This is a genomic window from Pseudomonas sp. RC4D1 (assembly GCF_018390395.1).
GTDB lineage: Bacteria > Pseudomonadota > Gammaproteobacteria > Pseudomonadales > Pseudomonadaceae > Aquipseudomonas > Aquipseudomonas danubii.
In genome coordinates this window covers 2,807,001-2,861,002 of the sequence record NZ_JAHBAW010000001.1, presented here as the reverse complement: position 1 = coordinate 2,861,002, position 54,002 = coordinate 2,807,001, and the positions used below count along the sequence as shown (strand labels likewise).

Sequence of the window (54,002 nt, the reverse complement as noted above, 5' to 3'; positions counted from 1 at the left end):
CGCCGAAGCTCCGTCGAACATCGTCGAAGCTCTCGTTAAAAAACAAGGCTGATTCAGTCTCCCCTTTAGGCTAGGAGTTAATTGTCGTGGCTAAAGAAAAATTTGAACGTAACAAACCGCACGTCAACGTTGGCACTATCGGTCACGTTGACCACGGTAAAACCACTCTGACTGCTGCTCTGACTCGCGTTTGCTCCGAAGTTTTCGGTTCGGCTCGTGTTGACTTCGACAAGATCGACAGCGCTCCAGAAGAAAAAGCTCGTGGTATCACCATCAACACTGCACACGTAGAGTACGATTCGCACATTCGTCACTACGCGCACGTTGACTGCCCAGGTCACGCCGACTACGTCAAAAACATGATCACCGGTGCTGCCCAGATGGACGGCGCGATCCTGGTTTGCTCGGCTGCCGATGGTCCGATGCCACAAACTCGTGAGCACATCCTGCTGTCCCGTCAGGTAGGCGTTCCGTACATCGTTGTCTTCCTGAACAAGGCTGACATGGTTGACGACGCTGAGCTGCTGGAACTGGTTGAGATGGAAGTGCGCGACCTGCTGAGCACTTACGACTTCCCAGGTGACGACACTCCGATCATCATCGGTTCGGCTCTGATGGCTCTGAACGGCCAAGACGACAACGAAATGGGTACCACCGCTGTTAAGCGTCTGGTAGAAACTCTGGACACTTACATCCCAGAGCCAGAGCGTGCAATCGACAAGCCGTTCCTGATGCCAATCGAAGACGTATTCTCGATCTCCGGTCGTGGCACCGTGGTAACTGGCCGTGTTGAGCGTGGCATCGTTCGCATCCAGGAAGAAGTTGAGATCGTTGGTCTGCGCGATACTCAGAAGACTACCTGCACTGGCGTTGAAATGTTCCGCAAGCTGCTCGACGAAGGTCGTGCTGGCGAGAACTGCGGCGTTCTGCTGCGTGGTACCAAGCGTGACGACGTTGAGCGTGGCCAGGTTCTGGTTAAGCCAGGCACCGTTAAGCCGCACACCAAGTTCACCGCTGAAGTTTATGTTCTGAGCAAAGAAGAAGGCGGCCGTCATACTCCGTTCTTCAAAGGCTACCGTCCACAGTTCTACTTCCGTACTACTGACGTGACTGGTAACTGCGAGCTGCCAGAAGGCGTTGAAATGGTAATGCCAGGTGACAACATCCAGATGACTGTCACTCTGATCAAAACCATCGCGATGGAAGATGGTCTGCGTTTCGCTATCCGTGAAGGCGGTCGTACCGTCGGCGCCGGCGTCGTAGCCAAAGTTATCGAGTAATCGACGACTCATGAAGAAGCCCCCGCTTGCGGGGGCTTTTTTATTGGGTTGACACTCTGTGGGGCCGTCTATAGAATTGCGCCTCCTTTTAACGGGCGTATTGCGCCCGGTGGGAATAGCAGCCTGGAGTCTGAAATCCAATGCAAAATCAGCAAATCCGTATCAGGTTGAAGGCTTTCGACCATCGCCTGATCGACCAATCCACCCAGGAAATCGTGGAAACCGCGAAACGTACTGGTGCTCAAGTGCGTGGTCCAATTCCACTGCCTACCCGTAAAGAGCGGTTCACCGTTCTGGTCTCCCCGCACGTCAACAAAGACGCGCGTGACCAGTACGAGATCCGTACTCATAAGCGCGTACTGGACATCGTCCAGCCAACGGATAAAACCGTTGATGCTCTTATGAAGCTTGATCTTGCGGCAGGTGTGGAAGTGCAGATCAGCCTCGGCTAAGACTCGGTCTTAGTCGTGTAACGCTCTGAAATGGGCGGCCATAGCGGGTGAAAGCCCCGTACACTCATGAGGTTTACAACATGACTATTGGTGTAGTCGGTCGTAAATGCGGTATGACCCGTATTTTCACCGAAGAAGGTGTCTCCATTCCGGTCACGGTCATTGAGATCGAGCCGAATCGCGTCACCCAGTTCAAAACTGAAGAAACCGATGGCTATCGTGCAGTGCAAGTCACTGTAGGTGAGCGTCGTGCTTCGCGCGTGACTGCTGCTCAAGCAGGTCACTTCGCTAAAGCGAACGTTGCTGCCGGTCGTGGCGTTTGGGAATTCCGTCTTGAAGAAGGCGAGTACCAAGCTGGCGATCTGATCAATGCAGAAATCTTCGCAGCTGGCCAACTGGTAGATGTTACCGGTCAGTCGAAAGGTAAAGGCTTCGCCGGTACCATCAAGCGTTGGAATTTCCGCGGTCAAGATAACACCCACGGTAACTCCGTTTCCCACCGCGTCCCGGGCTCTATTGGCCAGTGCCAGACTCCTGGTCGTGTATTCAAGGGCAAAAAAATGTCCGGTCATATGGGCGCTGAGCGCGTGACCGTGCAGTCCCTGGAAGTAGTGCGCGTCGACGCTGAACGCAATCTGTTGTTGGTCAAGGGTGCTGTTCCTGGCGCTACTGGCGGCAACCTGGTTGTACGTCCGGCGGCCAAGGCTCGCGGTTAAGGGGAAGCTGACATGCAATTAAATGTAAATGACGCTCAAGCGATCGAAGTTTCCGAACTGACATTTGGCGGCGAATTCAACGAGACGCTGGTTCACCAAGCAGTCGTGGCCTACATGGCTGGCGGCCGTCAAGGTAGCAAGCAGCAAAAGACCCGTTCCGACGTTTCCGGTGGCGGCAAGCGCCCATGGCGTCAGAAAGGTACTGGCCGCGCTCGTGCCGGTACTATCCGTAGCCCAATCTGGCGTGGCGGCGGTACCACTTTCGCAGCTCGTCCTCAGGATCACTCCCAGAAGCTGAACAAGAAGATGTATCGCGCAGCAATGCGTTCCATCCTTGCTGAGCTGGTGCGTACTGATCGTCTGGTCGTGGTTCAGGATTTCGCTGTTGAAACTCCGAAAACCAAAGATCTGCTGGGCAAACTGAACAACATGAGCCTGACCGACGTTCTGATCGTGTCGGACGCTGTTGATCAGAACCTGTACCTGGCTGCTCGTAACCTGCCACACGTTGATGTTCGTGACGTGCAAGGTTCCGATCCAGTTAGTCTGATCGCATACGACAAAGTGTTGATCACTGTGTCGGCCGTGAAGAAATTCGAGGAGCTGCTGGGATGAACCAGGAACGCGTATTTAAAGTTCTGCTTGGCCCGCACGTTTCCGAGAAGGCTACGGTTCTGGCAGACAAGAAAGGCCAGTTCGTTTTCAAGGTTGCTACTGACGCAACCAAGCTGGAAATCAAGAAGGCCGTCGAAAGCCTGTTCAGCGTGAAAGTGGAGCGCGTTACTACCCTGAACGTTCTGGGTAAGAGTAAGCGTACCGCTCGCGGTCTGGGCAAGCGTAATGACTGGAAGAAGGCAGTTATCTCCCTTCAGCCAGGCCAAGATCTCGATTTCAGCAGCAGTGCTGAGTAAGGAAGGGGTGCATCATGGCAATCGTTAAATGCAAACCGACTTCCCCTGGCCGCCGTTTTGTGGTCAAGGTGGTCAACCAGGAGCTGCATAAAGGCGCTCCTCACGCACCGCTGCTCGAGAAGAAATCGAAGTCTGGTGGTCGTAACAACAATGGCCGCATTACCACTCGTCACGTTGGTGGTGGTCATAAGCAGCATTACCGTCTGGTCGACTTCCGTCGCAACGACAAAGATGGCATCGCTGCCACTGTCGAGCGTATCGAATACGATCCAAACCGTACTGCTCACATCGCTCTGCTGCTGTACGCAGATGGCGAGCGTCGCTACATCATCGCCCCTAAGGGCGTGAGCGCTGGCGACCAGCTGATCGCAGGTGCTCTGGCACCGATCAAGCCGGGCAACGCTCTGCAACTGCGCAACATTCCAGTTGGTAGCACCGTACACGGCATCGAACTGAAGCCAGGTAAAGGCGCGCAAATCGCTCGTTCGGCTGGTGCTTCGGCTCAGCTGGTCGCTCGTGAAGGCGTCTACGTGACCCTGCGTCTGCGTTCTGGTGAGATGCGTAAAGTGCTGGCTGAATGCCGTGCGACCCTGGGCGAAGTCTCGAACTCCGAGCACAGCCTGCGTTCGCTGGGTAAAGCTGGTGCCAAACGCTGGCGTGGCGTTCGCCCAACCGTTCGTGGTGTTGCCATGAACCCGGTTGACCACCCACATGGTGGTGGTGAAGGTCGTACCTCTGGTGGTCGTCATCCGGTATCGCCATGGGGCTTCCCGACTAAGGGCGCGAAGACTCGTGGTAATAAGCGTACCGACAAAATGATCGTCCGTCGTCGCAAGTAAATAGAGGGATACGACAGTGCCACGTTCTCTGAAAAAAGGTCCTTTTATTGATCTTCACCTACTGAAGAAGATCGAAGTGGCGGCGGAAAAGAACGATCGCAAACCAGTTAAGACCTGGTCGCGCCGTTCCATGATCCTGCCACAAATGGTCGGTCTGACCATCGCTGTGCATAACGGTCGTCAACATGTTCCAGTTCTCGTGAACGAAGACATGGTCGGCCACAAACTGGGCGAGTTCGCCGGTACCCGTACATATCGCGGGCACGTGGCTGACAAGAAAGCCAAGCGTTAAGGGGTAAGGAATGATGGAAGTAGCCGCTAAGTTGTCGGGCGCTCGAATCTCCGCCCAGAAAGCCCGCTTGGTCGCCGACCAGATCCGCGGGAAGAAGGTGGGCGAAGCGCTCAACCTGTTGGCTTTCAGCAGTAAGAAAGCCGCCGAGATCATGAAGAAAGTGCTGGAGTCGGCCGTAGCCAACGCCGAGCATAACGAAGGCGCAGACGTTGATGACCTGAAGGTCTCCACCGTTTTCGTCAACGAAGGGCGTTCGCTGAAGCGCATCATGCCGCGTGCCAAAGGCCGTGCTGATCGCATCGTCAAGCGGTCTTGCCATATCACTGTCAAGGTTGCTGACAAGTAACGGAGTCGAAGAGATGGGTCAGAAAGTACATCCCATTGGCATTCGCCTGGGAATCGTCAAGGAGCACACCTCCGTCTGGTACGCAGACGGTCGGACTTATGCGGACTATTTGCTCGCAGATCTGAATGTGCGTGAGTATCTCCAAGACAAACTAAAAAGCGCGTCCGTAAGCCGTATCGATATCCATCGTCCGGCTCAAACTGCACGCATCACCATCCACACCGCTCGTCCCGGCATCGTGATCGGCAAGAAAGGTGAAGATGTTGAGAAGCTGCGTCAGGACCTGACCAAGCAAATGGGTGTGCCTGTGCACATCAATATCGAAGAGATCCGCAAGCCGGAGCTCGACGGTATGCTGGTTGCGCAGAGCGTAGCTCAGCAGCTGGAGCGTCGCGTAATGTTCCGTCGTGCTATGAAGCGCGCCGTACAGAACGCCATGCGCATTGGTGCCAAAGGCATCAAAATCCAAGTGAGCGGTCGTCTCGGCGGTGCTGAAATCGCACGTACTGAATGGTATCGCGAAGGTCGTGTGCCACTGCACACCCTGCGTGCCGATATCGACTATGCCACCTACGAAGCTCACACCACTTATGGTGTGATCGGTGTGAAGGTTTGGATCTTCAAAGGCGAAGTAATTGGTGGTCGCCAAGAAGAGCTGAAGCCGCAAGCACCTGCGCCTCGTAAAAAAGCTGCTAAGTAAGGGGTACGCCAAATGTTGCAACCAAAGCGTACGAAGTTCCGCAAGCAAATGACCGGCCACAACCGTGGTCTGGCATTGCGCGGTAGCAAAGTCAGCTTCGGCGAGTTCGCGCTGAAGTCTGTTGCTCGTGGTCGTCTCACCGCTCGTCAGATCGAGTCAGCGCGTCGTGCTCTGACCCGTCACGTAAAACGTGGTGGCAAGATCTGGATCCGTGTATTCCCGGACAAGCCTATTTCCAAGAAGCCACTCGAAGTTCGGATGGGTAAAGGTAAGGGTAACGTCGAATACTGGGTTGCCCAGATTCAGCCAGGCAAAGTCCTGTATGAAATCGAGGGTGTTTCTGAAGAGCTGGCGCGTGAGGCTTTCGCCCTGGCTGCTGCAAAGCTGCCGCTCGCCACCTCCTTTGTTAAGCGGACGGTGATGTGATGAAAGCGAATGAACTTCGTGAAAAATCCGCACAGCAGCTGAACGAGCAACTGCTCGGCCTGCTGCGCGACCAGTTCAATCTGCGTATGCAGAAAGCAACTGGCCAGTTGGGGCAGTCTCATCTGCTCTCGCAAGTTAAGCGTGACATCGCTCGCGTGAAGACTGTGCTCAACCAGCAGGCAGGTAAGTAATCATGGCTGAAGCCGAAAAAACTGTCCGTACGCTGACTGGCCGTGTTGTCAGCGACAAGATGGACAAGACCATCACCGTTCTGATCGAGCGTCGCGTTAAGCACCCTATCTACGGTAAATACGTTAAGCGTTCGACTAAGCTGCACGCGCACGACGAAACCAACCAGTGCCACATCGGCGACAAAGTCACTATTCGTGAAACTCGTCCGATGGCCAAGACCAAGTCTTGGGCTCTGGTTGATGTTCTCGAACGCGCTGTGGAAGTCTAAGGGCTAGGGGTCGGAGAAATTATATGATTCAGACTCAATCCATGCTCGATGTGGCCGATAACAGCGGCGCTCGCCGCGTTATGTGCATCAAGGTGCTGGGTGGCTCCCATCGTCGTTACGCTGGTATCGGTGACATCATCAAAGTTACTGTCAAGGAAGCAATTCCTCGCGGTAAGGTGAAAAAAGGCCAAGTGATGACTGCAGTAGTAGTCCGCACTCGCCATGGTGTTCGTCGTGCAGACGGCTCCATCATCCGCTTTGATGGCAACGCTGCTGTTCTGTTGAACAACAAGCAAGAGCCGATCGGCACCCGTATCTTTGGGCCAGTGACCCGTGAACTTCGTACTGAGAAGTTCATGAAGATCGTCTCGCTCGCCCCAGAAGTGCTGTAAGGAGATCCGACATGCAAAAGATTCGTCGTGACGACGAGATCATCGTGATCGCCGGCAAAGACAAAGGTAAGCGCGGTAAGGTGCTTAAGGTTCTGGCTGATGACCGTCTGGTTGTCGGTGGCCTGAACCTGGTCAAGCGTCATACCAAGCCTAACCCGATGTCGGGCGTACAGGGCGGTATCGTCGAGAAAGAAGCGCCACTGCACGCTTCCAACGTCGCCATTTTCAACGGCGAAACCAACAAGGCTGACCGCGTTGGTTTCAAAGTAGAAGACGGCAAAAAAATTCGTGTCTTCAAGTCGACCCAAAAAGCGGTTGATGCTTGAACACTGCTAGGTAGAAGACCATGGCACGACTAAAAGAGATTTACCGGAAGGAAATCGCTCCGAAACTTAAGGAAGAACTTAAGCTTTCGAACGTGATGGAAGTTCCGCGCGTTACCAAAATCACCCTGAACATGGGTCTGGGCGAAGCTATCGGCGACAAAAAAGTCATCGAGCATGCTGTTGCTGACCTGGAAAAGATCACCGGCCAGAAAGTCGTTGTGACCTACGCTCGTAAATCCATCGCTGGCTTTAAAGTCCGCGAAGGATGGCCGATCGGCGTCAAAGTGACTCTGCGCCGTGAGCGTATGTACGAGTTCCTGGATCGTCTGCTGTCGATCTCCCTGCCTCGGGTTCGCGACTTCCGCGGCCTGAATGCCAAGTCCTTCGATGGTCGTGGTAACTACAGCATGGGCGTGAAAGAGCAGATCATTTTCCCGGAAATCGATTACGACAAGATCGATGCTCTCCGCGGTCTGGACATTACCCTGACCACCACTGCCAAGAACGATGATGAAGGCCGCGCTCTGCTGCGTGCTTTCAAATTCCCGTTCCGCAACTGATTGGAGTAGGAAAATGGCCAAGAAGAGCATGAAGAACCGTGAGCTGAAGCGTCAGCTCACCGTTGCCAAGTACGCCACCAAGCGTGCAGCGCTGAAAGCTATCATCGTGGATCTGAACGCAAGTCCAGAAGCCCGTTGGGAAGCTACCGTAGCGCTGCAGAAGCAGCCACGTGACGCAAGTGCCTCGCGCATGCGTAACCGCTGCCGCCTGACTGGTCGTCCGCACGGCGTTTACCGCAAGTTCGGCCTTGGCCGTAACAAGCTGCGTGAAGCTGCAATGCGTGGTGACGTACCAGGTCTGGTTAAAGCCAGCTGGTAATAGCTATCAAAGTCGCGGTGGTCGGGCTCGTAAGATCCCGATCACCGGTGGCCTTGAATCTGAATCAAGCCCCTTTTGGGGCTTGATTCATTTCTGGGGTGTGTCTAGAATGACCGGCTCGCCTGAGCCCGTGTTTTTTGCCCGGAATTTCTCGGCGACAGTTGTAGCCGCAAGGCTAATTCTTTTTGTATCAGGAGCATCTAGCCCATGAGTATGCAGGACCCGTTAGCGGACATGCTAACTCGAATCCGTAATGCCCAGATGGCTGAAAAGTCCGTCGTAAGCATGCCGTCTTCCACGCTGAAGGTGGCTGTAGCAAAAGTCCTGAAGGACGAAGGTTACATCGCGGGTTATCAGATCAGCAGCGAAATCAAACCTCTGCTGTCCATCGAGCTGAAATACTTCGAAGGCCGTCCGGTCATCGAGGAAGTGAAGCGCGTTAGCCGTCCAGGCCTGCGTCAGTACAAGTCCGTTGAAGAGCTGCCGAAAGTACGTGGCGGTCTTGGCGTGTCTATCGTCTCCACCAACAAAGGTGTGATGACTGATCGTGCTGCGCGCGCTGCCGGTGTCGGCGGCGAAGTTCTTTGCACTGTGTTCTAAGGGGGGATAAGCATGTCTCGCGTCGCTAAGAACCCCGTTAAGCTGCCAGCTGGTGTCGAAGTTAAATTCGCCGGCCAACAGCTTTCGGTGAAGGGTGCCAAGGGCACTCTCGAACTGAACGTTCACTCGTCCGTTGAAATTGTTGAGGAAGCTGGTGAGCTGCGTTTCGCTGCTCGCAATGGCGACCAACAAACTCGTGCAATGGCCGGTACCACTCGTGCTCTGGTAAACAACATGGTCCAAGGCGTTAGCCAAGGCTTCGAGCGTAAGCTCCAGCTGGTCGGTGTTGGTTACAAGGCACAAGCAAAAGGCACAGTGCTGAACCTGGCCCTCGGCTTCTCGCATCCAGTGGATTACGAACTGCCGGAAGGCATCACCGCTGAGACTCCTAGCCAGACCGATATCCTGATCAAGGGCATCGATAAGCAGCTGGTAGGTCAAGTGGCCGCTGAGATCCGCGACTTCCGTCCACCAGAGCCTTACAAAGGTAAAGGTGTGCGCTACGCGGACGAAGTCGTCCGTCGTAAAGAAGCCAAGAAGAAGTAGGGCATAGCAAATGACCGACAAAAAAGTTACTCGACTGCGTCGCGCTCGCAAAGCACGCCTGAAAATGCACGAACTCGAAGTCGTGCGTCTCTGCGTGTTCCGCTCTTCGCAGCACATCTACGCCCAGGTCATTTCGGCCGACGGCAACAAAGTCCTGGCGAGTGCCTCGACTTTGGATAAAGAACTGCGTGATGGCGCCACTGGCAACATCGACGCGGCCACTAAGGTTGGCCAGCTGGTCGCTACGCGTGCAAAAGCCGCTGGCGTCTCGCAGGTGGCTTTCGACCGCTCTGGCTTCAAGTACCACGGTCGCGTCAAGGCGCTGGCTGATGCTGCTCGTGAAGCTGGGCTGGAGTTCTAAGTTATGTCAAATAACGACCAAAAGCGCGACGAAGGCTACATCGAGAAGCTGGTTCAAGTTAACCGCGTAGCCAAAACCGTTAAAGGCGGCCGTATCTTCACTTTCACCGCGTTGACCGTGGTTGGTGATGGTAAGGGCCGTGTTGGCTTCGGCCGTGGCAAGTCGCGTGAAGTGCCTGCTGCGATCCAGAAGGCAATGGAAGCTGCTCGCCGCAACATGATCCAAGTTGATCTGAACGGCACCACTCTGCAGTACGCTATGAAGTCCGCTCATGGCGCTTCCAAGGTGTACATGCAGCCTGCTTCTGAAGGTACCGGTATCATCGCTGGCGGCGCTATGCGTGCTGTCCTCGAAGTTGCTGGTGTTCAGAACGTTCTGGCCAAGTGCTACGGCTCGACTAACCCAGTAAACGTGGTTCATGCCACTTTCAAAGGTTTGAAGGCTATGCAGTCCCCTGAATCCATTGCCGCCAAGCGTGGCAAAAGCGTCCAGGAGATCATCTGATCATGGCTACCGTTAAAGTAACGCTGATCAAAAGCATGACCGGCCGTATCCCTAACCACAAACTGTGCGTTAAGGGTCTGGGCCTGCGTCGCATCGGTCACACTGTAGAAGTCCAAGATACTCCCGAGAATCGCGGGATGATCAACAAGGCTTACTACATGCTGCGTGTCGAGGGTTAATCGATGAAACTCAATGATCTGAGTCCAGCGCCGGGTTCCCGTCGCGAAAAGCATCGTCCGGGCCGTGGTATCGGTAGTGGTTTGGGTAAGACTGGTGGCCGTGGTCACAAAGGTCAGACTTCCCGCTCCGGTGGCACCATCGCTCCAGGCTTTGAAGGCGGTCAACAGCCGCTGCATCGTCGCCTGCCGAAGTTCGGTTTCGTTTCCCTGAAAGCCATGGACCGCGCAGAAGTGCGTCTGTCCGAACTGGCCAAAGTGGAAGGCGACATCGTCACCGTGCAGTCCCTGAAAGATGCCAACGTGATTAACCAGAACGTTCAGCGTGTGAAAATCATGCTGTCCGGCGAAGTTACTCGCGCTGTGACCATCAAGGGTATCGCAGCCACCAAAGGTGCGCGTGCGGCTATCGAAGCAGCTGGCGGCAAGTTCGAGGAATAAATGGCTAAGCAAGGTGCTCTCTCTGCGCTCGGCAAAGGCGGTATGTCTGAACTCTGGGCTCGTCTGCGTTTTCTGTTCCTGGCGATTATCGTCTACCGAATAGGCGCACACATCCCGGTTCCAGGTATCAACCCGGACCGACTCGCAGACCTGTTTCGACAGAATGAGGGGACCATTCTTAGCTTGTTCAACATGTTTTCCGGCGGCGCGCTGGAGCGGATGAGCATTTTTGCACTGGGGATCATGCCGTACATCTCGGCTTCGATCATCATGCAACTTATGACAGCCGTCAGTCCGCAGTTGGAGCAGTTGAAGAAGGAAGGTGAAGCTGGCCGTCGCAAGATCAGCCAGTACACCCGCTACGGCACTGTCGTCCTAGCTCTGGTTCAGGCCATCGGCATGTCCGTTGGTCTGGCAGGGCAGGGCGTTGCGTTCACTGGTGACTTTGGCTTCCATTTCGTCGCGGTATCCACGTTTGTGGCTGGTGCGATGTTCATGATGTGGCTGGGTGAGCAGATTACTGAGCGTGGTGTTGGCAACGGTATCTCGATGTTGATTTTCGCAGGTATCGTCGCCGGTCTTCCGAGAGCGATCGGGCAGTCTTTCGAGTCTGCGCGTCAGGGTGATATCAACATTTTCGCCTTGGTTGCGATCGGTTTGCTGGCAGTAGCGATTATCGGTTTTGTGGTGTTCATTGAGCGTGGCCAGCGTCGTATTGCTGTTCACTACGCCAAGCGTCAGCAGGGCCGCAAGGTTTTTGCTGCGCAGACCAGCCACTTGCCGCTGAAAGTGAATATGGCCGGTGTAATTCCTGCTATCTTCGCGAGCAGCATTTTGCTGTTTCCGGCTTCGTTGGGTGCCTGGTTCGGTCAGTCTGAAGGTATGGGCTGGTTGCAGGACATCTCGCAGTCGATCGCTCCTGGTCAGCCGTTGAATATTCTGCTGTTTAGTGCAGGGATTATTTTCTTCTGCTTCTTCTATACGGCGTTGATGTTCAATCCGAAAGACGTAGCGGAAAACCTGAAGAAGTCCGGTGCCTTTATTCCGGGCATCCGTCCAGGTGAGCAGTCGGCGCGCTACATTGATGGCGTTCTGACCCGCTTGACCATGTTCGGTGCTCTATATATGACGGCCGTGTGTCTGTTGCCCCAGTTCCTGGTGGTTGCTGCAAACGTTCCGTTCTACCTTGGCGGGACCTCGTTGCTGATCGTGGTCGTGGTTGTTATGGACTTTATGTCGCAAGTACAATCGCACCTCGTTTCCCACCAGTACGAATCCCTGATGAAGAAAGCCAACCTGAAGGGTTACGGCAGCGGCATGCTGCGCTAATCCATAAGGTTCGAGGAGTTGGTGATGAAAGTTCGTGCATCGGTGAAAAAGCTGTGCCGTAACTGCAAGATTATTCGCCGCGAAGGTGTTGTTCGAGTAATTTGCAGCGCGGAACCGCGTCACAAACAGCGCCAAGGCTGAGTGTGATTGTGCTTCAAGCCCGGCAGCTAGTGCGCTGCCGGGTTGATTATTTGTTATTACAGCGATATTATCTCGCGCCCTATTTCTTGGCTTCCGGGGCGTAGGTAGCTGTCAATTGGAGTCCCACTGAATGGCCCGTATTGCAGGCGTTAACATTCCAGATAACAAGCATACTGTTATCTCGCTGACCTACATCTATGGTGTTGGTCGCACTACTGCGCAGAAAATCTGTGCAGTGACTGGGGTCAACCCAGCTGCGAAGATCAAGGATCTGAGCGACGAGCAAATTGAACAGCTGCGTGGCGAAGTGGCGAAGTTCACCACTGAAGGTGACCTGCGTCGCGAAATCAACATGAAAATCAAACGCTTGATGGATCTGGGCTGCTACCGCGGTCTGCGCCATCGTCGTGGTCTTCCAGTGCGCGGTCAGCGTACCAAGACCAACGCGCGTACTCGCAAAGGTCCGCGTAAGCCGATCCGCAAGTAATCGCACCAGCGAATCGACAGGAATTTAGTCATGGCAAAACCTGCTGCTCGTCCTCGTAAAAAGATTAAAAAGACAGTGGTTGATGGCATCGCCCACATCCACGCGTCTTTCAACAACACCATCGTGACCATTACCGACCGTCAAGGTAACGCTCTTTCCTGGGCAACCTCCGGTGGTTCGGGTTTCCGCGGTTCTCGCAAGTCCACCCCGTTCGCTGCTCAAGTAGCTGCCGAGCGTGCTGGTCAAGCTGCGCTGGAATATGGCCTGAAGAACCTCGACGTTAACGTCAAGGGCCCAGGTCCAGGTCGTGAATCCGCAGTCCGCGCTTTGAACGGCTGTGGCTACAAGATCGCCAGCATCACCGACGTGACGCCAATCCCGCACAACGGGTGCCGTCCGCCGAAGAAGCGCCGCGTGTAATCCAGGAGATTGTAAAGAATGGCTCGTTACATTGGTCCAAAATGCAAACTGGCTCGTCGCGAAGGCACCGATCTCTTCCTGAAGAGCGGCGTGCGCGCTATCGAATCCAAGTGCAACATCGAAGCAGCTCCTGGCATCCACGGCCAGCGTCGTGGTCGTCAATCCGACTACGGTACTCAGCTGCGTGAAAAGCAAAAAGTTCGTCGTATCTACGGCGTGCTCGAGCGTCAATTCAGCGGCTACTACAAACAAGCAGCTGGCAAGAAGGGCGCAACCGGCGAAAACCTGTTGCAACTGCTCGAATGCCGTCTGGACAACGTTGTATACCGCATGGGCTTCGGTTCTACTCGTGCCGAATCCCGTCAGCTGGTATCGCACAAGTCGATCAGCGTAAACGGTCAGACCGTTAACGTTCCGTCCTACCAGGTTCGTGCTGGTGACGTGGTTGCTGTTCGCGAGAAAGCAAAAAATCAACTTCGCATTGTCCAAGCTCTCGATCTGTGTGCTCAACGTGGCCGCGTAGAATGGGTAGAAGTAGACACTGAGAAGAAGTCGGGCGTTTTCAAGAACGTTCCAGCTCGCAGTGATCTGTCCGCCGACATCAACGAAAGCCTGATTGTCGAGCTCTACTCCAAGTAAGGGCTAGAAAATAGGTGCATCCATGCAGATTTCGGTAAATGAGTTCCTGACACCCCGCCACATTGATGTGCAGGTTGTCAGTCCAACCCGCGCCAAGATCACCCTCGAGCCTCTCGAGCGTGGTTTTGGCCACACCCTGGGCAACGCGCTGCGCCGCATCCTGTTGTCCTCAATGCCCGGCTGTGCAGTAGTCGAGGCCGAGATTGACGGTGTGCTCCACGAGTACAGCGCCATCGAAGGTGTACAGGAAGACGTAATTGAAATCCTGTTGAACCTTAAAGGTCTGGCTATCAAGCTGCACGGCCGTGACGAAGTTACGCTGACCTTGTCGAAGAAGGGTTCGGGGGTGGTTACCGCTGCCGATATTCAGCTGGATCATGATGTCGAGATCGTTAACCCCGATCACGTAATCGCTAACCTGGCGTCTAACGGCGCCCTGAACATGAAGCTCGTAGTAGCTCGTGGTCGTGGTTATGAACCGGCCGACTCGCGTCAGAGCGATGAAGACGAAAGCCGCAGCATTGGTCGCTTGCAGCTCGACTCTTCGTTTAGTCCGGTTCGCCGTATCGCATACGTGGTGGAAAACGCCCGTGTCGAGCAGCGTACTAACCTGGACAAGCTGGTTATTGATCTGGAAACCAACGGTACTCTGGATCCTGAAGAGGCTATCCGTCGTGCTGCAACCATTCTGCAACAGCAGTTGGCTGCGTTCGTCGACCTCAAAGGTGACAGTGAGCCAGTGGTAGTCGAGCAGGAAGACGAGATCGATCCGATCCTGCTTCGCCCGGTTGACGATCTGGAACTGACTGTACGTTCGGCTAACTGCCTTAAGGCGGAAAACATTTACTACATCGGCGACCTGATTCAGCGTACCGAAGTAGAACTGTTGAAGACTCCGAACCTGGGCAAGAAATCCTTGACCGAAATCAAGGACGTTCTGGCCTCCCGCGGTCTGTCCCTCGGCATGCGCCTCGACAACTGGCCGCCTGCAAGTCTTAAGAAGGACGACAAGGCGACTGCCTGATCGTCGTAATCACCGAACGTTGTGTTTGGTAAGGAATGAACCATGCGTCATCGTAAAAGTGGGCGTCACCTGAGCCGCACCAGCTCGCACCGCAAGGCCATGTTCCAGAACATGGCGGTGTCGCTGTTCGAGCACGAGCTGATCAAAACTACACTGCCGAAAGCTAAAGAACTGCGCCGCGTTGCCGAGCCGCTGATCACTTTGGCCAAGACAGACAGCCTGGCTAACCGCCGTCTGGCTTTCGACCGTACTCGTTCGAAAGCTATCGTTGGTAAGCTCTTCAACGACCTGGGCAAGCGTTACGCTACCCGTGAGGGTGGCTACCTGCGCATCCTCAAGTGCGGTTTCCGTGCTGGCGACAACGCTCCTATGGCGTACGTTGAACTGGTTGATCGTGCTGTCGGCGGTGAAGCTGTATCCGCTGAGTAAGACGTCAGTCTGAAACAAGGAACCGGGCCTAGTGCCCGGTTTTTTGTGTCTTTATGTATTAGATATTTCTATCGTTAGCTAATGTGTAATGCATTGGATGTTGTAACACTGGTGGTCAATACTCTTCGTCAGCCGATTAGCCGGCAGTTTCACAGACTGACAGAGGAAGATTGTGCATGAGCCAGACCAAAACTCTTACTACCGCTAGTGGCGCTCCTGTCGCTGATAACCAGAATTCCCGTTCCGCCGGCCCTCGTGGCCCGCTGCTTCTCGACGATTTTCACCTGATCGAAAAGCTCGCCCATTTCAATCGCGAGAATATCCCTGAGCGTCGCGTGCACGCCAAGGGCTCGGGTGCCTACGGCACTTTCACGGTCTCTCGCGACATCACCCAATACACCAGTGCCAAGTTGTTTGAAGCGGTTGGCAAGAAAACTCCGACCTTCCTGCGTTTCTCTACAGTAGGCGGCGAACGTGGTTCGGCTGACACCGAGCGCGATCCCCGCGGCTTTGCCCTCAAGTTCTACACCGAAGAAGGCAACTGGGACATCGTGGGTAACAACACCCCGGTCTTCTTCATTCGTGACCCGCTGAAGTTTCCCGATTTCATCCACACCCAGAAGCGCCTTCCTCAGAGCAACCTGAAAAGTGCTCAGATGATGTGGGATTTCTGGTCGCATTCGCCTGAGGCGCTGCACCAGGTAACCATTCTGTTTTCCGATCGGGGCATTCCAGACGGCTACCGTCATATGCACGGCTTTGGCAGTCACACCTACAGCCTGATAAACGCCAAGGGCGAGCGGCACTGGGTCAAGTGGCACTACAAGACCAAGCAAGGCATCAAGAACCTGGCGCCGGCAGAGGCTGCACGTCTGGCGGGTACCGATCCGGATTACGCTCAGCGCGACCTGTTCAACGCGATCGAGCGCGGCGACTTTCCGAAGTGGAGCGTGTGCATCCAGATCATGACTGAGGCGCAAGCCGCGGCGCACTATGAGAACCCGTTCGATGTGACCAAGACCTGGTCGCAGAAAGAATTTCCGCTGATTGAAGTTGGCGAGTTGGAGTTGAACCGCAATCCGCTGAACTACTTCGCTGAGGTCGAACAGGCCGCTTTCGGACCAAGCAACATGGTGCCAGGGGTCGGGCTTTCTCCAGATCGCATGCTGCAGGGCCGGGTGTTTGCTTACGCCGATGCTCACCGTTATCGCGTTGGTACCAATCACCAGCAACTGCCAGTGAATGCGCCGCTGAGCCCGGTAAACAGCTATCAGCGCGACGGCTCCATGGCTTTCGGAAGCAATGGCGGTGCTGCGCCGAACTACGAGCCCAACAGCTACAGCGATGCGCCTAAGCAGGCTCCACGCTACGCAGAACCGCCCCTGGCCCTTAGCGGTGGTGCAGACCGCTACGATCATCGCGAAGATACCGACTATTACAGTCATGCAGGAGCTCTGTTCCGCTTGATGAATGATGAGCAGAAGGCTCTGTTGATCAACAACATTGCCGGTGCCATGACTGGAGTGACTGCTGATGTGGTTGATCGTCAGCTGCAACATTTCTATAAGGCTGACCCGGCTTACGGCGAGGGTATTGCCAAGGCTTTGGGTGTATCGCTCAAGTAAGTCTAAATAAGAAGCAGAACCGCCCTCATTTGGGCGGTTTTTGCGTTATTTATACTGCTTTTCTCAGATAATCTTCACTTTTTCGGTTATTTCTAAGTGACCTGCAAGTCAGCTTGGTTCACACTATCGACTTTCAAGCAGGGAGATGTAGGGCGATGCAAGGTCACCCGGACGTAATCGATTACCTCAACACGTTGCTGACGGGCGAACTGGCAGCACGCGACCAATATTTCATCCACTCGCGGATGTACGAAGACTGGGGCTTTACCAAGCTCTACGAGCGTATCAACCACGAAATGGAAGAAGAGGCGCAACACGCCGATGCCCTGATGCGCCGCATTCTGATGCTGGAAGGCACGCCGCGCATGCGTCCTGACGATCTCGACACCGGGACCACGGTGCCGGACATGCTGGCCAGCGACTTGCGCCTTGAATACAAGGTTCGCGCTGCGCTGTGCAAAGGCATCGAGCTGTGTGAACTGCACAAGGACTACGTCAGCCGCGACATTCTGCGTATCCAGTTGGCGGATACCGAGGAAGATCACACCTACTGGCTGGAGAAGCAGTTGGGCCTGATCAAATCCATCGGGCTGGAGAACTACCTGCAGTCGCAGTTCTGACCGCATAAGGCGTGGATACCGGTTTGCGAGCAAGCTCGCTCCTACGGTAGATGCGTCAATCCTGAGATGTAAAAAAGCCCCTGTCACCGTGAGATGACAGGGGCTTTTTCATGGGGCTCAGGCTCGATCGCGAGTTAGCAGCGGCTTGAGGTAGTGCCCGGTGTGGGACTGCGGCATTTCCGCTACCTGTTCCGGGGTGCCGACGGCGATGATCTGGCCGCCTTTGGAGCCGCCTTCCGGCCCCAGGTCCACCAGCCAGTCGGCAGTTTTGATCACATCCAGGTTGTGCTCGATCACTACCACGGTGTTGCCGTGATCACGCAGGCGGTGCAGGACGTCCAGCAATTGCTGGATATCCGCGAAGTGCAACCCAGTGGTCGGTTCATCGAGGATATACAGGGTCTTGCCAGTGTCACGCTTGGACAGCTCGCGTGATAGCTTGACCCGTTGTGCCTCGCCGCCAGACAGCGTGGTAGCCGACTGGCCGAGCTTGATGTAGGACAGGCCCACATCCATCAGGGTCTGCAGCTTACGCGCCAGGGCCGGTACGGGAGCGAAGAACTCGCGGGCCTCCTCGATGGTCATTTCCAGCACCTCGTGGATGCTCTTGCCCTTGTACTTGATCTCCAGCGTCTCGCGGTTGTAGCGCTTGCTCTTGCACACATCGCAGGGCACGTAGATGTCCGGCAGGAAGTGCATCTCGACCTTGATCAAGCCATCGCCCTGGCAGGCTTCACAGCGTCCACCCTTGACGTTGAAGGAGAAACGTCCAGGTCCGTAGCCTCGGGAACGGGACTCAGGAACCCCAGCGAACAACTCGCGGATCGGCGTGAACAGCCCGGTGTAAGTGGCCGGGTTGGAGCGCGGAGTACGACCGATCGGGCTCTGATCGATATCCACGACCTTATCCAGGTGCTGCAGACCATTGATGCTGTCGTGAGGCGCCGCCTCCAGGGTCGTGGCACCGTTCAACGCCGTGGCGCTCAAGGGGAACAGGGTGTTGTTGATCAGCGTCGATTTGCCCGAGCCGGAAACCCCGGTCACGCAGGTCAGCAGTCCGATGGGAATTTCCAGGTCGACATTGCGCAGGTTGTTGCCGCGAGCGCCCTTGAGTGTCAGGGACAGCTTCTTGTTGCGCGGCGTACGTTTGGCTGGAACCACGATCTTCACCCGACCCGACAAGTACTTGCCGGTCAACGAGTCCGGGTGCGCCATGACTTCAGCAGCCGTGCCTTCGGCGACGATGCGTCCACCGTGCACACCGGCGCCCGGGCCGATATCCACCACATAGTCGGCCAGGCGGATAGCGTCTTCGTCGTGTTCAACCACGATTACGGTGTTGCCGATATCCCGCAGGTGTTTCAGGGTCCCCAGCAGCCGATCATTGTCCCGCTGGTGCAGGCCAATGGATGGTTCGTCGAGGATGTACATGACCCCCACCAGGCCGGCACCGATCTGGCTGGCCAGGCGAATACGCTGAGCTTCGCCGCCGGACAGGGTATCGGCGCTGCGATCCAGGGTGAGGTAGTCGAGCCCGACGTTCACCAAGAACTGCAGGCGCTCGCGGATCTCCTTGAGGATCTTGTCGGCAATCTCACCACGGCGTCCGGTGAGTTTCAGCGTACCGAAGTAGTTCGTGGCATCGCCGATGGGCAGGCTGGTGACCGCCGGCAGGGTCTTCTCGCCGACCCAGACGTGGCGAGCCTCGCGACGCAGGCGTGTGCCACGGCAATCCGGACAGGGCTGGGTGCTGAGGAACTTGGCCAGCTCTTCACGGACGGTGGCCGATTCGGTCTCCCGGTAGCGCCGCTCCAGGTTCGGCACTATGCCTTCGAAGGGGTGGGAGCGCTTGACGATGTCGCCCCGGTCGTTGAGGTACTTGAAGTCGACGTTCTGGGTGCCACTGCCGTGCAGGATGACCTTCTGCTGATCCACCGGCAGTTGGTTGAACGGTACTTCCAGGCTGAAGCCGTAATGAGAGGCCAGTGAACCGAGCATCTGGAAGTAATAGACGTTGCGTCGGTCCCAGCCGCGAATCGCCCCTTCGGCCAAGGTCAGTTCGCCATTGACCAGGCGTTTGATGTCGAAGAACTGCTTGACCCCCAGACCGTCGCAGGTAGGACAAGCGCCGGCGGGGTTGTTGAAGGAGAACAGCTTGGGTTCCAGTTCGCTGATGGCATGACCGCAAATCGGGCAGGCGAAACGCGCGGAGAAGATCATCTCTTCCCCCGGCTCGTCGTCCATCGGCGCTACCAGGGCAATCCCGTCCGCCAGTTTCAGCGCGGTTTCAAAGGACTCTGCTAGACGTTGTTGCAGATCGCCACGCACCTTGAAGCGGTCGACCACCACATCAATGGAATGCTTCTTCTGTTTATCCAGCTTCGGCAGCTCGTCCAGTTCAAACAGCTTGCCGTTGACCCGGGCCCGCACGAAGCCCTGGGCTCGCAGCTCTTCAAAGACCGAGAGGTGTTCGCCCTTGCGCTCACGAATGACCGGAGCCAACAGCATCAGCTTGCTGCCTTCGGGCTGCGCCAGCACCAGGTCGACCATCTGGCTGACGGTCTGGGCTTCCAGCGGAATGTCGTGGTCCGGGCAGCGCGGGGTGCCCACGCGAGCATAGAGCAGGCGCAGGTAATCGTAGATTTCGGTAATGGTGCCGACGGTGGAGCGCGGGTTGTGAGAGGTGGATTTCTGTTCGATGGATATCGCCGGCGACAGCCCTTCGATGGTGTCGACATCGGGCTTTTCCATCATCGACAGGAACTGTCGGGCGTAAGCCGACAGCGATTCGACATAGCGGCGCTGGCCTTCGGCATAAAGCGTGTCGAAAGCCAGGGACGACTTGCCGGACCCAGACAGCCCGGTGATGACGATCAACTTGTCCCGCGGCAGGGTCAGGTCGATGTTCTTCAGGTTGTGGGTGCGGGCCCCACGAATCAGAATCTTGTCCAAAAGTGGCCTCGATCGGCGGGCGTAAAGGCAGGAGTATAAAACCAAACACTGGATGGATGCACACTATCATGCGGTGCTTTTTTGCTCGCTGATGGGGCTGCGCGGCAAAGCGTCGCCATATACCCCCTCAATCGATCGGACTGGTAGAATCGCCGCCGGTTCACATGAGGTTTATCCATGCACGATCCCCACAGCGAACGCATGAGTGGCAGCGAGACCCGCGCAGCGAGCGGTCTGGCCCTGGTGTTCGCCTTCCGTATGCTTGGCATGTTTATGGTACTGCCGGTCCTGGCGACCTATGGAATGGATCTCGCAGGAGCGACCCCGACTCTGATCGGCTTGGCGATTGGCGCCTATGGTCTGACCCAGGCGGTTTTCCAGATTCCCTTCGGCATCATTTCCGACCGTATCGGTCGTCGCCCAGTGATTTACCTGGGGTTGATCGTGTTCGCCCTGGGCAGCGTGCTGGCGGCCAATGCCGATTCGATCTGGGGCGTGATCGCCGGACGAATCCTGCAAGGTGCCGGGGCGATTTCCGCGGCAGTGATGGCGCTGCTTTCGGACCTGACCCGCGAGCAGCACCGGACCAAGGCCATGGCCATGATCGGCATGACCATCGGCCTGTCCTTTGCCGTGGCCATGGTGGTCGGTCCGCTGCTGACCCGCAGCTTTGGTCTGTCGGGGCTGTTCCTGGCCACGGGTGCCATGGCCCTGGTGGGCATCCTGATCGTTGCCTTCATGGTCCCGCGCTCCACCGGCCCGTTGCAGCACCGCGAGTCCGGCGTGGCGCGCCAAGCGCTGATCCCGACCCTCAAGCATCCCGATCTGCTGCGCCTGGATCTTGGTATCTTCGTGTTGCACGCCATGCTGATGTCGAGCTTCGTCGCCTTGCCCCTGGCACTGGTGGAAAAGGCCGGCCTGCCCAAGGAACAGCACTGGTGGGTCTACCTCACCGCGCTGCTGATTTCCTTCTTCGCCATGATCCCGTTCATCATCTACGGCGAGAAAAAACGCAAGATGAAACGAGTTCTGCTCGGCGCGGTCATTACGCTGCTGCTCACCGAGCTATTCTTCTGGGAGTTCGGCGACAGTTTGCGGGCGCTGGTGATCGGCACCGTGGTGTTCTTCACCGCATTCAACCTGCTGGAGGCGTCGTTGCCGTCGCTGATCAGCAAAGTCTCGCCGGCAGGCGGCAAGGGCACGGCGATGGGGGTGTATTCCACCAGCCAGTTCCTCGGTTCGGCACTGGGCGGCATCCTCGGCGGCTGGTTGTTCCAGCATGGCGGTTTGTCGGTTGTGTTCCTTGGATGCGCAGGTCTGGCTGCACTCTGGTTGGGCTTTGCTGTTACCATGCGCGAGCCTCCATATGTGACGAGCCTGCGCTTGCCGTTATCGCCCGAAGCGATCCGCGAAGCTGGTCTGGTTGAGCGCCTGAAAGCCGTCGCTGGAGTAACAGATGCCGTGGTGGTGGCCGAAGAGGCTGCCATTTACATCAAATTGGACACCGAATTATTGGATCGCGCGACGCTCGAGCAGTTGGTCAACTCAGCGCCGTCGCCGCGCGAAGCCTAGGAGAACGTTATGGCCCGTGGGGTTAACAAAGTCATATTGGTCGGTACTTGCGGCCAGGATCCCGAAGTTCGCTATCTGCCTAACGGTAACGCCGTGACCAACCTGAGTCTGGCCACCAGCGAACAGTGGACCGACAAGCAGACCGGTCAGAAGGTCGAGCGCACCGAGTGGCACCGTGTTTCGATGTTCGGCAAGGTCGCGGAGATTGCCGGTGAGTACCTGCGCAAGGGTTCCCAGGTCTACATCGAGGGCAAACTGCAGACTCGCGAGTGGGAAAAAGACGGCATCAAGCGCTACACCACCGAGATCATTGTCGACATGCAAGGCACCATGCAGCTGCTGGGTGGCCGTCCACAGGGCGACCAGCAAGGCCAGGGCGGCATGTCCAACTCGGCACCGCGTCCTCAGCAGTCCCGTCCTGCTCCGCAGCCACAGCGTGAGTCGCGTCCAGCGCCACAGCAGGCCGCTCCGCAGCCGGCACCGGATTTCGACAGCTTCGATGACGATATTCCGTTCTGATTGCTCCCTCGAGCATTCAGTATCGATGAGAAAGGGGCCCCGTACAGGGCCCCTTTTTTATGCCGGACTGTTTCCTTTCAGGCGCTGGGATTGGGCTCAAAGTTGCACTCGGCGCAATCGACCGCTCAGGGCAACCACCTGATGATCCGGCGCGGGAATCGGCCGTCCATTGAGGCCCATGCCTTCGCTCACCAGCACCGCTCCCTCGACGCAGCACAGGTTGGACGGTGTATCCAGTTCGTTGGCGAGCACTTGCACACTGCGTTGCTGCAGGTCGCAGCGCAGCAGCCGTCCACTGAAGCGGGCAAAGCCGCCGTGCAAGGTCTCGCCGGACCAGTCGGGCTGCAGGGGCTGCAACAGCCGGTCGCACAGTTCCAGCACCAGAATCCGCTCCTGCGGGTCCAGCGCCAGCCCGGTGGGCAGTTGCAGCCCGCGAATCAGTACCTCGATCCTGCCACTCTCGGGCCAGACCCGGATTACCTGGCCCGCCTTGTCGGCGAAGTCGATGCCCTTTCGCGCCGGGTCACTGTGCAGCTCGCCAGAGAACAGGCTGATCAGCACCGCGTCGGTCTGTGGCTCATGCACCAGGGTCACGGGTACGGCTTCCTGGCCCTGATCCAGGTCGGGCAGTTGGGCCAGGATCTGCTCCTCACCCTGAGTGAACTCCACCAACTGGTTGGTATCGGGCTTGACCGCCATCCAGCTCTGGCGCGCGGGGTGATAGCACAATGAGTTGAGGTTGCCGTGGCTGTGGAACAGTGGCTCGGGCGGGCTGTATTGCAGGTCCAGAAGCTTCGAGCCGGCGACGTAATCGGTCTGGCTGGCCAGGTAGCGCCCGGCACCGAAGGCAATGTCCGACAGCCCCATGATTTCGTCGCGCAGCATCCGCGACTGCATGTTCATCGAGCGAAAACCCTTGGCCAGAACCTCGGGTGGCAGGTAGGTGCCGGGGGCGTGAGGATCTGGTCGCAGGCGACTGATGCGACCGCTGAACGCTTGGTCCGGCAGGCCTGAGCCAGCTTCCACCAGCAGCAGGCCACCATCGTTTTCCACGCAGACGCCGCGTGGGTTGAAGAGGCCTTCGGCGATGATGCTGCTTGGGCACAGCATCCGTTCCGGCTGGGCGGGAATGTGTAGAGCAACGGGCATGGTCTTCTCCTTGTTCAGGGCTGCCAGGGCGTGCCGTTGAGATAGGCGGTCAGCAGGGAGCGTTGGCTCGGCGACATCGAACGCACCACGGACATGTACAAGGTGGTGTTCTGGTACTCGGGGGATATCCGGGCCAGGATCGCCTGTTTGTAACCCATCACCGCGTCGGGTTGATTGAGCTGGATGTAGCGCGACATGGCAGGGAAGGCCAGGTAATGAAAGCGCAGCACGTTTTGAAACGCCTGCTCCCAGGTGACGATGCTGCCGGTTGGAATGCCGAAGTCGCTCCAGGCGTACTTGCGGAAGTTGCTGAAGCTCTGGGTCAGAAGGTTGTTGTCGATGGTGTAGGTCAGTGTGGTGAAACCGGCCTGGGTATTGGAACCGGCGACGGGGACGACGTTGAAGCTCACCGAAGGTTGACCGGCCGGCACCGTTACCGAGTTCGGTAGCTCCAGGAAGTTCCAGTAGCGATTGGCTTGATAGGCGGCGGTCGCCGAGGCGTCGATGCTGATTGGCGTATCTTCCTGTACCGGTGCTCCCAGGTAACGGACTTGCAAGGTGATCTGCACGCCGCTGCTGTTGGGGTCCAGGTAGGTGTTGCGCTGATCGCTGTAGACCCGATACGGGCATTCGGGGGCCGACAGCGCCGGGTTGCGGGTGGTCCCGGGGGCACTGATGCACAAGGGCGTGCTCTGCACCAACTGTGTCTGGGTCGAGTTGAGCGGCACGTCGATGATGCCGCCGTACCGGTAGTAGTCCTGCAGCAGCGGGTCGCTGGGCTCAAAGCTCGCCAGAGGCGTCGTTCCGGCCGCGATGGTGACGGTCCCGTAGTCGGCGTTGGGGCCGATGGGGCTGGTGATGTCGTCGCGTACAGCCCTGAACGTCTGCTTGGGGATCAGGTTGACCATGTCGATGCTCAGTTGCCCGTTGGCAACCTCGGCATAGGCAACGCTGTTGATGTTCAGGTCTTTGTCGGCATTGATGATTTGCCGGCCCGGCGGACAGATTTGCGGCTCATCGGTAAACGCCGTGGCCAGGGTGCCGATGACTCGGCCGATGCTCGGGTTCGGGCTGAACTGGTTGGCGGCGTAGTCGGCATTCAGTTGCTCGGTAGTCAGGGTCGGACACATTTCGAACATCACAAAACGCAGCACGATCCCAGTCGCGTTAGGCGCTTCGATCAGGGCCCTGAGTCCGGCACTTTCCTTGTTGTAGCTGACGATGCTGCTCAGCGGAAAGGTCAGTTGAAAGGTACCGCTGGCATGGAAGGAGCCCGGCGAGTCCATGGTTGCCGGCTCCAGCACCCGGGTGTTGAGGTCGAAACTGCTGCACACGGTATCCCAGCGAATCAGTAGCTCAGGCGTGTTGCCGTTGCCGATCTGCAGGCCTCCGACAAAGATCTGGGTTGTGGTGCTGGCTGTGGGGTCCAGGTCGACCATCATCGGGCCGGAGTAGGGCCCTTGTCCGGTGCCGGGTGTAACTGAGCCGAGCAGGTAGACCGGCTGGCCGACCATATCCCCTTCCAGCGCAATGTTGCCCGGGGTGCCTTGGGAACTGATCAACGCGTTGTGCAGCGTCACCACGTGTTCTCCGTAGTGGTTCCAGCCGCCGGCCGTGTACCGGCTGTTGGGGCCGATTCTCGGGTCCGGGGCGTTGATCAATTGGTACAGGTGCTCATCGCTGTAGGTCTTGGCCTGGTCCGCCACGGTCGAGGTGGTCAGGTCGAACAGCTCAAGGGACGTGGTGATGCCGTTGGGCAAGGTCGGCGAGTTGTTCGGCACGCTGACGTCGGTGGAGATACCGCCCCAGAAGTTCAGTCGGGGTCCATTCAATATGCTCATGTTCTATTCCTTATCCTTGGTGACGCTGCTGACCGGGGCTTGGGCGAATCTGAACAGGAAGGAGAAGTCGCTCTTGTACTGGCTGTTGAGCGGTGCCGCCATGGAGTGGCAGTTCATGCAACTGCTGTTGGGCTGGATGTAGCTTTCCATGGTGACGTTGGCCGAAAGCGACGGCGTTGGCTGCCCCAACGGATTGCCGGGGTTGTCCGGCGACTGTGGGCGTTGGGTGGTGATCAACTGGTAGTACTTGAACACGCTCTGCTGTACCTGCGGATCGCTCTGGTACTGGGTATTGATCTGCTGGGTGACGTCCGTGATCGGGGTGACCCGGTTCAGCGGGTCAGGGGTGCTGAAGCTGCTACCGGGTTTGGGCGTACAGACCATCTTTCCCGCCTGTTGCTGCCACAGGCACGGGGACTGGTTGAGGCTTTCGGCGGGCGCCTTGGCGTTGAAGTAGGAGTAGAAAATCCCCGAGGCCGGTTGGTCTACCCAACGGCCCCCCAGCTGGGTCTTGGGCGGCACGTTGTCGACCTGCTCGAAGGTTGACCAGATCCACTGCGGGAACCCCTCCACCTTGCTGATGATGTGCAGCCCCACCAATCCCAAGTTGGCCTCGGTGGTGCCATTGGGCTGTCCCTGGCTGTCGAACTGGGTGACCAATGCCTTCATCGTCAGATAGCGGCTGCTGTCGTCGGCGCTGGTGAGGATGCGCCAGCTGCTCTTGATCTCGCCGGCGTTGTTGGGAAAACCGATGTTCTTCGCGGCATCGACGACCACCGCGTTGTAGAAGTCGTTAGCGACGATGTAGTTGTAGGAGACCTCGTTGGCGGCGATGTCGTAGTAGGTCGGGTTGCCGCGCTGATCAATCAGCCAGCCGCCCACCGCCTGGTTGTCCGCTTGCACCACCTGAGTGTTCTTGACCGCGGCAATGTTGATCAGGCTGAGGTTTCTGCGGGGCAGTTGCGAGTTCCAGGGGCCCGGATTCTTGGCCCCGGGGAGGAAGGTCTCGCTGACGCTCTTGTAGGTCTGCCACACGGTATCGCCTGGGCTGCCCAGGGGCTTGCTGCAATCGGCCACTCCGCGCTGTCCCGCCTGGGCCGGCCAGTTCAGGTTGATGAACATCTGCCAGCTGTATTGATCGAAAGCCTGCTGCGAGGCGCCGGCGGCAGGCACCGTGGCTGTGGGTGGGCAGCTGGTTTGCGCCCCCGCTGCACTGGGTTGCAGGGCGCTGGCTTGCTGGCTGCCCAGGCCAAGCAACAACAGGGCGGTGAAACGGCTCCAACGGTTCATGAGGCTGCTCCTGTTACTGCGGGGTGGGTGAAAGTTGGTTCCACTGTGGCCGTGCACCGTTCTTCAGCGATGGCGGTGGCGTGAAGAGCTGGCAGTCAGGCGGGTTGGCCGGGCACATCTTCGCCACCTGGTCCCAGGTCTTGGCCGGGTCCGGCTTTGCATTGCTCCAGTTGCGGTAGTTCTGGCTGACAATTGGCGCGTTGGCGACGCTGGCATCACCGGAGAAATAGAACGACTGCGGATGTTGATAGGCCGGTTGGCCCGGACCGTCGCTGGTGGCCTGCTTGTAGAAGGCATAGCCGAAGAGGATGGGGGGGCTGCCTTTGCCGGGTTTGAGCTCCAAGGCGTAGGCCTGCACGCTGCCGTCCAGATGCTGGCTGCGGGCGGCGCTGTAGGGCAGGTGCTTGATGAAGTCCCGGCGCGGCGGATGGTTCATGGGCGAGAACAGGCAGCAGGCCGGCATGTCCTTGGGCCGGTCCTCGGGGTAGGTGAGGAAGTAGGCCTTGTTACCCAGGGAGACAAAGGAGCAGGTGTAGTTGTTGTCCTTGATCGGGAAGATCGGCAGGCAGTATTTCTCGTAGTGCTCCATCATCGCCCCGGAGCCGTCACCGTCGGCCGGGACATAGTCGTTGTCGTAGTAGCTGCTGCCCTGGGACACGGTGTAGTCGGCAGGTTGCAGGGTGCTGGGCGGGCTGCTGTAGGGCGGCGGGTTCTTCTCGTAGTTGGCGGTGACCCGGTACATGGTCCAGTCACTGACCCAGGTTGCCGGATAGAGCGGATCGGTCGGCTCGCCGGCCTTGCGCTTGATCACGCAGTTGTTGTTCAGGGCATTGCAGCCCTTGGTGTTGTGCACGCCCATGTTGAAGTAGACGTTGTCGGGGTATTTCTGGGCCCACAGTGTCTGGCTGGCGCACAGCAGGGTGGCGGCCAACAGCAGGCGCTTGAAGAAACTGGCGTTCATCTGACTCTCCTTTGCAAAGCCGGGCGACCCAGGTCGCCCGGTGTTCCAGTGCATGGCCGTTGCGGCTCAGCCTTGCTGATAGTCGTCGAGGTTCAGCGGGGTCGGCGGGTAGCCGGTGCTCACCAGGTCCTTGGCCCAGATTTCCAGCACCTGGCGACGGCTCTGCGGCAAGTCCCGGGTGATAGGCATGGCCAGGGTGCTGGCCTCCTGATACTCCTTGCTGATCAGTTTGATGAACTGCTCGATCGCGCCCTCAATGCGTTGCAGGGAGTTGAGCGGCATGTACTTGTTCATGATCGGGTAGAGGTAATAGAAGGGCTGGAGGATTTGCGGAAAGATGAAGCCGTTCCAGATCCGCACGTTGGCGTCGTCGAACTTGCACACGCCGTTCCAGTAGTCGATGAAGTCCTTGAGCATCTGCGGTTCTTGCGGCAGCACCCGCAGCGGCGAAAGGAAGTCGGTGAAGGCACCGGTGTAGGAGAAGCTGAACGGAATCCCTGTCGGATCGTCCTGGATGAAAAACCGCACAGTGGGGAAGCCCGGCGCCACGGCATGCACCGTCAACTGGGCAATGCCGTCGGCATTGGTCTGGATGCGGGTCAGGCTGTAGTTCACGGTGGCACCCATGCCGGCGTCATTATCCAGTGTCCCGCTCATCGCTTGCGGGTTCTCGAACCTCAGGCAGGGCCTCAGATCGACAGCGGCCGGGGTTTTCAGGAACTCCTGATAGGTGATGGCGCTGCTGACCGGCTCATCGCACGCGGAACCCCTGACGATCATGGCACTCAGGCTCCTGCCACTGCCCTCCCTTAACAGGCTCGGATGCTGCGAACCGCCGATGAACTGGGGCATTCCCGGCTTGTTCTTGGCACGTGCTTTGGGATAGTCAGTGATCAGCACGAAATCCGCCGGGTTGCTGAACGCCAGGTAGTAGTTGCTGGTGGTCAGCATGAAGGCGTTGTTGTACTCGGCGACCCACAAGGTGGTGCCGGCCGGCGCGGGCGTACCGTTGTTTTGCACCATGATGTTCAGCGTCCGGCTGTCACCGACGTCGATGAAGCTGCCGCTCTCGATGACTTCCGCGGTCCACATCTGCTGTTCGGCGGCGATGGTGTCCGTGCCCTTCAGGCGCAGTGCCAGGTTGCCGTTTTTCAACAGGGCTTGGGCGCTGGTATCGAGGGGCAGGTCCAACAGGCCGGAACGCTTGTCAAAGGCGCTCTGCTGATACTGCTCATAGCTGACGCTGGTCAGGGGCTCGAAGTTGCCGCCCTGCTGGACCCCCAACTCAAAGTCGCCGACGTGGAACTTGGCGGCGACCGGAACAGCGTTGTTGCGGCCATCCAGATCGGGGGCGGCCGGGCCGTCATGGACGTCCGGGTAGATCGGAAAGGTATTGCCCAGGTCCAGAGACAGCGTGTCGCCATGGAGCTCGGCGCTGATCACGCCCAGATTGACCAACTGTTCATCCGCATGGATCTGCGTATCGTCCGGGACCTTTTTGTAGAAAGGCACCGAAGTCTTAGGCACGAGGCGCTGGCCGGCCGGTGCGGTGGGGAACTCATTGGCGAACCACAGGCCCAGGGTGCCGGCGGTGCGGCTGTAGGCCGGGTTGAAGAAGGTTTCGGTCGGGTTGTCCAGGCCCATTTGATAAAGCATCTGCAGCCTGGACATGTCCCAGGGCGCCTGGGAATGGCTGTTGACGATCTTGAAGTCGTTGAACAGGCCGTTCTTGTCATAGACCGTCAGGTAGGTGGTGAACCTGATCATCAGGCCCTGGGCGTTCTGACTGAGCATTTCATCCTGCAGGTTTTTCAACAGTTTTGAGTCGCCGATGACCCATTCCAGTTGGTCCTTGGGAAAGCAGGTCTGCCAGGTGGCAGTGACGTAGACCAGGCCGCCAAAGGCGCCCCAGTTGAAGTCGAGAAAGCGGTTGAGCATGCGGTACGTGTGTTTCAGGGTCAGGCCACAGGTGGCGTCACCGAGCACCAACTTGTCGAAGTACAGGGCGGTGAAGGTGTTCTGCCAGGGGCTGACGTCGACGAAGCGTGCGGCGGTCGGGGTCGGGTTGCCGAAGGAGTTGCCCAGCAGTTGGTAGGACTTGTTGATCAGCGGATCGCTGTCGATGTAGCTGTCGACCTTGGATTCCCCGCCGATGATCACCGAGCGCAACTGCTGGTAGTCCACGGTGCCGCAGGCGTTGTCGCCGAACAGATCCCACTCGGCGGGAATCATCGGGTAGTTGTTGGGATCGCCGTTGGTGGGCACCTGCAGCACGTAGTCCGGGACGTTCTTGTAGGCCAGCGGCGTGATGCCCCAGGGCATCAGCGTTTGCGGGGCATTCTTGTCGTTGATCCCGTACCGGTTCAGGAAAGGCCAGTTCATCTGCATCTTCACCGCGTCGTATAGCGGCAGCACATCGTTGTTGTTGAAGGTTGGCGGGTTCCAGAACATGAAACCGTTGAGGTAGATCCGTGGAAAGTTCAAGACGCTCATGGGCTGCTCTCCTTAGCGTTTCCACTGGGCGCGTTTGAGCGACCAGACGTAATCCAGTTTTTGATAACCGACGAAGTCTTTGTCCGGCAGTACGCTGGTGGGGTAGAGGATTCCGCCTGTGTGGTCGATGTTGAACGAGAAGAAGGTGTTCTTCTTCGTCGAATAGGCCGCCGTGCTGTGGCAGGCCAGGCACGATGAGGAGCCTTGGAACGCCGACTCCAGTTGGGAGTTGGCCAGCAGCTTGGGTTCGGCACGGTTCTGGTCGTACTGCACGCCGATCAGTTCGTACTGGGCCAGGTTCGAATACTGCTGCTGGAAGCTGGTGTTCACCGGTTTGGCCGCCTCGGTGGGGCCGGTGATGTTGGTCATCGGCTTGGGTGGGGTGTCATTGGTGACGGTGTACTTGGGATTGTTGCGGTTTTCGAAGGTGGTCCAGACCCAGTCCGGGGTCAGCTTGTTGATCACATGCATGCCGCTCAGGGCGGCGTAGCCCACCTGATACTGGCCCGTGCTGTCCACGTAATAGGCCTGGGAGATGTAGTACCCGTCCTGGGTCAACAGGGCCTTGAAGTCCTGGTCGGTACCGATCCAGAACCAGGAGGTTTTCAGCTCCCAGGCCGTGTCCGGGAAGTCCAGGTTGCTGGTGAGCTTGGCCAGGCCATCGCGGTTGTAGATCTTGTTGGCGACGATGTAGTTGAAGGTGTCTTCGCCCATCAACAGGTGAAAGCGCACCAACTGTTCGTTTTTCGACGGTGGCACCGGTGGGCCGCTGCGCATTTTCAGAGCCAGGCCATCCACCTGCTGGATGCCGTTCTGCGGGCTGCCTGGCATGTCGTTGCCGAGAAACTGAAACAGCCCTTTGGGGTCCATGCCCTGCTTTTGTGCCAGTTCCGGTACTTCGCTCGGCAGGTTTTCATGGTCGGAGTAGGGCAGGGGCTCGGCCCCCTTCAACAGGTAAACCTGATCGGAAGGCTTGAACGTTTCCCAGACCCGATTGTTGTTGCGGCTGGCATCCGGCTGGTTGAGGCAGACAAACCAGTTCCAGGCCATGGTTTCCGGGCTCTGCTTGAACGTCGCCAGGGTGGTCGTGGGGTCGTCTGCGAAGGTCAGGAACTTGTTGCAATCGAAGGTGTTCGGGCTCTGTGCCTGAGCGAGACCGCTCAACACACTGAGTACCGCTATAGGGATGGTTCGCCGCATGGAATCTCCTTGGCTTGAGCCGTGTCGTCATAGGGGCGCCCTAGGAAATGCTCTAGGAGCAGGTGCTTTACCGCAGTGGCCGGCAGATGCTCCGGCAGTGGTAAATCGCAATCGGTGATCAATAGCGGCCCCACCTCATCGTTGCTCGGCAAGCGTCCGTGGCTGCCGCGAATCAGTCGGGTGTCCAGGGGAATCAGGTCCATGTAGTAGCGAAAGCCGAGCTTCTTCTGCAGCAGGCGGCGGGCGACCCGCAGCTTGGGAAAGCGGATCGCCGGATCGATGAACAGTTCCAGCGGGTCATAGCCCGGCTTGCGGTGGATATCCACGGTGCGGGCGAAGTCCGGGGCCAGGCGGTCGTCGAACCAGTAGTAGTAATCGAACCAGAAGCCCGGGGCGGCCACCGCCACCAGCTCGCCGCTGCGCGGGTGATCCAGCTGCCAGGCCCGCTGTTCGGTTTTATCCAGCACCTGCTCGATGCCCGGCTGGCGCTGCAGCAGGGCCTTGACCCGAGCAATGTCCCTGGGCTGGCGCACGTAGACGTGGGCGATCTGATGGTCGGCCACGGCAAAGGCGGCACTGGCGCCGGGGTCGAGCAGCTCCCAGCTCAGGGAACGGCGTACTTGCAGCAGGCCCTGTTCCCGTAGCACGCGGTTGATGGAGATTGATTGCTGCACCGCTTCGATGCCGTATTCGGAAACCAGCATCACCGCCGCGCCTTGTTGCTGGGCAAAGTCCAGCAGGCGCCCGACTTCATGGTCGATGGCCCACACTTCGTCGCTGATGGACGGATGCTCGGGCCCCAGGCGTTGCAGGCTGTAGTCCAGGTGCGGCAGGTAGATCAGTTGCAGATCGGGGCGGCTGATCTGGAACTCGGCGATGGCGCAGTCGACGATCCAGCGACTGGAGGCAATGCCCGCCGCCGGGCCCCAGAAGCCCGGAAAGGGAAACTCGCCAATCTGCCGTTCGATGCGTTCGTGCAGCCCGGGCGGTGACGAGTAGAGGCCGAACATCTTGCGCCCGTCGGCTGGGTAGTGGGGGCGTGGCGTAATGGCGGCATCCACCTCGGCGTACATGTTGAACCACCAGAACAGCTGGCTGCAGCGCAGGCCGGGGATCTCACGTTGCAAGGTCTGCCAGACCTTTTCACCCTGGATCAGCGCATTGGGCTGCAGCCAGAAGCGCACTTCGGCCTGATCGCGGAAATACCAGCCGTTGCCGACAATGCCGTGTTGCGAAGGCGGCAAGCCGGTGAGGATCGAAGCCTGTACCGTCGAGGTCACGGCCGGGAACACCGGGCGCAGCCGGGCCATTTTGGCCCGTTGCAGCAGGGCGTTGATCCGCGGCGTGGCCGGGCCCAGCAAGCTGGGGGTCAGGCCGACCACGTTGATCAGCAGCAGGGGCTGGCGCAGTGCTTCAGAGGGCATGGGCTGGCGCCTCCATGGGGGACGATTGCCCATGCAGCAAGTGCCGCTGGCGCAACTGTTGTTCAACCCACTGCAGCTCTGCGGCAATGCCTTGGAGCAGGGCTTGTTCGGTGTCCGGACGCAGGGTGCCGGGCAGTACGTTCCAGCTGTAGGTCTCGACTTCCAGCACCGGCTGGCACTGCGGATGGGCGGCGAGAAAGTCGAAGGTGCGCATCAGGGCCTGCTGGCTGCCGTTGAGCTCTGGCAACAGGAACTGTTCACTGAACAAGGGCACGTGAAAGTGAATGCGCAACTCGGGGCACTGGCCCTGCACCGGTTCCACCGCCTGCAGTGCCTTCGGCAGGTCGGCCCAGGCCAGCAGTTGGCCTTTGCGGTCACGGGCTTTCACCTGATGCAGGTAGGTGGCTTCGGCGAAGTTGCCCAGGGCCTGCAGCACCTGCTCGCGGCGTGCCAGGTCCGTCACCGGCAAGTGACAGATCAGTGCATTGGACAGTTGGATCTTGCCCACCGGAATGCGCGCCTGCAGCAGCCGTTGCAGCGATTGGTAGCAGTCCTCGAAGACCACCGCCTGGTGGCAGACGTCGAAGCACAGCGCCAGGTATTGATGGTGGGGATCGGTGGCTTTCCAGCGCTGAAAGAAGGCGATGGCCTGATCGGTGTTTTCCAGTACGCAGTCCGGCTCCATCTCCAGGCACAGCAGGATCTTCTTACCGCTGCGCCGATGCAGGCTGGCCAGCCCGGCGGTCAACTGCAACAGCTGGGCTTCGGCCTGTTGTTGCTGGGCGTCGTCCCAAAGGGCGGCGTAACCCAAGGGCACGCTGGAAATCACGCCCTGCGGGCAGTCCAGGGGCAGGGCGGCGGCGAGCAACTCCGCCAGTTGCAGGCTGTACTCCAGGCGTTGCGGTTCGGCCCAGGTCGGTCGGTAGACCTCGGCCTTCACCGCACCCTGATGGAACTGACCGTAGGGAAAGCCGTTGAGGGACGTCAGGCGCATCCCGCTGTCGTGCAACAGCCCGAGGAAGGATTCGCGCACTGCGGGCTGCTGCAGCTCGGCGGCCGCCTGGGCGCTGATCCACAGGCCGCTGTCCTGCACCGCCAGACCACGCTGGCGGCGCACCCCCTGGAAGTGCTGGAGGATCGAACTCTTCAGGCCGGCCACGTCCCGCGCCGGGTGCACGTTGCTGCAGTAACCGATCTGCGCGGCGCTCCAACCGGCCCGGGCGCTCATTTGACCACCGGTTCCTGGCCGCGCAGGGCGGAGTTGTCCTGCCATTGGCGACGCTGGTCGATGGGCAGCGGGGTGCTCACCTGTTGCTTGTCGAGTTGTCCGCTCTGGGCGAAGAAATCCACCGGGTTATGGAACAGCACCTGTTCCACCTGAGCCTCGCTGAATCCGGAGGCGAGCATGGCCTGGCCGGTCTTGGGCACCTTGAGCGGATCGCTGATGCCCCAGTCGGCGGCGCTGTTGACCACCATCTTCTCGGTGCCGTACTCCTTGAGCAGGGCCACCATGCGCTGCTCCGACATCTTGGTGTTGGGGTAGATGGAGTGCCCGCGCCAGCAGTCGCTGTCCAGCACCAGGGGCAGGGTCAGTTCGTTGAGGTGATCGATGATCACCAGATGCTCGGCGATGCCCACTTCACGGATCACCGCCAGGGTGCGCTTGGTGCCGCCGATCTTGTCCCGATGCGGGGTGTGCACCAGCACCGGCAGGTTGAACTGCTTGGCCAGCTCCAGTTGTGCGGCGAGAAAGCGGTCTTCCTCGGGGGTGATGTCGTCGTAGCCGATCTCGCCCACCGCGACCACACCGTCCTTGACCAGATAGCGCGGCAGGATCTCCAGCACCTCGTTGGCCACCGACAGGTCATTGGCTTCCTTGGGATTGAGGCCGATGGTGCAGAAGTGGTGAATGCCGAACATGCTGGCGCGAAAGCGCTCCCAGCCCAGAAGGGTGTCGAAGTAGTCAATGAAGCTGCCGACGCTGGTGCGCGCCTGGCCTTGCCAGAAGGCCGGCTCGATCACCCCGGTGATCCCGGCGGCGGCCATGTTCTGATAGTCGTCGGTGGTGCGGCTGACCATATGAATGTGCGGGTCGAAGTACTTCGGCATGGTGAGTCCCTGATGCAGTGGTAGAGAAAATTGAGTGGGTGCGCCGGTGTCGAATCAGGCGTCGGGTGGCAAGTGCTGGAGCCAGTGCGGTGGCAGTCGTCGCTGCTGGCACAGGTGGCGCAAGCGTTGGCGCTGGGCCTGGCTCAACAGCTCGAAGGCGATGGCGTGGGGCAGCCCGTCGCTGACACTGCGAAACGCCGCCAACTGTTCTTCCATATGCTCCAGGGCCAGTTGGTTGAGGTCGACGCTGTGGCGCTGGGCCAGGCCTTTGACGCGGCCACTGTCCAGGCCCATGCCCAGGGTCTTGAGCAGCAACTGGTGAAAGGCCCGGTCGTGGTAGTGGCGAGCGGGAAAGGGGTTGTCCAGGGCGAGGGCGGCGAACACTTCACGGTTGTTGGTACGTCCTGCCTGGAGCGCCAGTTCGAGGCTGCGACCCTCTGTGTCGAGGTCATCGAGGACCCTGAGCAGTACGCTTTTTTCCTGGTCATCGCCCCACAGAAACAGCTGGCGCAGCAGGGCCAGTTGATCGCCGCCGGCCTGCTGTTCCAGCAGTTGCTCCAGGAGCAAGGCGCGGGCCAGTTGAGTCCGGTTCCAGCCTGGGCTGGCGCTGACCTCGGCGTTGCCAAAGCGACGCTTGCACTGGCTGCTGAGCAGCACCAGGGTGTTTGCCGACGGTTGGCTGGCCAGTTGCTCCAGGGCGGCGTGCCACCAGCGGCGGTTCTCGTCGTCGAGCTGGTCATCCAGTTGGCGGCGGCGTTCGGCAAAGGCCTCATGGCGCATGACGAGCGGGAGCGAGGCGGGGAAAGTGACGTCCATGGTCATGTCGGCTTGATCCAGCGTTGAAGGTGGGGCAGCAGAAAGAACACCAGCACGCACAGCAGGCTGCCCAGGGGTTGATTGGCCAGGGCCAGCACCAGGGCATCGAACAATGGCAGGGCGGCGAGGCCAGCACCGATAAAGGCACGAATCTGCCGCTGTCGCGGGTTGGCCAGGTGGCGCCGGTAGTGCCAGCCCAACCAGCCCAGCCACAGCAGCAGGACCAGCCAGAACACCCCGTTGTCTGCGTAAGCGGCGAGGGCCAGGGGGCTGAGCATCAGCAGCAGCGGCAGGCGGCTGAGCAGTTGGTTGCGATGCTCCAGTCGGGCCAGGTAGGTCAGGCCGGCGATGTAGGTGCCCAGCAGCGCGGCACACAGCCACAGCGGCTGCGGTGGCATGGCCAGGCTGGCGGCGGCGGTCAGGTACAGGGCCGAGCGGCAGCCGCCCATGAGCCAGACGCTGTGGGGGTATTTTTTGTGCAGCAGGTTGTAGGCCAGGATGAACAGCAGCAGCAAGCCGGCGCTGGCCAGCAGCCAATGGGGCTGCGCGATCAGGTGGCTCAGGCCCAGTACCGACAGCGCCGCCAGCAGCAACAGGGCGGCGGTGGCCAGGCTGACCTGAGTCCGGCTGACCAGGCCCAGGACAATCGGCCGCGGGTTCTGATGTTGCTGGTCCCAATCGGCATCCAGCAGGTCGTTGAGCAGCATCCCGGCCAGGTACAGCGCCGAGAGCGCCACCAGCAGCAGGGTCCACACCAGTGGCGAGGGCGGTGCCAGGGTGGTGGCGCTGCTGGCCAGCAACGCGGCGGCCAGGGCGTTGGTCCACACCGTTGGCAGGTTGGATACCCGGCCCAGGGTCAGCCAGGTGGTCAGGGAGGAGTGGCTCATTGGGCGCAGCCTTCGGTCCAGGCGAACTCCGGCCCACCGAAACTGCTCAGACGCAGCAGGGCCTGCTCCATGACCGGCAGTTCGATGTGGTGCACATCGGTGGACTGGCCCAGGCGGTTGAGCATCGGGATCGACAACTGGCCCCCCAGGTGCTGGCGAAACTCCTCCAGCCCCAGCAGCACCATGGAGCGACCCTGGGCATCCTGCAACCGCAACTCCGGCGGGCACAGGTTGAAGCCGAGCTTGTCCAGCAGCTGCAACAGGCGCTGGGTTTCAGCATGGCTCAGCAAACCGGTGGCATTGGCATAGAGCGCGTCCAGGGCCATGCCCACCGCCACCGCCTCACCATGGCGCAAGCGATGCTGGCTGAGGTTCTCCAGCTTGTGCGCAGCCCAGTGCCCATAGTCCAGGGGGCGGCCATTGCCCCGTTCGAAAGGGTCGCCGGCCCCGGTGATATGGCCCAGATGCAATTGCGCACAGCGGAAGATGGCGTAGCGGCTGGCGCTGTGTTCAAAGCTCGCCAGGGCCTCGGCCTGCTGCTCCATCCACTGGAAGAATGCAGCGTCCTTGATCACGGCCACTTTCACCGCTTCGGCCAGCCCGGCGATCTGGTCCCGGGGTGACAGGCTGAGCAGCAGCTGGAAGTCGTTGATCACCGCCGTGGCTGGGTAGAAGGCGCCCAGCAGGTTCTTCTGGGCGAACGCGTTGATGCCGTTCTTGACCCCGATGCCGGCGTCGTTCTGGGCCAGCACCGTGGTCGGGATGCGGATCAGCCGCATCCCCCGATGAAAGGTGGCGCAGGCATAGCCGACGGCGTCCAGTACCGCGCCGCCGCCCAGGGCCAGCACATAGCAGTGGCGGTCCAGGCCGTGTTCAAGCATGTGGGCATACAACTGCTGGAGCACGTCCGGGGTCTTGCTCAGTTCGCCCGCCGGCACCGGGATCGGTGCGGCCTGCAGATGCAGGTCGGCGGCGTGGGCGCTGAAATAGGCGTCGATCTGTTGCGGCAGTTGTGGGCAGCACTGCAGCAATTGTTCATCGATGAACACCAGCACGGTGGTGCGTCCCTGTTGCGCCTGGACCAGTTGCCGGTGCAGGCAGGGATTGTCGGCCTGGAAAATGTGATCGGTGAACAGCACCGGGTAGTGGTAGCTCACCTCGAAGCGTCCTTCCAGAGGATGGTTTTGCTCCATCGGCGGCTGCGCAGCGCGAGGCTTGAGCAGGCTGCGGGCGCCCAGGACCAGCCCCGGCAGCACCATGCTGGCGAGAATGGTCGCCAGCAGTGCGTTCTGCTCCACCAGCAAACTGCCGATGGCGGCGTAGGCCAGGGCCAGCCCGGCATTGGCCAGGGTGGTGACCAGCAGGAACTGGCGCAGTGGATAACGCTGCATGCCCGCGGCCAGCACCGAGGTCTCTGCCAGCACTGGAACTCCGCGCAGGCAGATCAGCGACAGGGTGCTGAGGCGATAGGCCAGTTGCCCCGGCTGCCAGCTCCTGAGCCCCAGCCAGTTGGATAACAGGCGAAAGTAGCCGGCCCCCAGCCAGTAGCCCAGACAGGCTCCCAGGCACAGGCCGATGAAAATCACCAGATAGCCGCCAACGGCGCCCAGAACCGCAACGGCCAGCAGCGCCACCAGGCTGGAAGGCACCGGCAAGAGCACGTCCAGGGCCAGCAGTGTGACCAGCAGCAGAGCGAGGCTGGTGCGTTGCACGGGATCGGAAGGGAGGAAGTTGCCAAGGTGATTCAGCAACTGTTGGATCTGTTGTTCAAACAGCAGGAAGCTGGCGACCACCAGAATCGAAAACAGCACTAACGAGAGCCAGTAATTTTCGGCCGCACCCTTGAATGAAAAAACTCGAGGCAATGAACTGCGCTTCATCAAGCATCCCTCTTGATTAATATGACTAATTCCGTGTCAGTCTCAGCTGGGGCAGGCGGGGGGCGTCCGGTTATTGAACTCCTCGACAGTTCTTATTGGTTTTCTGGCGGCTGAAGAGCACTTCAGTGGCGAGTAGCTATCAACTTAGCCAAGGCCGCTGGATTTGCAAGTAAGGTGATTGAAGTGGCTCGCAAGGCTCTTTTTTGGCCCGCTGGGAAAGTATCGGGTTCGGCTGTTGATACTGTTGCGAACACCCTCCCCAGGGACGTGGTGCAACCTTGTTGCTTGGCTTTAAGGGCAATGAATCCGGGGTGGGGAGTCCTGTTATAGGTGGGTTCTGGCTTTTGTTATATGTTTTATTCGCTTTGGTTATATCGAATTACAGGTAACCGTAAGAAGTAAGCACTGAGATTTATAAGTGTTGATGTTATTAGGCGTGAAGCGACTCTTGGTAAAGCTCAAGGCAGGATTTGAAATAATCGGGGTTAAAACATTTCCATTAGTCAGCTATTGAATGTCGACCATTGTTAATGGCGCCATTTATTTGACCGCTTTGAGTTGTGGCGGCGAGAGTTTGGTCGCAACTAACAATTAGCCCGGATAACAAGAATCATTCGTAAGTAATTCGGGAAGTTGTCTTGTTGGCGACAACAGGCGGTGTGGTGTCCTTGCCTGTGGATATCTGTCTGGGGCAGATCTGCCTGCCCAGACACAAACGGCGGTGAGGCTGAGCTCACCGCCATCGTCGGCGCAGAATGCAAGCGATCAGGCTGCGAGGAACTCTTCGGTGGACAGGACATCGGCGTAGGCGAATGCCAGGGCCGACATCACCGCGCTTTGTACTTGCGCCGCCGGTACTCGCTGGCCGTTGAACTCCAGGTCGAGGGTGGCACAGGCGTCGTGTATCACCTTGACCGGGTAGCCCAGGTCGGCAGCAGCCCGTGCGGTGCCCTCTACGCACATGTGGCTCATGTTGCCCACGATCACCAGTTCATCGATGCCCTGTTGCTGGAGGATCGCCTGCAGCTCGGTTTCCCGGAACGAGTTGACGAAGTGCTTGAGCACCACGGGTTCGTCGGCGCGGTTCAGCACCTTGGGGTGCAAGTGCGCACCCTCGGAGCCTGGGGTGAAAAAGGGCGCGCTGTCGGAGGTGAATTCGTGGCGGATGTGCACCACCGCTTGCGCCTTCTGGCGAAAGGCCTGGATCAGCCTTGCCGCGTTGTCCGCCGCTGCGTCGACCCCGACCAGGGGCCATTTGCCGTGGGCGAAGTAGTCGTTCTGGATATCGATTACGATGAGCGCCTGTTTGGCCATGGGTGTTGCCTCCAAGTGAGTGGATAACCTGGGGCCCAGTATCGGTGGCCCTTGCTCCCAGGAGGATTGGCCGCATCGACATTAACAGGGGGAAAACTGACAGTGGGCATTCAAGGCTCGGTCGCCGAACTGGGCGTACTGCTTTATCCCGGGGTACAGATGGCGGCGGTGCATGGTCTGACCGATCTGTTCGAAGTGGCCAATCGGATTGCCGGTGAACAGCCCCTGGCGCAACTGCCGCGGTTGCGGGTCAGCCATTGGCAAGCCTCTGAGGCACAAGGCCCACGGCGGATCTATGACAGCCAGGAGGGAGAGAGCGGCAACCTGCTGGCCGTGGTGATACCGCCTTCGTTGGCAGGTTTTTCCGCGAACCAGTCGTCCTCTGCCCTGGTGAGCTGGTTGCGCCAGCAGCATGCGGCCGGCGCCACGCTTGGCGGGGTCTGTGTGGGCTCGATCCTGCTGGCCGAGAGTGGCCTGCTCGATGGCCGCAGCGCCACCACCCACTGGACCTCGGCCAAGGCGTTCGCCGCCCGTTATCCACAGGTGCGCCTGGAGGCCGACCAACCCATAGTCGACGATGGCGACCTGATCACCACGGCCGGGTTGATGGCCTGGGCCGAACTGGGACTGCGCCTGGTGGACCGCCTGCTGGGGCCGAGCATCGCCAGTGCCACGGCGCGTTTTCTGGTGATGGAGCACAGCGACAGCGCCAGCCAGTGCGGCAGCAATTTCGCGCCGATCCTCAACCATGGTGATGGGGCGATCCTCAAGTTGCAGCACTGGCTGCAGGCCAATGGCGCGGTGGATGTGTCGCTGCCGACGATGGCGCAACAGGCGGGTCTTGAAGAGCGCACCTTGCTGCGACGTTTCCGCGCCGCCACCGGCCTCAAACCGACCCAGTACTGCCAGCACCTGCGGGTGGGCAAGGCGCGGGAGATGCTGGAGTTCACCAACGGCACCATCGATCACATCGCCTGGACCGTGGGTTACCAGGACCCGGCGACCTTTCGCAGCCTGTTTAAGAAAATCACCGGTCTGGCCCCCAGCGAATACCGCAACCGCTTCGGTGTGTCTCCCAGTGCCGCCAATCGGGGGCAATAGACTCGGCGCCGGTTAAGTCTGATCCCATAGCCGTTGCGCAGGCGGGGCAATGGGCCGGGATTGACGGGGCCGCCTTCGCCGGCAAGCCGGCTCCTGCGGGGGAAGGTCAGTGCTGGATGAGTTTGTTGCGCAGGGCCTGGGCGGCCTCGGGTTCCAGTTCCAGCCACCAGTGTTGGGTGCCGCCGATCTCGGCCGCGGCGGGCAGGCCGTCGCGATACACCAGGCGGTTGCCACTGAGTGCCGCCACCTTGGGCCCGGGCAGCAGGGTGCCGGCAAGGTTCAGCGGGTCCACGCCACACACCGCGATCAGGCTGCCGTCATGGGGCCGGCGGCGTACCTCCCGTAGCAGCGGGATGGCTTCCGGCAGGGCGAACTGCTCGCCGGCCAGACCGCTGACAAAACGCCCGCCACGGATCTCCCCCCGGGCTTCCAGCCGATGGAAGGTGCGCAGCAGTTCGCGCCAGCTGGGCAGCCAGTCCGCCTCGCGTTCCAGCAGTCGCCAGAACACCACGCCGTAACGGCGCAGCAAGGTCATGGCCACCTGTTCCAGGGTGGCTGTCGAGTCTTGAGTCGCTGAACGACGCAGCAAGGCCCAGCGTCCGGCATCGTCCATGCCACCGACAAAGGCCCCGCGACCTCGTCGGCTGCTGCGGTTCTGGCGTTTGCTCGCCGGTGTAATCAGGGCGCGCAGCCCGGCGAAACTGTCGGCGTTCACCAGGCCGGCGCCCACCAGTTCCTGGAGCACGCTTTCCAGTTCGCTGCGCAGCAGGTGGGCTTCGTGCAGCAGCTCATCAAAAAACAGAGCGCCTTGCTGGCTCAGTACGCTGTGGACTTTCTGCGCCCTGGGCGAGAGCTCGTGGCTGTCGGCCGGGCAGGTCAATGCGCTCCAGAGAGCGGCCTGGGAGCGTGGCAGCAGCACGATCGGCGTACTGCGCAGGGCGCTGCTGGCGGTCTTGCCCGTGCTGTTGATCCGGCTCCAGACCACCTTGCCGCTGCGGCACAGCTCATCCAGCCAATTGGCGGAGTAATCCTTGATCCGCGCCGGCAGCAGGTCGCTGTCCCAGGCTGAGGCCGCCGCCGGGTAGCCTGCGAGCTGGCTGACCACTTCGGCGAGCATGGCGCTGCCCTGGCCTTGGGTGCCTGGGGACAGGTGCTGCCAGTCGAACAGGAAGCGCATGAAGTCCTGCAGGGCCACCGGTTCGATCTCCCGGCGCAAGCGCTTGACCGTGTAGCGGTGAATTCGCGCCAGCAGATGGCGTTCGCACCACTGTTCTTCTTGGCAATCGGGGCTGAAGCGCCCCCGCAGTACATAGCCTTCGGTTTCAAGCTGGACCAGGGCCTGGGCGATTTGCCCGGGAGGCAGTCCCAGGGGGGCGGCGATCTGGCTCAGGGTCTGGGGGGCAAAGCCGCTGAGGCGCGCGCGAATCAGTTCCACTCGCGCAGGTTCCGGGTCCCAGGCCTGATCGAAGCCGGGCACGGGGTTCAGGGCCGGCTGCAAGGGAGCGTGGGGATACAGGGCTTGCAGGCAGGTGATGCGCTCCAGCGCCAGCCACAGATGTTCACTGGAGCCCACCGGCAAGCGGCAGGCGCGACCCTGTGCAGCCAGGGTTGCCAGCCATTGCGGCCACTGGGGGTTGGCTTGGGCTTCAGCCTCGCTGATGGCGGCGAGGCTCATCAGGGCTTCGTGCATTTCATCGGCCGTGGCCGGATTTGGCCACGCCTCTTCAGCCACGGCGGTTATGGCGTCCGCATCCAGGGCGCCGAGGTCGTCGGTGGTTTGCGGGTCGCTCCAGCGCCGCGCCAATACCGCCTGAGTGCGACGCTCTTCAAGGGGCGCGTCATCGAGAAAGGTGTAGGGCTTGGCGCTGAGAATTTCCGCCGCCAGGGGCGAGGGCGCGGGCAGCTCGCGGCTCAGCAGGCGCACCTGGCCCTGTTCCATGCGCCGCAACAGCTGCAGCCAGCCTTCGCTGTCCATGGCGTCGTGCAGGCAGTCGTCGAGGGTCTGTTCCACCAGCGGGTGATCGGGAATTTCCCGTTCGCCGGCGAGGTTTTCCAGGCAGGCGATCTGGTCGGGAAACACACTGGCGATCAAGTCTTCGCTTTTCATCCGCTGGATCTGCGGCGCCACTTTGCGCCCGCCGCTGTAGCGCGGCAGCGCCAGGGCGATCCCGGCGTTCCAGCGCCAGCGCACGCCGAACAGTGGGGCGTCCAGCAGCGCCTGGATGAGAATGTGCTCGGCGCTGTTGCTGTGCAGATACCGCCAGACTTCATCCAGGGCGAAGCTGTGGCTGGTAGACAGCGACAGGACGATGGCGTCCTCGCTGGCGGCAGCCTGCAGTTCGAAGTTGAAGGTGCGACAGAAACGCTTGCGCAGGGCCAGGCCCCAGGCGCGGTTGATGCGGCTGCCGAAGGGGCTGTGGATCACCAGTTGGGTGCCGCCGGATTCGTCGAAGAAACGCTCCATGATCAGCGTGTCCTGGGACGGCAGGGCGCCCAGGGCCAGGCGCGCGGGCGCCAGGTAATCCACCAGTTGCTCGGCGCTGGCGCGGTTCAGCCCCAGCGCCTGCTGCAGCCAGTCGATGGCCGGTTGCAACTGGCCCGGAGTCGCGCTGAGCTGGGCGTCGAGTTGCGCCAGCAGGCGGGCCACGGCGCTGGACAGCTCGGCGCTGCGCCCCGGGGCTTCACCGAGCCAGAAGGGGATGTTCGGCGGCTGGCCCTGGGCGTCCTCGACCCGCACTTTTCCGGTTTCCACCCGCAAGATGCGGTAGGAGGTATTGCCCAGCTGGAACACGTCGCCGGCAATGCTTTCCACGGCGAAGTCTTCGTTGACGCTGCCGATGTTCAGGCCCTGAGGTTCCAACAGCACGCTGTAGTCGGCGTTGTCGGGGATGGTGCCGCCGCTGGTGACCGCCGTCAGCTTGGCTCCACGACGGCCGCGCAGGGTGCGGGTCAGGGCATCACGATGCAGATAGGCGCTGCGCAGGCCCTGGCGACCGTTGAAGCCTTCGGCAAGCATCTGCAGCAGGGCCTGGTAGTGGGCCTGATCCAGGTCGGCGTAAGGCGTGGCCCGGCGCAGCAGGTCCAGCAGCGCTCCTTCCGGCCATTCCTGGCAGCTGACTTCGGCGACGATCTGCTGGGCCAGCACATCCAGCGGCGCATGGGGGATCAGCAGACTGTCCAGCTCGCCGCGGTGCACGCAGTCCAGCAGAGCGGCGCATTCGATCAGGTCGTCCCGGGTCAGGGCAAACAATCGGCCCTTCGGGGTGCCGCCGACCTGGTGGCCGGAGCGCCCGACGCGCTGTAAAAAGGCCGAGATCGAGCGCGGCGAGCCGATCTGGCACACCAGATCGACATCACCGATATCGATGCCCAGCTCCAGGGAGGCAGTGGCGATCAACACTTGCAGGTCCCCGGCCTTGAGCCGCTGCTCGGCCTCCAGGCGCTGCTCCTTGGCCAGGCTGCCGTGGTGCGCGGCCACCGCCTGTTTGCCCAGGCGTTCGCTCAGGTGCCGGGCCAGCCGCTCGGCCAGGCGTCGGGTGTTGACGAAAATCAGCGTGGTGCGGTGTTCCCGGCTCAGGGCGGCGAGGCGCTCGTACACCAGCTCCCAGACATCATTGGACATGACTGCCGACAGCGGCACCGGCGGCACTTCGATATCCAGGTCCCGGGGGCGGGCATGGCCGATGTCGACGATTTCGCAGGGCCGCTCATGCCCCACCAGAAAACGTGACACGGCCTCGATGGGCTTCTGCGTGGCCGACAGACCGATGCGCAACAGGGGCTCGGCGCACAGCGCCTGCAAGCGCTCCAGGCTCAGGGCCAGGTGGCTGCCGCGCTTGCTCCCGGCCAGGGCGTGGATCTCGTCGACGATCACGCTGCGGGTGCTGGCCAGCATCTTGCGCCCGGAGTCCGAACCCAGCAGCACGTAGAGCGATTCCGGGGTGGTGACGAGAATCTGCGGCGCGCTCTTGCGCATGGCGTTGCGTTCTTTCTGCGGGGTGTCGCCGGTGCGCACCGCGGTGCGGATGCACAGTTCCGGCAGGCCTATCAGACGCAGTTGTTCGGTGATGCCGGCCAGCGGCTGCTGCAGGTTGATCTGGATATCGTTGCTCAGGGCCTTGAGCGGCGAGACGTAGACCACCAGGGTGGCGTCCGGCAACTGGCCGCCAGCGGCCAGGCCCTGGCGCACCAGGTCATCGATCACGGCGAGAAAGGCGGTGAGGGTCTTGCCCGAGCCGGTGGGGGCGGCGATCAGGGTCGAGCGGCGCTGGGCGATCAACGGCCAGGCGCGGGCCTGGGCCGTGGTCACGGCGGCAAAGGTGCGCTCGAACCAGGCGCTGACGGCGGGATGAAAACCGTCCAGGACCGGGTTCATGGATTCGGCGAGGGTCATGGATGGGTTTATGCGGCCGCTCGGGGCAACTTGCAAGTAGCGTGCTGTGCAGCTGGCGCCGCAGTCGGCGCTGAGGGCACAAGGTCGCACCGACACTTTCTCAGTGACGCTTGCGCCACAAACCCGCAAAATGCAACGATTCCGGCAATTCTCGACGGTCAAACCCACGGGACTGGCCGATCCAAACCATCGTTCTGAACAGACTGGGCCTGCTGACTCTATGCGAATGCGCCTTATGTTACTGGGCGGCGGAAATGCCCTTGGGCAGGCGCTGATTCGCCTGGGTGCGGAGGAGGACATCGGTTTCCTCGCCCCCCGTCCGCCGCAAGACGGTTGGGATGCCGCGAGCCTCACGCAACTGCTCGACGACACCCGCCCGGATGCCTTGATCAACCTGGCTTACTACTTCGACTGGTTTCAGGCGGAGACGGTGAGCGAGGCACGCCTGAGTGCTCAGGAGCGCGCGGTCGAACGGCTGGCGGAGCTTTGCCAGCATCACAACATCATTCTTGCGCAGCCTTCGAGCTATCGAGTGTTCGACGGTTCCCGGGCCACCGCCTACAGCGAGAAAGACGAGCCGGTGCCCTTGGGGCTGCGCGGTCAGGCACTGTGGCGGATCGAGCAGAGCGTTCGTGCCACCTGTCCGCAGCACGTCTTGCTGCGTTTCGGCTGGTTGCTGGACGACAGCTCCGACGGCATTCTCGGGCGTTTCCTGGCTCGGGCCGAATCCCCGGAAGAACTGTTGATGGCGGACGACCGTCGGGGCAATCCGACCCCGGTGGACGACGCCGCGCGGGTGATCATCTCGGTGCTCAAGCAGCTCGATTGTGCCGCGCCGCTGTGGGGCACCTATCACTATGCCGGTCAGGAAGCGACCACGCCCCTGGCTCTGGGCCAGGCGGTGCTGACAGAAGCACGGCAACTGCACCCGCTGGCCATCGAGGCCCCGACTGCCCAGGCCCATGCCGCCTGTGGCGATGCTGCCGAAGAACCGCAGCACGCGGTGCTGGCCTGCAAGAAGATTCTTCATACCTTCGGGATCAAGCCGCGCGCCTGGCGTGCCGCGCTCCCGGCCTTACTGGATAGGTTTTATCGTCATGGCTGATGGCCCTGTATTGATCACCGGCGGCGCCGGTTTCATTGGTTCGCACTTGACCGACGCCCTACTCGCCAAGGGCTACTCGGTGCGGGTGCTGGACGACTTGTCCACTGGCAAACCGAGCAACCTGCCGCTGGACGACCCGCGGGTAGAACTGATCGAGGGCGACGTCGCCGACGCGGGGCTGGTGAGCCGTGCCATGCACGGCTGTTGCGCCGTGGCGCATCTGGCGGCAGTGGCCTCGGTACAGGCCTCGGTGGACGATCCGGTGCAGACTCACCAGAGCAATTTCATCGGCACCCTGAATGTCTGCGAGGCCATGCGCCAGTGCGGCGTCAAACGGGTGTTGTTCGCCTCCAGCGCGGCGGTCTATGGCAACAACGGCGAAGGCCAGTCCATTGATGAGGACACGGCCAAGGCGCCGCTGACCCCTTATGCGTCGGACAAGCTGGCCAGCGAGCATTATTTTGATTTCTATCGGCGCCAGCATGGCCTGGAACCGGCGATCTTCCGCTTCTTCAATATCTTTGGCCCGCGTCAGGACCCGTCCTCGCCCTATTCCGGGGTCATCAGCATCTTCAGCGAGCGGGCCCAACAGGGGCTGCCCATCACCGTGTTCGGCGATGGCGAGCAGACTCGGGACTTTGTTTACGTCGGTGATCTGGTGCAGGTGCTGGTGCAGGCCATCGAGGCACCGCAGCTTGAAGTGGGGGCGGTCAACGTCGGCCTGAATCAGGCCACCACCCTCAAGCAGATGCTTGCGGCCCTGGCCGAGGTGGTCGGCGAATTGCCTGCCATCAGCTACGGTCCGGCCCGGGCCGGTGACATCCGTCATTCCCGTGCCAGCAATCAGCGTCTGCTGCAGCGCTTCACGTTTCCCGAGCCGACTCCGATGAGTGTCGGCCTCGCCCGCCTGATGGGGCGCTGAGGGAAAGTGCAGGCATGAAAAAGGCGCCTTTCGAGGCGCCTTTTTTCATTGTCGGCGGGCTTAGAACTTGTAGCCCAGACCCACCATGTAGACCCAAGGATCAACGTCGACATTGACCTTGGCGCGGGTGCCGGCGGCCAGGGCGTTGTTATCCACATACGCACGGGTATCGATATCGATGTAGCGCACCTGGGCGTTGACCATGATCTTGTCGGTCAGCATGTAGTCGGCACCGACCTGCCAGGCCAGGCCCCAGGAGTTCTTGGCGCGGAAATTGTCGAAACCTGCGGCCTGGGCGCGGCTGCCGACGTGCTCGTCGTAGATCCAGGTGTAGTTGATACCGGCACCGACGTAGGGTTGGAACGCCGATTTGCTATCCAGCGGGTAGTACACAACGCTCAGGGTCGGCGGCAGGTGCTTGAGGGTACCGAGCTTGCCGTTGGCGGCGGCCAGGGAGGTGTCCTTGATCTTCACATCGTGTTCGAACGGGGTGGCGGCCAGCAGTTCGATACCGACGTTATTGGTCACCATGTAGGCGAAGTTCAGACCCAGCTGAGTGTCGCTGCTCATGGTCGCCTTGCCGCCCAGGTTGGCGCCGGCCAACGGGCCGCTGTCGACCTTGACGTCGGAGCTGTTGGCTTTTGGATTGACGGTAATGGCACCGGCGCGGATCAGGATATCGCCAGCTTCATGGGCGTTGGCAATCGGGGCGGCGAGTGCGAGCGCGATCAGGGAAGCGCTAAGCAGAGACTTGTGCATGGGAGCTCCAAAGGACGATTCAAATTGGCTATGTTCAATGGTAAGGATCGTCAAGTTGACTGCCTTGACTCAGCTCAATGAAATGGCGAACCCCGGTGGCAGGGCTGAACTATTCTTTTGTTCTGCACTCTTTTGGCCTGGTGCCCGGACCCTGTCCGAGCCGGCACCGCTGCTGCACTCACTCCTGCAACTCATAGACATAGATCTTTTGCGCCGCCATCTGGTAGCCGGCGTCCGCCAGCTCGCTGGTAGAGGGTTTGACCTGCATGGCGCCCTCGATCCAGTAAGGCTGATACAGCTCGTCGAGCTTTACCCCGAGCTCGCTGGTGACGTGGACGATCTGGTTCGACGGCGGTGGTGGCACGTGGATGCAGGCGCCGAAGTAGGGCACCAGGAGAAACTCCGTGGTGCGGCCTTCCTCGTTTACTTCCAGGGGCACGATGTAGCCGGGCAGGCGCACCGTCTGGCCGTCCAGGCTCTTCACCACCGGCGCATTGGGCAGGTCCTGCTTGGCGGCGGGGGCCGATTCGGCGGCCAGTGCATCGCTCATCTGCGACAGGTCGTGCAGCGGCTGCATGTTCGACACTTCCGGCGGCGCGTCCGGCGGGATCATTTCCGACCAGGTCAGATCCTTCGGTGCTCCGGCCGCCCACAACGGCGTGGCGATCAGCAGCGACAGGGCAAGCAGGGGGCGCAGTAGGCGTTGGGCTTTCATAAAGCGGTGCTCATAAACGAATCGACAGGCCATCGGCCAGGGATTGCCGGTAGGCGCGCCAGGCCGGCACGCTGCCCATCAGCAGCGCGGCGATCAGGATACCGCCCAGCAACGTCCACTCATACTGGCTGGGCCAGGACAGCGGCAGGTACAGGCCGTAGTTCGATTGCACGTAGCCCTGGGCCAGGGCGATGCCCAGGTACAGCAGGCCCAGACCGGCCAGGACCCCGAACAGTGCCAGGGCGAACGCCTCCAGTACCAGCAGGGTTGCAATATGCCAGGGACGGGCGCCTACCGAACGCAGGATGGCCATCTCCCGACGGCGCTCGTTGAGGCTGGTGAGGATCGCCGTGAGCATGCCGATCAGGCCGGTAAGAACCACGAACAGCGACACCACGAACAAGGCTTTCTCGGCGGTGCCCATCAGGCTCCAGAGTTCCTGCAGGGCCACGCCGGGCAGGATCGCCAGCATCGGCTCGCCGCGAAATTCGTTGATCTCCCGTTGCAGGGCGAAGGTCGAAATCTTGCTGTTGAGGCCAAGCATGAAGGCGGTGATCGCCTGGGGCGTCAGGTCCAAGTTGCGCGCCTGATCGGCAGTAATACGACCGTCGCCACGGGCTGGCACGCCGTTGTGCCAGTCGATGTGGATCGCCTCCATACCGCCCAGGCTGATATGCAGCGTGCGGTCCACCGGAGTACCGGTGCGCTTGAGGATACCCACCACGGTGAAGGGCTTGTCGTCATGCTTGACCAGGCTGATGGCCGCCACGCCGTGGGCCAGCACCAGCTTGTCGCCAAGTTTGTAGTGCAGGGCATCGGCGACTTCGGCCCCCAGTACCACCTCGAAAGGATCACTGGCGAAAGCCCGGCCCACGGCCAGTTGCAGGCTCTGCTGATGACCGTACTGGTAGTGCTGGAAGTAGGCCTCGGTGGTGCCCATGACCCGGTAGCCACGATGGGAGTCGCCCAGCGAAATCGGGATCGCCCACTTCACCTTTGGGTTGTTGGCGAAGTGCTCGAAGCTGTCCCAGCGGATGTTGTTGGTGGCGTTGCCAATGCGGAACACCGAGTACAACAGCAGGTTCACCGAGCCGGAGCGGGCGCCGACGATCAGGTCGGTACCGCTGATGGTGCTGGCGAAACTGGCCCGGGCTTCGGTGCGGACCCGTTCCACCGCCAGCAGCAGGCAGACCGAGAGAGCAATGGCGAAGGCGGTGAGGATCGCGGTGAAGCGGCGGTTAGCCAGGCTGGCCATGGCTAGACGGAACAGATACATCTCAGACCTCTGCGGGCGTGGCGGCGCGATTGAGTTCGGCCAGCGACAGGTTGCGATCAAACAGCGGCGCCAGGCTCTGGTCATGGCTGACGAACAGCAGGCTGGCCCCAGCCTCGCGGCACTCGGCGAAGAGCAGTTGGATGAAGGCTTCCCGGGCGTCGTAGTCCAGCGCCGAGGTGGGTTCGTCGGCGATCACCAGCTCTGGCTGGCCGATCAAGGCCCTGGCGGCGGCGACCCGTTGCTGTTGGCCGATGGACAGCGAGTCGGCACGACGGCCGAGCAGGTCGGGGTCCTTCAGACCCAGATGGGCCAGCAAAGTGGCGGCCGCCTGATCGACGCTGCCGTGGCGCTGAATGGCGCGGCTGGCCCGCAGTTTGGAGAAGTGGCAGGGCAGTTCGACGTTCTCGCGCACCGAGAGAAACGGCAGCAGGTTGAACTGCTGGAAGATGTAGCCGGTGTGATCGACGCGAAAGCGATCACGTGCTCCGGCGGCCAGCTCGGTCAGCTCCTGGCCCAGCAGGCGGATGCTGCCCTGATTGGGTTTCTGCACCCCGCCCAGCAAGCCCAGCAGCGTGGTCTTGCCGCTGCCGCTGGGGCCCTTGAGGAACAGTGTTTCGCCGGCTTCCAGGCGGAAACTCGGGATGTCCAGCAACTGAGGGTGGCCGGGCCAGCTGAAGCCCAGGTCGGACAGTTCGATAAGTGCTTGGGTCATGTTGGGCCGATCATGCAGTGAGTGGTGTAGCCGCTGCTGGAGCCGCGGCTACAGGCGCAGCGCTTAGAACTTCAGGGTGGCAGCCTTGGCGGTGGCTTCGACACCTTGCTGGCCGTTTGGCGAAATCAGTTGTACCTGAATTTTCTGGGTGGCGGGGAAGGTCTTGAAGACTTGTCCCAGGTCGAGGTTCTTCAGGGCGTCCGGCTTGGCGCAGGTGAACTGGTAGTGAGCGTGGATCTCGCTGTGTTCGTGGTGATGTTCATGACCTGCCGCGTCCTTGTCATCGTCATCGTGGGCATCGGCATCGGGCTTGTCGCCGAACAGCGGGCTCTCCAGTTCCTGTTTGGCCACTGTGCAGGCGGCGGCCTTGGGCAGGCTGAACAGCACCAGGGGCTGTTCCAGTTGAGTGCGGGCGGCAGCGACCTTGGCCTTGTCGGCGTCGGTGCTGGGGGCGTGTTCGAAACCCACCAGGTTCATCGCCGGGCTTTCCAGTTCCAGCTCCAGGGCCTGGCCGTCGAGCACCGCGTTCAAACGGGCCACGCCGTGTTCATGGGCGCCGAGGCTGCCGTGTTCATGCTCGTGATCATGGGCTTGCGCGGCCTGGGCAACGGCCAGCGGCAACAGGGCGAAGGGCAGGGCGAGTAGCAGACGGCGCATAGCAAGTCTCCAGGGCGAAGATGAAATAAATGTTATGTGATCTTATAACAATTGGCCGCAGAGTTTGACCGCCCGCTTGGCGTTGCGCAAGACGCGTGGGAGCATGCTCGTCAGAAAAATGTGGGAGCACAGCGATGTTGCGGATTCGTGGAAGCATCGGCGATTGGCCGGTGGATTTGACCCTGGAACTGGACGAAGGCGATTGGGCGCAACTGGGCGCGCAGTTGCAGGCGGCCAAGCCTGAAAGTGTCGCGGTAGCTACCCGGCCGGCCAGTCAGGACGATGCGTTGTGGCAGACCGCCAAGGATCTGTTGCGCAAGGCGGGCCAGATCAGCGGGCCCGAGTTGCTGGAGCAGTTGCAGGGGCTGACCGGCAGCGCGGCGGCTGGCAAGCGTTTGCTGGTGCGCTTGCGCCACTGCGCCGAGGTCAAGGTGATCAGCGGCGCCGATACGCCGCTCTACAGCTGGGTGCAATGATCCTGTAGGAGCCAGCTTGCTGGCCAATGGGTTCTGTCTGTCAGAGCCCTTTCGCTGGCAAGCCTGCTCCTACATAAGTCGGCAGATCAGTCTCAGTACAGCGCGGCGAACAGTTTGCGGCGATACGCGGTCACTAGCGGGTGATCGTTGCCCAACAGGTCGAAAACTTGCAGCAGGGTCTTGTGGGCAATGCCTTCGTTGTAGCTGCGGTTGCGCATGAAGAGTTTGAGCAAGGCTTCCAGCGCCGCTTCGTATTGCTGGCGGGCCAGTTGCTGGATCGACAGCTGGTAGGTTGCCTCGTCGTCCAGCGGGTCCTTGGCCAGGCGCGCCTTGAGGTCGGCGGCATCCGGCAGATCCGCCGCTTGCTTGAGGAAGGTGATCTGCGCCTTGGCACCGGCCAGGGCAGCCTTGTGTTCATCGCTCTTGACCGCGTCGAGCACGGTCTGGGCTTCGCCCAGTTCGCCGCGCTCGGCCAGGCAGCGGGCGTAGAGAATCAGGGCCTTAGCGTTGCTGTTGTCTTCCCCCAGCAGCACTTTGAGGAGGGCCTCGGCGTCGCCGATACGAGCGTCGTTGAACAAGGCTTCGGCCTGCTCCAGCGGGTCGGCGGCAGGGGGTGGCGGCATCTGCACATGGGGTTCGAGCATGGCCCGTACTGCGGATTCCGGTTGTGCGCCGGCAAAGCCGTCCACCGGTTGACCGTCCTTGAACAGCACCACAGTGGGCAGGCTGCGGATGCCGAAGCGGGCGACGATGTCCTGCTCGATATCGCAGTTGACCTTGGCCAGCAGCAACTCGCCCTGATAGCTCTCGGCGATCTGTTGCAGCATCGGCATCAGCGCCTTGCAGGGCGCGCACCATTCTGCCCAGAAGTCCACCAGGACCGGTTTGTGGAAGGAGTTCTCGATCACCGACTGGTCGAAATCAGCGGTGCGGGCGTCGAAGATATACGGCGTGTCCTGACTCATGGGGTATCTCGAATAAGCGGGAATGGAACCACTATAAAGTTGCGCGAAGTAGATCGCTATTGCCCGTGGCAGCCGGGTCGTCGGTGAATGGCCGCTGCGCGTGATACAGGCTCACGTTGCGAAACTCCCAAGGCTCGGCCAGGTCAGGCAGAGTCAGGGCGTTGAGCATTTCCAGGCGCTGATACAGCGGGTGCTGGAAGTCCCTGACCCGGGAATCCGCCACCAGGGCTTCGCGGCCGCGGCTGAGGAATTCATCCAGCAGCGGCAGGTTGGCTCGGTCATAGAGCACGTCCGCCACCAGGATCAGGTCGAAGCGATCAGCCTCGGCGAAAAAGTCCGTTGAATAGCTCAGTTCGACGTCGTTGAGTGCGGCGTTGGCCCGGCAGGCGGCGATGGCCAGTGGATCGAGGTCGCAGGCCACCACTTCCAGGGCGCCGGCCTTGGCCGCGGCAATCGCCGCCACCCCGGAACCGGCACCGAAATCCAGCACCCGCTTGCCTTGCACCCAGTGCGGGTGTTCGGCCAGGTAACGGGCCAGGGCCAGGCCGCTGGCCCAGCAGAAACTCCAGTAAGGCGGTTCATGGAGAATGCGTCGGGTTTCTTCCGGGGTGAAGGCGCGGTCCATGTTCTGGGCGTCGATCAGCCAGAGTTTCAGGCGCGTGTCGGGCAGCTCGCAGGCCACCAGTTGCGCATCACCCAGCAGCTCGCTGAGGGCGTCTTGCAGGTCGAGCGGTACCTTCATGGGGCTTTGACGAATTGCAGTGGTCCCAGGGCCTGGGTGGTGGGTTGGTCGATGCGCACCGCCGGCAGGTGCAGGATCAACTGGCCGGATTGGCTGGCGCGGCCGCGCAGTTCGACCCGGGCGCCGGCGGGGAAGGCTTCGGGAGCGAAACGCAGGCGAAAGGGCAGGGCCTGGTTGGTGCCGGTCAAGTTGTTGCTGGCCAGCAAGCGTTGCGGACGGCCGCGCTCATCGATCACCAGCAGCGCCAGCTCGACGTTGGCGCCGGCCGGCACCCCGTCGAGGGTACCGCTCAGTTCCCGCTGGTAGGCCGGCAATGGCCCAAGATCGGCAGGTTCCTGATTTTTTTGCGTGGTCTGTTGCTGTGAAGAAGAGGGGGCCGCAGGTTTCGGGGCATCGCTGCTGCAAGCGACC

Annotated in this window: 61 protein-coding genes (2 of these 61 cut by a window edge); 38 read left to right on the top strand and 23 right to left on the bottom strand. The window is 60.4% G+C overall.

The features are described from left to right. From fusA to bfr, 32 genes are all read left to right on the top strand, one after another. Window positions 1-52 carry the 3' end of an elongation factor G gene (fusA, locus tag KHO49_RS13240; RefSeq protein WP_102882402.1) on the top strand. 2,096 nt of this gene lie to the left of the window's left edge, so only the last 52 of its 2,148 coding nucleotides appear in the window; its start codon lies off the left edge, out of view; its stop codon occupies window positions 50-52. Window positions 53-86: 34 nt separating this feature from the next. After that, window positions 87-1,280: an elongation factor Tu gene (gene tuf / locus KHO49_RS13235; protein ID WP_060841339.1), complete on the top strand. Its 1,194-nt coding sequence runs from the start codon at window positions 87-89 to the stop codon at window positions 1,278-1,280. Between the two features lie 140 nt (window positions 1,281-1,420). Further along, window positions 1,421-1,732, top strand: a complete 312-nt coding sequence (gene rpsJ / locus KHO49_RS13230; protein ID WP_003186070.1) for a 30S ribosomal protein S10 — start codon at window positions 1,421-1,423, stop codon at window positions 1,730-1,732. Between the two features lie 80 nt (window positions 1,733-1,812). Further along, the gene (rplC, locus tag KHO49_RS13225) at window positions 1,813-2,448 is read left to right on the top strand and encodes a 50S ribosomal protein L3 (protein WP_007924205.1); all 636 of its coding nucleotides are present in this window, start codon (window positions 1,813-1,815) and stop codon (window positions 2,446-2,448) included. A gap of 12 nt (window positions 2,449-2,460) precedes the next feature. Next, window positions 2,461-3,063: a 50S ribosomal protein L4 gene (rplD, locus tag KHO49_RS13220; protein WP_007924200.1), complete on the top strand. Its 603-nt coding sequence runs from the start codon at window positions 2,461-2,463 to the stop codon at window positions 3,061-3,063. Then, window positions 3,060-3,359, top strand: coding sequence for a 50S ribosomal protein L23 (gene rplW, locus KHO49_RS13215; protein WP_002555488.1), 300 nt, complete (start codon window positions 3,060-3,062; stop codon window positions 3,357-3,359). The genes rplD and rplW overlap by 4 nt, the downstream gene beginning before the upstream one ends. 14 nt (window positions 3,360-3,373) lie before the next feature. Further along, window positions 3,374-4,198: a 50S ribosomal protein L2 gene (gene rplB / locus KHO49_RS13210; RefSeq protein ID WP_011063775.1), complete on the top strand. Its 825-nt coding sequence runs from the start codon at window positions 3,374-3,376 to the stop codon at window positions 4,196-4,198. Window positions 4,199-4,214: 16 nt separating this feature from the next. Beyond that, a complete protein-coding gene (gene rpsS, locus KHO49_RS13205; protein WP_002555486.1) occupies window positions 4,215-4,490 on the top strand; it encodes a 30S ribosomal protein S19 in 276 nt (91 codons plus the stop codon). 13 nt (window positions 4,491-4,503) lie between these two features. Continuing rightward, window positions 4,504-4,836 (top strand): 50S ribosomal protein L22, encoded by a 333-nt coding sequence (rplV, locus tag KHO49_RS13200; protein ID WP_003103908.1) that lies wholly within the window; start codon window positions 4,504-4,506, stop codon window positions 4,834-4,836. A 13-nt stretch (window positions 4,837-4,849) separates the two neighbouring features. Next, window positions 4,850-5,536 (top strand): 30S ribosomal protein S3, encoded by a 687-nt coding sequence (rpsC, locus tag KHO49_RS13195; protein WP_007924192.1) that lies wholly within the window; start codon window positions 4,850-4,852, stop codon window positions 5,534-5,536. A 12-nt stretch (window positions 5,537-5,548) separates the two neighbouring features. After that, a complete protein-coding gene (gene rplP, locus KHO49_RS13190) occupies window positions 5,549-5,962 on the top strand; it encodes a 50S ribosomal protein L16 (protein WP_003228729.1) in 414 nt (137 codons plus the stop codon). Beyond that, window positions 5,962-6,153 (top strand): 50S ribosomal protein L29, encoded by a 192-nt coding sequence (gene rpmC, locus KHO49_RS13185; protein WP_002555481.1) that lies wholly within the window; start codon window positions 5,962-5,964, stop codon window positions 6,151-6,153. The genes rplP and rpmC overlap by 1 nt, the downstream gene beginning before the upstream one ends. A 2-nt stretch (window positions 6,154-6,155) precedes the next feature. Next, a complete protein-coding gene (gene rpsQ / locus KHO49_RS13180; RefSeq protein WP_003194644.1) occupies window positions 6,156-6,422 on the top strand; it encodes a 30S ribosomal protein S17 in 267 nt (88 codons plus the stop codon). A gap of 23 nt (window positions 6,423-6,445) precedes the next feature. Next, window positions 6,446-6,814, top strand: coding sequence for a 50S ribosomal protein L14 (gene rplN, locus KHO49_RS13175; RefSeq protein WP_002555479.1), 369 nt, complete (start codon window positions 6,446-6,448; stop codon window positions 6,812-6,814). An 11-nt stretch (window positions 6,815-6,825) separates the two neighbouring features. Next, window positions 6,826-7,140 carry a 50S ribosomal protein L24 gene (rplX, locus tag KHO49_RS13170; protein ID WP_007896770.1) on the top strand — a complete coding sequence of 105 codons (315 nt, stop codon included), beginning with the start codon at window positions 6,826-6,828 and terminating at the stop codon, window positions 7,138-7,140. A gap of 20 nt (window positions 7,141-7,160) precedes the next feature. Then, on the top strand, window positions 7,161-7,700 hold the full coding sequence (gene rplE, locus KHO49_RS13165) for a 50S ribosomal protein L5 (RefSeq protein ID WP_003210069.1): 540 nt from the start codon (window positions 7,161-7,163) through the stop codon (window positions 7,698-7,700). 13 nt (window positions 7,701-7,713) lie between these two features. Next, entirely contained in the window at window positions 7,714-8,019 is a 306-nt protein-coding gene (gene rpsN, locus KHO49_RS13160; RefSeq protein ID WP_003228726.1) for a 30S ribosomal protein S14, read from the top strand. A 207-nt stretch (window positions 8,020-8,226) separates the two neighbouring features. Beyond that, the gene (gene rpsH, locus KHO49_RS13155; RefSeq protein ID WP_011063773.1) at window positions 8,227-8,619 is read left to right on the top strand and encodes a 30S ribosomal protein S8; all 393 of its coding nucleotides are present in this window, start codon (window positions 8,227-8,229) and stop codon (window positions 8,617-8,619) included. 12 nt (window positions 8,620-8,631) lie between these two features. After that, window positions 8,632-9,165 carry a 50S ribosomal protein L6 gene (rplF, locus tag KHO49_RS13150; protein ID WP_025129400.1) on the top strand — a complete coding sequence of 178 codons (534 nt, stop codon included), beginning with the start codon at window positions 8,632-8,634 and terminating at the stop codon, window positions 9,163-9,165. Window positions 9,166-9,175: 10 nt separating this feature from the next. Continuing rightward, window positions 9,176-9,526 carry a 50S ribosomal protein L18 gene (rplR, locus tag KHO49_RS13145; protein ID WP_003186037.1) on the top strand — a complete coding sequence of 117 codons (351 nt, stop codon included), beginning with the start codon at window positions 9,176-9,178 and terminating at the stop codon, window positions 9,524-9,526. Between the two features lie 3 nt (window positions 9,527-9,529). Then, window positions 9,530-10,030 carry a 30S ribosomal protein S5 gene (rpsE, locus tag KHO49_RS13140; RefSeq protein ID WP_007924184.1) on the top strand — a complete coding sequence of 167 codons (501 nt, stop codon included), beginning with the start codon at window positions 9,530-9,532 and terminating at the stop codon, window positions 10,028-10,030. A gap of 2 nt (window positions 10,031-10,032) precedes the next feature. Further along, a complete protein-coding gene (gene rpmD, locus KHO49_RS13135) occupies window positions 10,033-10,209 on the top strand; it encodes a 50S ribosomal protein L30 (protein WP_003176408.1) in 177 nt (58 codons plus the stop codon). Between the two features lie 3 nt (window positions 10,210-10,212). After that, the gene (rplO, locus tag KHO49_RS13130) at window positions 10,213-10,647 is read left to right on the top strand and encodes a 50S ribosomal protein L15 (protein WP_007924183.1); all 435 of its coding nucleotides are present in this window, start codon (window positions 10,213-10,215) and stop codon (window positions 10,645-10,647) included. After that, on the top strand, window positions 10,648-11,976 hold the full coding sequence (gene secY / locus KHO49_RS13125; RefSeq protein ID WP_007924182.1) for a preprotein translocase subunit SecY: 1,329 nt from the start codon (window positions 10,648-10,650) through the stop codon (window positions 11,974-11,976). A 24-nt stretch (window positions 11,977-12,000) separates the two neighbouring features. Beyond that, entirely contained in the window at window positions 12,001-12,117 is a 117-nt protein-coding gene (gene rpmJ, locus KHO49_RS13120) for a 50S ribosomal protein L36 (protein ID WP_002555468.1), read from the top strand. A gap of 130 nt (window positions 12,118-12,247) precedes the next feature. Next, on the top strand, window positions 12,248-12,604 hold the full coding sequence (gene rpsM / locus KHO49_RS13115) for a 30S ribosomal protein S13 (protein WP_003186020.1): 357 nt from the start codon (window positions 12,248-12,250) through the stop codon (window positions 12,602-12,604). Between the two features lie 30 nt (window positions 12,605-12,634). Beyond that, window positions 12,635-13,024, top strand: coding sequence for a 30S ribosomal protein S11 (gene rpsK / locus KHO49_RS13110; protein ID WP_007924177.1), 390 nt, complete (start codon window positions 12,635-12,637; stop codon window positions 13,022-13,024). A gap of 18 nt (window positions 13,025-13,042) precedes the next feature. Beyond that, window positions 13,043-13,663 (top strand): 30S ribosomal protein S4, encoded by a 621-nt coding sequence (rpsD, locus tag KHO49_RS13105; RefSeq protein WP_011063772.1) that lies wholly within the window; start codon window positions 13,043-13,045, stop codon window positions 13,661-13,663. A gap of 22 nt (window positions 13,664-13,685) precedes the next feature. After that, window positions 13,686-14,687, top strand: coding sequence for a DNA-directed RNA polymerase subunit alpha (locus KHO49_RS13100; RefSeq protein WP_007970428.1), 1,002 nt, complete (start codon window positions 13,686-13,688; stop codon window positions 14,685-14,687). A 42-nt stretch (window positions 14,688-14,729) separates the two neighbouring features. Then, window positions 14,730-15,116: a 50S ribosomal protein L17 gene (gene rplQ / locus KHO49_RS13095; protein WP_007924175.1), complete on the top strand. Its 387-nt coding sequence runs from the start codon at window positions 14,730-14,732 to the stop codon at window positions 15,114-15,116. Between the two features lie 176 nt (window positions 15,117-15,292). Next, window positions 15,293-16,741 (top strand): catalase, encoded by a 1,449-nt coding sequence (locus KHO49_RS13090; RefSeq protein WP_102865261.1) that lies wholly within the window; start codon window positions 15,293-15,295, stop codon window positions 16,739-16,741. Between the two features lie 155 nt (window positions 16,742-16,896). After that, window positions 16,897-17,361, top strand: a complete 465-nt coding sequence (gene bfr, locus KHO49_RS13085; RefSeq protein WP_025129396.1) for a bacterioferritin — start codon at window positions 16,897-16,899, stop codon at window positions 17,359-17,361. 117 nt (window positions 17,362-17,478) lie between these two features. Here the strand turns inward: bfr and uvrA are convergent, their stop codons facing one another. Next, complete coding sequence (gene uvrA / locus KHO49_RS13080; RefSeq protein ID WP_213665114.1) at window positions 17,479-20,313, bottom strand: excinuclease ABC subunit UvrA; 2,835 nt, start codon at window positions 20,311-20,313, stop codon at window positions 17,479-17,481. Window positions 20,314-20,490: 177 nt separating this feature from the next. On the opposite strand from uvrA, the gene KHO49_RS13075 reads away from it, so the two are divergent. Next, window positions 20,491-21,885, top strand: a complete 1,395-nt coding sequence (locus KHO49_RS13075) for an MFS transporter (RefSeq protein ID WP_110596282.1) — start codon at window positions 20,491-20,493, stop codon at window positions 21,883-21,885. Window positions 21,886-21,894: 9 nt separating this feature from the next. After that, the gene (locus KHO49_RS13070) at window positions 21,895-22,404 is read left to right on the top strand and encodes a single-stranded DNA-binding protein (RefSeq protein WP_011063767.1); all 510 of its coding nucleotides are present in this window, start codon (window positions 21,895-21,897) and stop codon (window positions 22,402-22,404) included. A 96-nt stretch (window positions 22,405-22,500) separates the two neighbouring features. Here the strand turns inward: KHO49_RS13070 and KHO49_RS13065 are convergent, their stop codons facing one another. From KHO49_RS13065 to KHO49_RS13005, 13 genes are all read right to left on the bottom strand, one after another. Beyond that, entirely contained in the window at window positions 22,501-23,553 is a 1,053-nt protein-coding gene (locus tag KHO49_RS13065; RefSeq protein WP_213665113.1) for a hypothetical protein, read from the bottom strand. A 14-nt stretch (window positions 23,554-23,567) separates the two neighbouring features. Then, window positions 23,568-25,394, bottom strand: coding sequence for a hypothetical protein (locus KHO49_RS13060; RefSeq protein ID WP_110596280.1), 1,827 nt, complete (start codon window positions 25,392-25,394; stop codon window positions 23,568-23,570). Window positions 25,395-25,397: 3 nt separating this feature from the next. Continuing rightward, window positions 25,398-26,684 carry a hypothetical protein gene (locus KHO49_RS13055; protein ID WP_110596279.1) on the bottom strand — a complete coding sequence of 429 codons (1,287 nt, stop codon included), beginning with the start codon at window positions 26,682-26,684 and terminating at the stop codon, window positions 25,398-25,400. Window positions 26,685-26,697: 13 nt separating this feature from the next. Further along, window positions 26,698-27,645, bottom strand: a complete 948-nt coding sequence (locus KHO49_RS13050) for a hypothetical protein (RefSeq protein ID WP_110596278.1) — start codon at window positions 27,643-27,645, stop codon at window positions 26,698-26,700. A 66-nt stretch (window positions 27,646-27,711) separates the two neighbouring features. Then, the gene (locus KHO49_RS13045) at window positions 27,712-30,138 is read right to left on the bottom strand and encodes a hypothetical protein (RefSeq protein ID WP_213665112.1); all 2,427 of its coding nucleotides are present in this window, start codon (window positions 30,136-30,138) and stop codon (window positions 27,712-27,714) included. Window positions 30,139-30,150: 12 nt separating this feature from the next. Continuing rightward, entirely contained in the window at window positions 30,151-31,338 is a 1,188-nt protein-coding gene (locus tag KHO49_RS13040) for a hypothetical protein (RefSeq protein WP_110596276.1), read from the bottom strand. Beyond that, window positions 31,317-32,762 (bottom strand): alkaline phosphatase family protein, encoded by a 1,446-nt coding sequence (locus KHO49_RS13035; protein ID WP_213665111.1) that lies wholly within the window; start codon window positions 32,760-32,762, stop codon window positions 31,317-31,319. The genes KHO49_RS13040 and KHO49_RS13035 overlap by 22 nt, the downstream gene beginning before the upstream one ends. Continuing rightward, window positions 32,752-33,990 (bottom strand): metabolite traffic protein EboE, encoded by a 1,239-nt coding sequence (gene eboE / locus KHO49_RS13030; RefSeq protein WP_213665110.1) that lies wholly within the window; start codon window positions 33,988-33,990, stop codon window positions 32,752-32,754. Before eboE ends, KHO49_RS13035 begins: the two co-directional genes overlap by 11 nt. Further along, a complete protein-coding gene (locus KHO49_RS13025) occupies window positions 33,987-34,871 on the bottom strand; it encodes a TatD family hydrolase (RefSeq protein WP_102865272.1) in 885 nt (294 codons plus the stop codon). Before KHO49_RS13025 ends, eboE begins: the two co-directional genes overlap by 4 nt. Window positions 34,872-34,925: 54 nt before the next feature. Continuing rightward, window positions 34,926-35,693, bottom strand: a complete 768-nt coding sequence (locus tag KHO49_RS13020) for an EboA domain-containing protein (RefSeq protein WP_102882391.1) — start codon at window positions 35,691-35,693, stop codon at window positions 34,926-34,928. Then, on the bottom strand, window positions 35,690-36,574 hold the full coding sequence (locus KHO49_RS13015; protein WP_213665109.1) for a UbiA family prenyltransferase: 885 nt from the start codon (window positions 36,572-36,574) through the stop codon (window positions 35,690-35,692). The genes KHO49_RS13020 and KHO49_RS13015 overlap by 4 nt, the downstream gene beginning before the upstream one ends. Continuing rightward, window positions 36,571-38,454 (bottom strand): 3-dehydroquinate synthase, encoded by a 1,884-nt coding sequence (locus tag KHO49_RS13010; RefSeq protein ID WP_213665108.1) that lies wholly within the window; start codon window positions 38,452-38,454, stop codon window positions 36,571-36,573. Before KHO49_RS13010 ends, KHO49_RS13015 begins: the two co-directional genes overlap by 4 nt. 765 nt (window positions 38,455-39,219) lie before the next feature. Continuing rightward, window positions 39,220-39,768: a cysteine hydrolase family protein gene (locus KHO49_RS13005; protein WP_102882388.1), complete on the bottom strand. Its 549-nt coding sequence runs from the start codon at window positions 39,766-39,768 to the stop codon at window positions 39,220-39,222. A 159-nt stretch (window positions 39,769-39,927) separates the two neighbouring features. Between KHO49_RS13005 and KHO49_RS13000 the strand changes: the two genes are divergently transcribed. After that, window positions 39,928-40,869 (top strand): GlxA family transcriptional regulator, encoded by a 942-nt coding sequence (locus KHO49_RS13000; protein ID WP_222933686.1) that lies wholly within the window; start codon window positions 39,928-39,930, stop codon window positions 40,867-40,869. Window positions 40,870-40,975: 106 nt separating this feature from the next. On the opposite strand, the gene KHO49_RS12995 is transcribed toward KHO49_RS13000, so the two are convergent. Beyond that, complete coding sequence (locus KHO49_RS12995; RefSeq protein ID WP_213665107.1) at window positions 40,976-45,262, bottom strand: DEAD/DEAH box helicase; 4,287 nt, start codon at window positions 45,260-45,262, stop codon at window positions 40,976-40,978. A gap of 220 nt (window positions 45,263-45,482) precedes the next feature. On the opposite strand from KHO49_RS12995, the gene KHO49_RS12990 reads away from it, so the two are divergent. Together KHO49_RS12990 and pgnE are read left to right on the top strand one after the other, a co-directional pair. Further along, window positions 45,483-46,367, top strand: a complete 885-nt coding sequence (locus KHO49_RS12990) for a sugar nucleotide-binding protein (RefSeq protein WP_102865279.1) — start codon at window positions 45,483-45,485, stop codon at window positions 46,365-46,367. Next, entirely contained in the window at window positions 46,360-47,289 is a 930-nt protein-coding gene (pgnE, locus tag KHO49_RS12985) for a UDP-N-acetylglucosamine epimerase PgnE (RefSeq protein ID WP_213665106.1), read from the top strand. Before KHO49_RS12990 ends, pgnE begins: the two co-directional genes overlap by 8 nt. Before the next feature lie 60 nt (window positions 47,290-47,349). On the opposite strand, the gene KHO49_RS12980 is transcribed toward pgnE, so the two are convergent. From KHO49_RS12980 to KHO49_RS12960, 5 genes are all read right to left on the bottom strand, one after another. Then, a complete protein-coding gene (locus KHO49_RS12980) occupies window positions 47,350-48,048 on the bottom strand; it encodes an OmpW/AlkL family protein (RefSeq protein WP_041120027.1) in 699 nt (232 codons plus the stop codon). Between the two features lie 178 nt (window positions 48,049-48,226). Continuing rightward, window positions 48,227-48,763, bottom strand: coding sequence for a DUF3299 domain-containing protein (locus KHO49_RS12975; protein WP_213665105.1), 537 nt, complete (start codon window positions 48,761-48,763; stop codon window positions 48,227-48,229). Between the two features lie 10 nt (window positions 48,764-48,773). Further along, complete coding sequence (locus KHO49_RS12970) at window positions 48,774-50,039, bottom strand: ABC transporter permease (RefSeq protein WP_102865281.1); 1,266 nt, start codon at window positions 50,037-50,039, stop codon at window positions 48,774-48,776. Window position 50,040: 1 nt separating this feature from the next. After that, window positions 50,041-50,751 carry an ABC transporter ATP-binding protein gene (locus tag KHO49_RS12965; RefSeq protein ID WP_110596268.1) on the bottom strand — a complete coding sequence of 237 codons (711 nt, stop codon included), beginning with the start codon at window positions 50,749-50,751 and terminating at the stop codon, window positions 50,041-50,043. Window positions 50,752-50,814: 63 nt separating this feature from the next. Beyond that, a complete protein-coding gene (locus tag KHO49_RS12960) occupies window positions 50,815-51,408 on the bottom strand; it encodes a DUF2796 domain-containing protein (protein WP_102882382.1) in 594 nt (197 codons plus the stop codon). 134 nt (window positions 51,409-51,542) lie between these two features. Between KHO49_RS12960 and KHO49_RS12955 the strand changes: the two genes are divergently transcribed. Continuing rightward, window positions 51,543-51,884 (top strand): hypothetical protein, encoded by a 342-nt coding sequence (locus KHO49_RS12955; RefSeq protein ID WP_102882381.1) that lies wholly within the window; start codon window positions 51,543-51,545, stop codon window positions 51,882-51,884. 92 nt (window positions 51,885-51,976) lie between these two features. Here KHO49_RS12955 and trxA read toward each other — a convergent pair whose 3' ends face one another. The 3 genes in view from trxA to KHO49_RS12940 are tightly spaced (at most 31 nt apart) and all read right to left on the bottom strand, a layout consistent with a single transcriptional unit that may run on beyond the window. After that, window positions 51,977-52,849: a thioredoxin gene (gene trxA, locus KHO49_RS12950; protein ID WP_102882380.1), complete on the bottom strand. Its 873-nt coding sequence runs from the start codon at window positions 52,847-52,849 to the stop codon at window positions 51,977-51,979. A gap of 31 nt (window positions 52,850-52,880) precedes the next feature. Then, window positions 52,881-53,591 (bottom strand): class I SAM-dependent methyltransferase, encoded by a 711-nt coding sequence (locus tag KHO49_RS12945; RefSeq protein WP_213665104.1) that lies wholly within the window; start codon window positions 53,589-53,591, stop codon window positions 52,881-52,883. Then, a protein-coding gene (locus tag KHO49_RS12940; protein WP_213665103.1) for a hypothetical protein crosses the window boundary here: on the bottom strand, window positions 53,588-54,002 show its 3' portion. It continues 44 nt past the right edge of the window; the window shows 415 of its 459 coding nt (coding positions 45-459); the start codon falls outside the window, past its right edge; the stop codon is at window positions 53,588-53,590. The genes KHO49_RS12945 and KHO49_RS12940 overlap by 4 nt, the downstream gene beginning before the upstream one ends.

Excerpts from the sequence above, each read along its gene's own strand:
- rpsJ (WP_003186070.1), top strand. The coding sequence starts at position 1,421 with ATGCAAAATCAGCAAATCCGTATCAGGTTGAAGGCTTTCGACCATCGC.
- rplC (WP_007924205.1), top strand. The coding sequence starts at position 1,813 with ATGACTATTGGTGTAGTCGGTCGTAAATGCGGTATGACCCGTATTTTC.
- rplD (WP_007924200.1), top strand. The coding sequence starts at position 2,461 with ATGCAATTAAATGTAAATGACGCTCAAGCGATCGAAGTTTCCGAACTG.
- rplW (WP_002555488.1), top strand. The coding sequence starts at position 3,060 with ATGAACCAGGAACGCGTATTTAAAGTTCTGCTTGGCCCGCACGTTTCC.
- rplB (WP_011063775.1), top strand. The coding sequence starts at position 3,374 with ATGGCAATCGTTAAATGCAAACCGACTTCCCCTGGCCGCCGTTTTGTG.
- rplV (WP_003103908.1), top strand. The coding sequence starts at position 4,504 with ATGGAAGTAGCCGCTAAGTTGTCGGGCGCTCGAATCTCCGCCCAGAAA.
- rpsC (WP_007924192.1), top strand. The coding sequence starts at position 4,850 with ATGGGTCAGAAAGTACATCCCATTGGCATTCGCCTGGGAATCGTCAAG.
- rplP (WP_003228729.1), top strand. The coding sequence starts at position 5,549 with ATGTTGCAACCAAAGCGTACGAAGTTCCGCAAGCAAATGACCGGCCAC.
- rpmC (WP_002555481.1), top strand. The coding sequence starts at position 5,962 with ATGAAAGCGAATGAACTTCGTGAAAAATCCGCACAGCAGCTGAACGAG.
- rpsQ (WP_003194644.1), top strand. The coding sequence starts at position 6,156 with ATGGCTGAAGCCGAAAAAACTGTCCGTACGCTGACTGGCCGTGTTGTC.
- rplN (WP_002555479.1), top strand. The coding sequence starts at position 6,446 with ATGATTCAGACTCAATCCATGCTCGATGTGGCCGATAACAGCGGCGCT.
- rplX (WP_007896770.1), top strand. The coding sequence starts at position 6,826 with ATGCAAAAGATTCGTCGTGACGACGAGATCATCGTGATCGCCGGCAAA.
- rplE (WP_003210069.1), top strand. The coding sequence starts at position 7,161 with ATGGCACGACTAAAAGAGATTTACCGGAAGGAAATCGCTCCGAAACTT.
- rpsN (WP_003228726.1), top strand. The coding sequence starts at position 7,714 with ATGGCCAAGAAGAGCATGAAGAACCGTGAGCTGAAGCGTCAGCTCACC.
- rpsH (WP_011063773.1), top strand. The coding sequence starts at position 8,227 with ATGAGTATGCAGGACCCGTTAGCGGACATGCTAACTCGAATCCGTAAT.
- rplF (WP_025129400.1), top strand. The coding sequence starts at position 8,632 with ATGTCTCGCGTCGCTAAGAACCCCGTTAAGCTGCCAGCTGGTGTCGAA.
- rplR (WP_003186037.1), top strand. The coding sequence starts at position 9,176 with ATGACCGACAAAAAAGTTACTCGACTGCGTCGCGCTCGCAAAGCACGC.
- rpsE (WP_007924184.1), top strand. The coding sequence starts at position 9,530 with ATGTCAAATAACGACCAAAAGCGCGACGAAGGCTACATCGAGAAGCTG.
- rpmD (WP_003176408.1), top strand. The coding sequence starts at position 10,033 with ATGGCTACCGTTAAAGTAACGCTGATCAAAAGCATGACCGGCCGTATC.
- rplO (WP_007924183.1), top strand. The coding sequence starts at position 10,213 with ATGAAACTCAATGATCTGAGTCCAGCGCCGGGTTCCCGTCGCGAAAAG.
- secY (WP_007924182.1), top strand. The coding sequence starts at position 10,648 with ATGGCTAAGCAAGGTGCTCTCTCTGCGCTCGGCAAAGGCGGTATGTCT.
- rpmJ (WP_002555468.1), top strand. The coding sequence starts at position 12,001 with ATGAAAGTTCGTGCATCGGTGAAAAAGCTGTGCCGTAACTGCAAGATT.
- rpsM (WP_003186020.1), top strand. The coding sequence starts at position 12,248 with ATGGCCCGTATTGCAGGCGTTAACATTCCAGATAACAAGCATACTGTT.
- rpsK (WP_007924177.1), top strand. The coding sequence starts at position 12,635 with ATGGCAAAACCTGCTGCTCGTCCTCGTAAAAAGATTAAAAAGACAGTG.
- rpsD (WP_011063772.1), top strand. The coding sequence starts at position 13,043 with ATGGCTCGTTACATTGGTCCAAAATGCAAACTGGCTCGTCGCGAAGGC.
- KHO49_RS13100 (WP_007970428.1), top strand. The coding sequence starts at position 13,686 with ATGCAGATTTCGGTAAATGAGTTCCTGACACCCCGCCACATTGATGTG.
- rplQ (WP_007924175.1), top strand. The coding sequence starts at position 14,730 with ATGCGTCATCGTAAAAGTGGGCGTCACCTGAGCCGCACCAGCTCGCAC.
- KHO49_RS13090 (WP_102865261.1), top strand. The coding sequence starts at position 15,293 with ATGAGCCAGACCAAAACTCTTACTACCGCTAGTGGCGCTCCTGTCGCT.
- bfr (WP_025129396.1), top strand. The coding sequence starts at position 16,897 with ATGCAAGGTCACCCGGACGTAATCGATTACCTCAACACGTTGCTGACG.
- KHO49_RS13075 (WP_110596282.1), top strand. The coding sequence starts at position 20,491 with ATGCACGATCCCCACAGCGAACGCATGAGTGGCAGCGAGACCCGCGCA.
- KHO49_RS13070 (WP_011063767.1), top strand. The coding sequence starts at position 21,895 with ATGGCCCGTGGGGTTAACAAAGTCATATTGGTCGGTACTTGCGGCCAG.
- KHO49_RS13065 (WP_213665113.1), bottom strand. The coding sequence starts at position 23,553 with ATGCCCGTTGCTCTACACATTCCCGCCCAGCCGGAACGGATGCTGTGC.
- KHO49_RS13060 (WP_110596280.1), bottom strand. The coding sequence starts at position 25,394 with ATGAGCATATTGAATGGACCCCGACTGAACTTCTGGGGCGGTATCTCC.
- KHO49_RS13055 (WP_110596279.1), bottom strand. The coding sequence starts at position 26,684 with ATGAACCGTTGGAGCCGTTTCACCGCCCTGTTGTTGCTTGGCCTGGGC.
- KHO49_RS13050 (WP_110596278.1), bottom strand. The coding sequence starts at position 27,645 with ATGAACGCCAGTTTCTTCAAGCGCCTGCTGTTGGCCGCCACCCTGCTG.
- KHO49_RS13045 (WP_213665112.1), bottom strand. The coding sequence starts at position 30,138 with ATGAGCGTCTTGAACTTTCCACGGATCTACCTCAACGGTTTCATGTTC.
- KHO49_RS13040 (WP_110596276.1), bottom strand. The coding sequence starts at position 31,338 with ATGCGGCGAACCATCCCTATAGCGGTACTCAGTGTGTTGAGCGGTCTC.
- KHO49_RS13035 (WP_213665111.1), bottom strand. The coding sequence starts at position 32,762 with ATGCCCTCTGAAGCACTGCGCCAGCCCCTGCTGCTGATCAACGTGGTC.
- eboE (WP_213665110.1), bottom strand. The coding sequence starts at position 33,990 with ATGAGCGCCCGGGCCGGTTGGAGCGCCGCGCAGATCGGTTACTGCAGC.
- KHO49_RS13025 (WP_102865272.1), bottom strand. The coding sequence starts at position 34,871 with ATGCCGAAGTACTTCGACCCGCACATTCATATGGTCAGCCGCACCACC.
- KHO49_RS13020 (WP_102882391.1), bottom strand. The coding sequence starts at position 35,693 with ATGACCATGGACGTCACTTTCCCCGCCTCGCTCCCGCTCGTCATGCGC.
- KHO49_RS13015 (WP_213665109.1), bottom strand. The coding sequence starts at position 36,574 with ATGAGCCACTCCTCCCTGACCACCTGGCTGACCCTGGGCCGGGTATCC.
- KHO49_RS13010 (WP_213665108.1), bottom strand. The coding sequence starts at position 38,454 with ATGAAGCGCAGTTCATTGCCTCGAGTTTTTTCATTCAAGGGTGCGGCC.
- KHO49_RS13005 (WP_102882388.1), bottom strand. The coding sequence starts at position 39,768 with ATGGCCAAACAGGCGCTCATCGTAATCGATATCCAGAACGACTACTTC.
- KHO49_RS13000 (WP_222933686.1), top strand. The coding sequence starts at position 39,928 with ATGGCGGCGGTGCATGGTCTGACCGATCTGTTCGAAGTGGCCAATCGG.
- KHO49_RS12995 (WP_213665107.1), bottom strand. The coding sequence starts at position 45,262 with ATGACCCTCGCCGAATCCATGAACCCGGTCCTGGACGGTTTTCATCCC.
- KHO49_RS12990 (WP_102865279.1), top strand. The coding sequence starts at position 45,483 with ATGCGAATGCGCCTTATGTTACTGGGCGGCGGAAATGCCCTTGGGCAG.
- pgnE (WP_213665106.1), top strand. The coding sequence starts at position 46,360 with ATGGCTGATGGCCCTGTATTGATCACCGGCGGCGCCGGTTTCATTGGT.
- KHO49_RS12980 (WP_041120027.1), bottom strand. The coding sequence starts at position 48,048 with ATGCACAAGTCTCTGCTTAGCGCTTCCCTGATCGCGCTCGCACTCGCC.
- KHO49_RS12975 (WP_213665105.1), bottom strand. The coding sequence starts at position 48,763 with ATGAAAGCCCAACGCCTACTGCGCCCCCTGCTTGCCCTGTCGCTGCTG.
- KHO49_RS12970 (WP_102865281.1), bottom strand. The coding sequence starts at position 50,039 with ATGTATCTGTTCCGTCTAGCCATGGCCAGCCTGGCTAACCGCCGCTTC.
- KHO49_RS12965 (WP_110596268.1), bottom strand. The coding sequence starts at position 50,751 with ATGACCCAAGCACTTATCGAACTGTCCGACCTGGGCTTCAGCTGGCCC.
- KHO49_RS12960 (WP_102882382.1), bottom strand. The coding sequence starts at position 51,408 with ATGCGCCGTCTGCTACTCGCCCTGCCCTTCGCCCTGTTGCCGCTGGCC.
- KHO49_RS12955 (WP_102882381.1), top strand. The coding sequence starts at position 51,543 with ATGTTGCGGATTCGTGGAAGCATCGGCGATTGGCCGGTGGATTTGACC.
- trxA (WP_102882380.1), bottom strand. The coding sequence starts at position 52,849 with ATGAGTCAGGACACGCCGTATATCTTCGACGCCCGCACCGCTGATTTC.
- KHO49_RS12945 (WP_213665104.1), bottom strand. The coding sequence starts at position 53,591 with ATGAAGGTACCGCTCGACCTGCAAGACGCCCTCAGCGAGCTGCTGGGT.